The sequence below is a fragment of the Nocardia sp. TBRC8007 genome, assembly GCF_056629435.1.
On the sequence record NZ_JBWSOR010000036.1, the window covers coordinates 1 to 43,753 of the forward strand.

Genomic DNA, 43,753 nt, shown 5'->3' on the forward strand with positions numbered 1-43,753 from the left:
ACCCGCAATAACCCCCTCCCCCCTTCCCCCCCCCCCCCCCCCGCTGCCGGGGTGCTCTAGCCATTCCGTAGCACTGATCCATGTAACGGCCCCTGCCTCGGTGCAACCGTAGAATTCCCATAGTGCATCGCCGAACCACTCGATCGCGGCTCGTTTGATGGCGGGCGGGCATGGCGCGGCGGAGTGGATGAGGTGGGTCAAGCTCGACACGTCGTAGCGGGCTCGGACCTCGGTGGACAAGCTCAACAGGCGGCTCAACATCGTCGGTACCATCTTGACCTGCTGAATCTTCCGCTCGGCGACATGCTGGAGGAATCGTTCGCTGTGCCAACGGGGCATAATCGTGATGTTGGTGCCCATCCGTAGCGCGAGGACGGCTACCGCGTTCGGGCTGGTGTGATACAACGGACCCGCGACGAGCATCTGCCCGCCAGGTGTGAGCCCCATCCGTTGCACAGTGCTACCCGCGATGGACAACAGCTGTTGCGGTGTCATCCGTTCCCGAAGCACGCCTTTCGGCGCTCCGGAAGTGCCGGAGGTGTAGATCAGCCCCATGGAGTCTGCGATCGCGCCCTCGAGATGACCCACGGGCTCGGTGTGCTCGTCGATCCACTGCTCCAGCGTCGGGTGTCGTCCCGTGGTCTGTGCCTGCTCCTCGGGCAAGCCTGCTTCTATGAGCAATTCCTCGGGCATCGCCACCTCGACCACCACCGGATATGCTCCGGCTCGCTCCCGAGCGGCTTCGATGAGGGGCACGAATTCGGTGTGCGCGAAGACGACCCGCGCGCCGCTGTCGGCGAGCGCATACGCGATCTCGGACGCCTGCCAGCGTGTGTTGATCGGTACGGGATTTCCCCCGGCGGAGGCGATCGCCAGTGAGATCTCGAGGAACTCGATATCGTTGCGGGCCATGACCGCCACCCGGTCACTACGGTCTACCCCAGCAGCGATCAGGGCGGCTGCGAGTCGCCTGGCGCGTTGATGAGCTTCCGGTTGAGGTCGTACCCGAGCGCCACAAGTGATGGTGAGAGGCACCGAATCTGTTGCCATGCGCCGCAGTCTGCCATGTCATCGACACCGCGACTACACAGTGCAACAGTATGGCCGCCGCTCAAGTCGTGATCCCGAATACGCCGGTAGGGCTGGTGGCGATCACGGTGGGGGTGGCGGTGCCGGTGATCGGCGCCGCCACTACCTGACTGGTGTTCTGGTTGGTGATGAACAAGGTGCTACCGGAGACTGCGATATCCACGGGGAACGACAGACCGGTCACCAGCGGGGTCGGCGTGCCACCACCTACCGGCACCGTCGACACCCGATTGGCCCCGGCCTCGCAGAGATAGAAGAGGTCACCGACCCGGACGAGACCTACGGGAACACTCAAGCCGGTAGCCAGCATGGTCGGTGTGCCCCCGGTTCGCGGCACCGAATACACATTGCCGAGGCCGAAGCTGTCGGTGAAGAACAGCAGGCCACCGTAAGTGTAGGACAGTGGACTGCTGGTGTCGTCCGGCACGGTGACGCCAACGGTGCCGATGCCGGGTGGGGCGATGGCGTCGATCTGGGTGTCGGAGACGATGGTGAAGGTAGTCGCCGTCGCTCCGAACCGCACAGCCAACGGCCCGGCACCGGCGAACCCGCTACCGAAGATCTTCACCGTGTTGCCCCCGGAGGTGGGGCCGAAACTCGGGTTGAGCGAGGTGAGTACCGGTGCAGCCAGGAGGGCAGCCGTCGCCGGCGCGACCCCTGATTGCGCCGGCGACTCGTCGGTAATCCCGAGGACACCGGTAGGACTGGCGGCGAATGGGGTGGGGGCAGCGGTGCCAGTGATCGGCGCCGACACCACCTGAGTAGTCCCCAGGTTGGTGATGAACAAGGTGCTACCGGAGACGGTGATATCCCCAGGGAACGACAGACCGGTCACCAGCGGGGTCGGCGTGCCACCACCTACCGGCACCGTCGACACCTGATTGGCCACGGTCTCACAGAGGTAGAGAAGGTCACCGGCCCGGACGAGACCAGAGGGAACACTCAAGCCGGTAGCCAGCAGGGTAGGTGTGCCCCCGGTTTGCGGCGCCGAATACACATTGTTGCCGCCATCGGTGAAAAACAGCAGGCCGGCGCCGTCGTAGGTGTAGGGCAGCGGACTGCTCCTCCCGCCCAGCAGGGCGGCGACGGTAACCCCGACGGTGCCGGTGCCGGGTGGGGCGATGGCGTCGATCTGGGTGTCGGAGACGATGGTGAACGTGGTCACAGTCGCCCCGAACCGCACGGCCAACGGCCCGGCACCGGTGAACCCGCTACCGACGATCTCCACCGTGTTGCCTCCGGTCGGGGGACCGAAACCCGGATGGAGCGACGTGAGCACAGGCGCCATCGGCCGGCCTCCGAACGAGTAATGATTTTGTTCTACAACGGTTATCGACGTGGTCGCGCCACCGCTGTATCCAGTAACCCATCAGTGGTGGCAGTTCCGCAACGAATCCCTGATGGCGGTTCCGCAACAATCCCCGGTCGATTTCCGTCCCGGACCCGGCGGCCGGTTGCTGTGCGCCCACTTCGGCAGCGGGTTATCGACCGAGGCGCAGACCAAAGAGAGGACCCAACACACCACCTCGGACGGATACGGATTCAAATCCCACGCTGCAGACCCGAAAGCTTTTCTCGTGCAACGGGCTTGGGATGCATACGCGACCACGTTCAAGCAGCACGGTGCCACACTCGGCCGAGAATTTCTGTACGAGGACAAGTCCGACCAGGAGGTTACTTGGTCGATGAGGGCGCAATGTCCGGCTATGTAGTGCACATGGTCGGTGAGTTCGATCCGCAGCCGGTAGGGCGCGGTCGGTGAGCTGGACTCGGCCCGATACATCTGAGGTCAACGCACAAACAGTCAGATGGGTGACGAATCGGCCGAGGTGAAATCTGCCGGTCAGCCACTCGGTATCACCCGATATCGCAGGATCGGCCTACCTGCTTGAATATCGTTTACCGATATCGAATATCGTCTTTTATATCCACCGATCGATTCACTGAAAGACTTGTGTTGGCCATGCCGGTCCCCCACGACAACAGTCCACGTCTGCAGCGCCGACTCGGAGTGTTCGACGCGGTCTTGATCGGACTGGGAGCCATGATCGGCGCAGGAATCTTCACCGCACCGACACTCGCTGCGGATGCGGCCGGGTCCGGTCTGCTCATCGGGCTGGCGATGGCAGCGGTAGTGGCCTACTGCAACGCCATTTCCTCGGCACAACTGGCCGCGCGCTATCCCGCTTCGGGCGGCACTTACCTCTACGGTCGCGAACGGCTCGGCGAGTTCTGGGGATATCTGGCCGGTTGGGGCTTCATCGTTGGCAAAACCGCCTCTTGCGCGGCGATGGCACTGACTATCGGCTCCTATGTGTGGCCGCAGCAGCCCCAGATTGTCGCAGTCCCCACTGTGCTCGCCCTGACTGCGGTCGGCTCTCGGGGTGTCCAGAAGTCCGCTCTGCTGAACCGGGTGATCGTCACTGTCGTCCTCGCAGTGCTGGCGGCAGTGGTGATCACTGCTCTCACCGCACCGGCTGCCGATCCGGGCCACCTGCGTATCGGTACGGACACATCACCCTATGGAGTACTGCAGGCCGCCGGGCTGCTATTCTTCGCCTTCGCCGGGTACGCGCGTATCGCTACTCTTGGCGAGGAAGTCCGCGACCCCGCTCGCACTATTCCACGAGCTATTCTGCTGGCTCTGACGATCGCCCTGCTCGTCTATGCCGCTGTCGCGATCGCGGTCCTGAGCGTGCTCGGTGCCTCCGGATCGGGTGGCGTCGCAGCACCGCTGGCCGATACCGTACAGACTGCGGGATTTCCCGTTCTGGTGCCGGTTGTGCGGGTCACAGCCGCGGTCGCCGCACTCGGATCATTGCTCGCCTTGCTTCTCGGCGTCTCCCGCACCGCCTTCGCCATGGCACGGGATCGCCATCTGCCGCGCGCACTGGCAGCGATCCATTCCCGCTTCGATACACCACACCATGTGGTAGTCGTCACGGGCCTGGTCGTGGCAGCACTCGCGAGTACCGTCGACCTGCGCGGCGCGATCGGCTTCTCTTCCTTCGGCGTGCTCGTCTACTACGCAATCGCCAATATCGCCGCCTCGACCCTCACTCCTGCCGAAGGTCGCCCCGTCCGTTTCGTGCCCGCCCTGGGGGTCCTCGGCTGCCTCGCGCTCGGCGCCGCCCTGCCGATCGAATCCATCGTCACCGGTATGTTCGCGCTCGCTCTCGGTGCGACGACCTACGGCATCCGTCGTGTGCTCGACGCCCGCCGCCGAAGGGCCTGAGTTGAGTCAGCGCCACTGCTCACCGAGCACTTCGCGGGCCAGTTCCGCCAGCGCCTGCCGGTTCTCGGCCAACGCTTTCTTCCCCGCCCGCGTGGCTCTATAGACCCGACGCGCCCGGCCGTCGACGACCTGCTGCTGCGAAGTCAGCAGCCCTTCGTCTTCGAGCCGATGCAGTGCCGGATACAGGGTGCCAGGACTGATGTCGTATCCGTGCCGAGCCAGTTCCGTGGTGATCCACGCACCGTGCACCGGCTCCCGCACCGCGTGGTGCAGGATGTGCAATCGCACCGCACCTCGCTGAAACTCACGCACCGGACATCACCTCCAGCTTGAATGAGGAAACCGATATCGGCTACCGATCCTATCCCGGCTCCTCGTGTACGCCCCTGCCACGGTGCTGTGCGCTGTGTTGGATGTGCCATCGTCGATGTCCGCCCCTGCTGCTCGCCGCTGACAGACAACATCACGCAGTCCCGCACCGCATGGATCGAACTGAGGGCCGCACTGCTGACCTAGAGTAGATGCTAGAAATTTGCTGCCTGATTCTTCCCACGCCGATCCGAGAGGATGCTACGGAATGACCGCACAGCTGGATCCTACGGTGCAGGAGTTCGTCGACGCGCTCAACGCCAACGACCAGGACCGGTTCTATGCTGTGCTCACCGATGATGCGACCATGTCCGATGACGGAGTGGAACGCAACCTCGCCCAGTGGACTCAAAGGGAGGTCTTCGCCAGCAACGCGCGAATGCAGGTCGAATCCATCGGTGACGACGGCACCGAGCTGGTCGCCGACTACACCAATTCCAGGTGGGGGTCGATGCGCACCAACTGGCGATTCATCCTCCGCAACGGCAAGGTGAGTCGCTTCGAGACCGGGCAGGCCTGATCATTATCGCCATCTTGCCGCCGATGTCGACATTCTGACGCTCGTGTTCGACGCGCCCCGTTATGGCACGGGTTCTCTGGCCGATCTACTTCCCTCTGTCCTCGCCGGACTCGGTGTTCCTGGCGCGGATGACCGCATCGGGCTCGAACTCGACTCCGATCAGGTCTGCGTCCTACTGGTAGACGGGCTCGGCTACGAGGCGCTCACCACAAATCCCGTCGCGGCGCCGTTTCTGTCCGGTCTCGCGCCCCGCACACTGACGGCAGGCTTTCCGACAACGACCACCACCAGCCTGAGCTCACTCGGCATCGGTGTCCCGCCCGGCGAGCACGGGATGGTCGGCTACCTGTTCGAAGTCCCCGGCTACGACCTGTTGATGAACCCCCTGGCATGGCGACTACACGGCGCACCGGTCGGGACCGATCTGCGAACCGAACTGGTCCCCGAACAGTTCCAGCCCATTCCGACAGTTTTCGAACGCGCCGCAGCGCACGGGGTCGCCGTCACTCGGGTATCACCTCACGATCAGGCCGGGTCCGGACTGACCAGAGCAGTCCTGCGCGGTGGCGAATTCCGCCCTCAGCTGTCCTTGGGTGATCTCATCGCCGGGGTGGCCGAAGCATTGCGCGCAGGACCGCGCTCACTGGTCTACGCCTACCACGGTGATCTCGATATGACCGGGCACGTACGTGGGCCTTCGTCCCGGTCCTGGCGCATGGAGCTGGCCGCTGTCGACCGGCTCGCGGCCGCCCTCGCCCAGCAGCTCCCTTCCGAAGCAGCGCTGCTCGTCACCGCCGATCACGGCATGGTGGAAATGGAGAACCGTATCGATTTCGACACCACCAGTGTGTTGCAGGAAGGCGTCCGGGCATTGGGCGGTGAGGTCCGCGCCCGGCACGTCTATACCGTGACCGGCGCGACAAGCGATGTGGCGACCGCTTGGCAAAGTACACTCGGCACCGATTTCGATGTGCTCACCAGGGACGAAGCCGTGACCCGTGGCTGGTTCGGCCCAACAGTCACCCGCGAGATCGCTACCCGGATCGGCGATCTCGTCGTGGTCGCCCGTGGACGCGACGGCATCATCCGCAGCGGTATCGAACCGCTGCAGTCAGCGTTGCCCGGCCATCACGGTTCACTCACTTCAGCGGAGATGAATGTTCCGCTGTGCCTCTTCCGAGCGGGCAGACCGAACCCGTAGGCAGCTGGGCGCACCGTGGCCTTAAGGTGTACGAAATCGTGGTACACATCAGGAGGCCCCATGAACGCCATGTTGTCACGCACCAGCCGAACCGGCCTCGGCGTCGCGACGATCGCCATGGTGCTTGCGGGCTGCACCGATATCGAGCGCGCACTCAACCGTGGTGGCGACACCCCGTGCAGCGAGTACATCGCACAAGACCAGGACACCAAGCGCATGACGATCACCGAATTCATCAAGGAGCGGACCAGAGCAGACCGCGAACCCGCAGGCACCGTGGTCGACGCGACGATGGTGTCGGTCGACATACTGTGCAGCATTCAGGCCAACTCCGAAACCCCCATCAGGAACGCCGACGTCGCAGGCATATTCATGCATAAGTGACTCTTCCCTGAGTAGCCTGCGAGCAGACCGTGTGCGCCGGTGCAAGCCCGCGCTCAGCGCAACAGGCCCGCGTGCGCCAGATCGTCGAACAGCAGCTGGTCGACCGGAGGAACGAAGGACCGGTCGGCATAGCGGAACCAACCGATCTCGTCGATCTCGCTGCTCGCCACAAGTGTTCCACGGTAATCTGCGGTGTAGCAGCTCATCCGCACCACCGCGGCATCCGCTGTCGAGTGCACTGCTGCGTGCATTGCTTCGTAAGTGCCGACGTGCGAGAGAGTCTCCAACCGCAACTCGACGCTGAGCTCTTCGTCGATTTCCCGTACCAATGTCTGTGCATCGGTCTCGCGGCCCTCCCGCTTGCCACCGGGAATATAGAAGACGTCCTTGCCGTGCGGTCTGGCGCACAGAATTCGCCCGTCTTCGAGGTGGACCCACGCCACCGTGTCGATCAACTGTTGAACTCGCCCATCCGCCATCGCGGCAGCTTAGCGCTTTGTCCTGGGGCCGGTAGGCACCGATAGCCGTGCGCATGGGGCCTCAGGTGCCGTGCCGCGGGTCCTCTTCCGATCATTACCGGGGAGAGAGCCCGCAGTTATGAAGTGCAAGTTAACCAGAAGCTCTTGTGCACACCCGGCAACTCGCCTCGGTGCGCCGTCTCACGCAGACAGACGCGACAGAGCCCGAACAGTTGGACAGCACGAGGGAATCCGCTTCGCCACCATGGAATGGGATATGCAGAAAACCTGAACTGCTACCCATACATGATCATGTTACAGCAGGAATCTACCGTGAAGAAAAAGAACAAAAATGAACTTCGTTGACAGCATCTCGCGGAGCCATGTCTACTGATCCCGCCGGAAAGGTGTTGAAGGAACCCCGATCGCGGATATCAAGCATTGCCGCACAAGCCTCCTCCACCACGTCTTCCAGCCAGGGCGCCAGAAGACGATCGATACAGTCGCGGCGGACTTCGTGCACGTCACGAGCACCCGTCGCGCGCATGAAGAAATTGAAAAAGATAGAAGGATCTGACAATGAAGCGTGGCATCAGTGTTGCTGTCGGTATGGCATCTGCGATATCCACCGTTTTCCTGGCGGCAATTCCCGCGTATGCGGCCCCCGTCCAGATCACCAGCCTCGACGACGTGCTCAGAGAGCAAGTCGGCAACTTCACCAATGCTGATTACAGTAAATCGACGTTCACCAATTCCGCTGTGGCGCTTACGGGAAGTCCCAAAATCACTCTGGGTAAAACATGGTTCGCGGGCACGTCGACCTTGCGGAACACCAGTAACCAGCCACAGACCCTGACCAGCCAGAGCTTTTCCAAGACCATAGCCAACTCGGTGACATCGTCGGTTACGAACGGGCTCAGTATCTGGACCAAGATATCAGCCTCTATGGATATCGGGAAGGCGCTGAAGATCGGTGGTGAACTGAATACGACATGGAGCTTCAGCCAAACGCACAGCACCACGTCGTCCCAGTCGATGACCTACACTGCTCCCGGACAGACCATCAAGGTTCCTCCCCACTCCACAGCCACGGTCACGGTCAACTTACAGCAGTCAGTGGCCAGCGGGAACGTTGACCTGTCCACCGATATCGGCGGATCCTTCCTCCCGTGGTATTGTACGCCACGGAACTGCGCAGGCGGCGACGAATCGATCTATCAGGATGTCAAATACGCGCAAGACACCGGCCGGACCGTCAGCGGTGGGAAGGCCGTTCCGCTGCGAAAAGAGTTCTCGCTGGACAACACCAAGCAGACGCTACACTTCAAGGGGATCGGAACCTACAGCGCCACTTACGGAGCGAACTTCAAGGTCAAGATTTCGATCAAACCGGACGCTCCCAACGGCCCTGCGCCCAAGACCTTGACCCGAACCTTCAAGGCGTTCTGAGCTACGCGAATACTCACCTCGGGTCCTCTCTCGATCACAATCGGGAGAGGACCCGAAATTCATAGGCGTAATCCCACCAGAAACTCTCGTACACGCCGAACAATTCGCCTCAATACACCATCTCACGCAGACAGTCGCGATAGAACGCGAACTCGTGAACAACTGAATCGCAGGCACGCAAGCTACTGCACAGACCTCCTACCGTCCCGCAGCCACAGCCCGATGTTGTGGTGGTGGCCCAGATATCAATAAGAGCGTTTCGGCCGCTTGTCCATCAGTCGCAGAATCAGAGGGGTGAAGATCAGCTGCATGGCCAGCTCCATCTTTCCGCCGGGCACCACGATGCAGTTCGTCCGCGACATGAACGAGTCGTGCAACATCGATAGCAGGTAGGGGAAGTCGATGACCTTCGGGTCTGCGAACCTGATCACCACAAAGCTCTCATCCGCCGTGGGGATGCTGCGCGCTATGAACGGATTCGAGGTGTCCACGGTGGGCACCCGCTGGAAGTTGACATAGGTGCGGGAGAACTGCGGGCAGATATAGGTGACATAGTCCGGCATACGCCGCAGAATCGTGTCTATCACGGCCTCGCTGGAATAGCCGCGTTCGGTCTTGTCCCGGATCACCTTCTGAATCCACTCCAGATTGATGATCGGCACTACACCGACCAGAAGATCGGCATAGCGGGCGATATCTACTGTCGCGGTGACCGCCGCGCCGTGCAGTCCTTCGTAGAACAGCAGGTCACTACCCGGTGTCAGCTCTTCCCATGGGGTGAAGGTTCCCGGTGACTGGCCATAAGGCTTGGCTTCGACCTCATCGTGCAGATACCGACGCACCATCCCGACACCGGTCTCGCCGTAATCACGAAACAGTGTTTCCAGCTCTCGCAGCAGGTTGGCCTCCTCACCGAAATGTGAGAACCGGAGATTCTGGTTCTGCTCGGCCTCAGCCATGGCCAGTCTCATCTCGTTGCGGTCGTAACGGTGAAACGAATCGCCTTCGACGACAGCGGCGTTGATCCCTTCACGGCGGAACACCTCCTGGAATGTCCGCGTCACACTGGTCGTCCCGGCACCGGAAGACCCTGTGATCGCGACGACGGGATGTTTGACCGACATGGACTCTCCTGTGTTCAGCGTCTTGCGGGTCGAAACAGCGACCGTGTTCCGAACAGCGCGGCATCGAAATCCGGACCTTCCTGGGATTCGCGGTGATAGCGCTCGATACGCTCGACTTCATTGCGGGAACCGAAGATCAAAGGCACCCGTTGATGGATATGATCCGGCGCTACATCCAGAACTCGCTCGTTGCCGGTGGACGCAGCACCCCCGGCCTGCTCGACGATGAATGCGATCGGATTGGCGCCATAGAGCAAAGCGACTCGGCCGGTCCGCGCCGGCGGCCGGATATCACGTGGGTACAAATAGATCCCGCCGCGAGTGAGGATATGGAAAGTGTCGGCGACGAGTGACGCCACCCATCGCATGTTGAAGTCCCTTCCCCGCGCACCGTCCACGCCGTCGAGGCACTCCTGGACATAGCGCCGCACCGGATGTTCCCAGAACCGCTCGTTGGCCGCGTTGATCGCGAAACCCGATGTGTCCTCGGGAATGCGCATTCCGGGATGGGTCAACACGAACGCACCGATCTCTCGATCCAAGGTGAACCCGTCCACCCCGCTGCCAGTGGTCAGCACCAGCATGGTCGCAGGCCCGTACAGAGTGAATCCCGCACATACCTGTTCGGCTCCCTGCCGCAGGAAATCACCGTCGGTCAGGGCATGCACGCAGCCCTCGCCCCGAATCCGCGCCGGCGCACGCAGCACGCTGAAGATCGTCCCCACCGGCAGATTCACGTCGATATTCGATGAACCATCCAGCGGATCGAATACCAACAAGTATTTTCCTCGCCGATGTGTCTCTGGCACCGGTCGGATCTTGTTCATCTGTTCCGACAGCAGGCCCGACAGATGGCCGGTCCATTGGGTTTCGGCGATCATGATGTCGTTGGCGATAACATCCGGTGTGCGGTGCATCGACAAAGCCGAATTCCCTGGCATCCCGGGTGGGAGTGGGGCGAGGTCTGTCACTGCTGAGGGTGGGGCGGGGTTGTGTACAGCACTGTGCGAGCCGACGATCGATCCTCTGGTGACTTGATTGGCGACGATCTTCGTCGCCGTGGCGACGACATTCACCAAAGCGGAGAACTCTCCGGAGGATCCGGGATGTCGATGTTCCTGCTCGATGGTGTAACGAGTGAGGGTCTTCAGTCCTTCTGGCATAGCGATTCGATCTCGTCGCAGGGGGTCGGCACCGCAGGCCTGTCCGGTGGCTCGGAGTCGGTGAACACGCTGCTGCCGTATACATCCAGATCGGTCACAGTGATCAAGTCGGCCTTGGTCAGTGGCCTGTCCAGCTCGACGAGGCGTTTGGCTTGACGCAACCGGCAGCGGTCGAGTGCGTTGCGCACGCTGCGGGCATTGGAGAAGCGCGGTCGGGTCATCCGGCGCCGCAGATATTCTTCGAATGCTGCGTGTGCTGCATCATCGAAGCGAAAGTTCTCCGCGGCCACCATGAGTTGGGCGATATCCAGCAGTTCGACATGAGTGTAGTCAGCGAACTCCAGGTGGTGCGCTACCCGTGAGGACAGCCCAGGATTAGCCGAGAAGAAACGCTCCATCCGATCCTGGTATCCGGCGAAGATCACCACCAGACTGGCGCGCTCATTCTCCATTTCCTGCAGTAGGATCTCGATCACCTCCTGTCCGTAGTCGCGCTCGTTCTCCGGTCGGAACAGGTAGTAGGCCTCATCGATGAACAGCACCCCGCCCGCCGCTCTGGCCAGCGCCTCCTTCGTTTTCGGCGCGGTGTGCCCGATGAACTGGCCGACGAGATCATCGCGAGTGACTGTGTGCACCGTCGGTTTCCGGACATAGCCCAGTGCGTGCAATACCTGCGCCATCCGCAACGCCACTGTCGTCTTGCCGGTGCCGGGCCCACCGGTGAAACTCATATGCATGGTCGGCCGCGAGGCCGTCAGGCCGAACCGCTGCCTGGCGCGGTCGATCAGCAGCAATGCCGCGATCTCGCGCACCCGTCGTTTCACTGTGGTCAGCCCGATCAGCTCGTCGTCCAACATGCGCAGCGTCTGCTCCACATCGTGTCCGGCGATGTCGGTTGCCAGATCCAGGACCTCATCCTCGCCCAAGATCCGCGGTACCTCAGGATGGTCGGGCACCGGCCGCACCGCACCAGGAGCGTCCGTCCCTGGTCGATGCAGCCGGAATCCGGAGCCGTTGCGCTCAGCCGCCATACCGGTATCCCGGTCGGACAGTGGTCGCGTACGAATGCAGGCCGTATCGCTGCTGCCGATCCGGCCCTTCGGTGCGGGTCAGCACGAAGCCTGGCTCGTGGGGCGGCCGCTGCACAAGGAAACTCAGCGCTGTCGTCTGCTTGGTGTAGCGGGCATCGTAGGCCAGCACCCGTATGTAATGGCGGGGAAACGTCGCCCGGCACGCGGCGATCTCGGCGAGTACCCCATCGGGTTCGACCAAGTCGAACAGCGGCAGCCCCCACATTTCCCAGTAGGCGTTACGTGGATGCGGATCGTCGGTGTACTCGATGGACACCGGCCAGTTGTTGAGCAACGCGTAGCGCACTTGGGCAGCGATCTGCGCGTCGGTCAGCGGCGGTAAGTAGGAGAATGTCCCGTGACGTAAGTACATGGCTCTGTCTTTCGAGATCTCAGCGACTGACCGTAGGTACGGCATCTGGTGCGTCGGTGGAGGTGTAGTCGAAAGTGACCTCGCCCCAGGTCGCCAGCGCGACGTCGAGCGGGCGGCAGATCCTGGCCGCCTCGCGTAGCACCTCCGGTCCTTCCTTCAGCAGGTCGCGGCCTTCGTTGCGAGCTTGCACGACCGCCTCCAGCGCCACCCGGTTGGCTTCCGCGCCTGCGGCGATGCCGAGTGGGTGGCCGATGGTGCCGCCCCCGAACTGCAACACCACATCGTCCCCGAACAGGTCGAGCAGTTGATGCATCTGCCCGGCGTGGATGCCGCCGGAGGCCACCGGCATCACACCGGGCAGGCTCGCCCAGTACTGGTCGAAGAAGATTCCGTTGGCCGGTTCGGTACGAATGTGGTTCTCCCGCAGGGTGTCATAGAATCCTTTGGTGGTCGCCGGATCGCCTTCGAGTTTGCCGACCACAGTGCCCGCGTGCAGATGGTCGACACCGATCAACCTGCACCACTTGGCCAATGCCCGGAAGCTGACGCCGTGTGTCTTCTGTCGGGTATAGGTGGAGTGCCCCGCGCGGTGCAGATGCAGCAGCACACCATTGCGGCGCGCCCAATGCGACATCGACTGCATCGCGGTGAAACCGACGGTGAGGTCCATCATGATGATCACACTGCCCAGCTCCTTGGCGAATTCTGCGCGCTCGTACATCTCCTCCATGGTCGCCGCGGTCACATTCAGGTAGTGACCCTTGATCTCGCCGGTCTCGGCCATCGCCCGGTTCACCCCCTCCATCGCGAACAGATACCGGTCGCGCCAACGCATGAACGGCTGGGAGTTGATGTTCTCGTCGTCTTTGGTGAAATCCAGACCGCCTTTGCACGCCTCATAGATCACTCGGCCGTAATTGCGCGCGGACAGGCCGAGTTTCGGTTTCACCGTCGCACCGAGCAGCGGCCTGCCGTATTTGTTGAGATATTCGCGCTCCAGCACTGTGCCGTGCGGCGGCCCCTGAAATGTCTTCACATATGCGACCGGAATGCGCATGTCCTCCAGCCGTAGCGCCAATAGCGGCTTGAACCCGAAGACATTGCCGATGATCGACGAGGTCAGGTTGGTGATCGACCCTTCCTCGAAGAGGTCGAGATCGTATGCGATATAGGCGAAGTACTCCCCAGGACGTCCGAAGACCTCCTCGATCCGGTAACACTTGGCTTGATAACGCGAATGCGCGGTCAGTCGGTCGGTCCATACGACTGTCCATGTGGCGGTAGATGATTCGCCTGCTACGGCGGCCGCCGCCTCGATCGGGTCGACACCGTGCTGCGGGGTCACCCGGAACACGGCGAGCACGTCGGTCTCCGACGGCTGATAGTCGGGCGCGTAATAGCCCATCGACGCATAGGATTGGACACCCGGATCCCAGCGGTCGCGTTCGTTTTCTTCGGCCATCGTTCCTCCTGCTGTGCCACTACGGAACACTCGCGCCCGGGCGAACGGGCATGCCTCGAGATTTCCAGGATGACGGTCCGGAAACCGGCAGACAATGTGATTGTTTCTCGCGATACTCAACGAATTCGTTGTGTTTGTTACCGTCATTCGATGGGCATGGTGAGTGCGGCACGGATGCAAACCTTCCTGACCGTGGCCCGACAGGGAAGCATTCGCCGGGCCGCCACCGAACTGCACATCACCGAAGCCGCCGTCTCCGCCGCCGTCGCGCACATCGAGAAGCAACTGGGGACCGAGCTCATCGCGAAATACGGCCGCGGCATCGTGCTTACCGAGGCCGGTCGTATCTACGCCGAATACTGCCGAGGAATCCTCGGGCTGATGCGGGAAGCGCACGCCGCTGTCCGCCGAGCCGAAACCGGGCGATTGCGGATCGGTGTGGTGGCCACTGCGGGCGAATACGTCTTGTTGCGCCCGCTCGCGTCGTTCCGCCGTCGATTTCCCGGTATCGAGCTGAGTCTGTCGGTGCAACCACGCGATGTGCTCTTTCTCGAATTGCAATACCATGAGACAGATCTCGTCATCGCAGGGCGGCCTCCGCGGGACGCCGGGCTTGTGGTGCGGGCTCTGCGACCGAGCAGCCTCGTGGTGGTCGGCCCGCCCGGACTGGACCCGCAACACGCCACCTGGCTGCTGCGCGGCCGCGGCTCCGGAACCCGTGAGGCCACGCTGAGCTTGCTCGACCAGCTCCGGCTCGAACCGTCCACCCTCACCCTCGGATCGCACGGCGCGGTCCTGGCAGCCGCTAGAGAAGGTCTGGGCGTCACACTGATCCACAACGATGCGATCTCCCATGACATCGACAACGGTGTGTTGCGTATCCTCCCGGTCGAAGGCACCCCGCTGAACCGTCCGTGGCATGCCGTCACCAGCCGCACTCCCACCCCGGCTACTCGTCTCTTCCTCACCCACCTGCTCGACCCCGCAGAGGTCGGGTCGGACGTCTTCGGCTCCTGCTGACCCGGCGTAAGCACCCGACCGCCTGATGGGCACGCCAACCGGCCGGGCTACGCGCAAGGCACTACCTGTGCCGCGGCCATCCGACGCGCGGAAATTATCTTGGCCAAGCTGCCACGCGGGCCGTCGTCGTGGACGTACCATGCCGTTCGTGGCCGATTCCGCTCGTTCCACCCCACTACGGGTTCTCGTATACAGCAGCGACGCCGACACGCGTCGCCAAGTGGTCTCGGCCCTTGGCACGCGCCCGCATCCGGAACTCCCGGTATTCGAATACCTCGAGGTAGCCACCGCCGCGGTAGTGATCGCGCAGTTGGACGCGGGCGGCATCGATCTGGCCATTCTCGACGGTGAGGCCGCCCCGGCGGGCGGGCTCGGGATCGCCAAGCAACTGAAGGACGAAATAATCTCCTGCCCGCCGCTTCTGGTACTCACCGGCCGTGCCGATGACGCGTGGCTGACCAAGTGGTCGCGCGCCGAGGCAGCGGTCTCGCATCCGATAGACCCGATCCGTCTCACCGAAATCGTGGCCGGTCTGCTGCGCAGTCGTTCCGGAGTCTGATCATCGTCGCTCCTGGTACGACCCGACACTCCAATTAATAGCTTTTGAGAATTAGTCACACCGATGCCCGGCGGTCGGGAAGAAGCTGGTTCCCGCGCTGCGTGCGATCACGAGACCATTCATCCGAATGAAGCCAGAGTCGGCCCTGAACAGGACACAGCTGCGGTGTCGACACGAAGGCCGCAGAACTTCCCGGCTTCGATTTCGGGGGCGCGGCTCATCGCTGAACGTCATGTGACGACACGGGTCGATTATCGCCGTTTCGGTCATAAATCGTTGTACTGAATTCGATCAAACGCCGTGACGAAACGCGCTTCGGCTCGCCCGTTCGGTTGTAGGCTGTGCCCTACCTCACATGAGAGCGGATCAGGTAATGAGCCGTTCAGGTGAAGCCGAGAAGCGAGTCCGGTCACGGCGGACGACGACAGCGGCCCGTTACGGACGCGGTTGGCACTCAACAGCAGCTCGCCACTCGGCAACAGCTCGCAAGGAGGGGAAGTGTAGTCGTGAATATCGAGGTGCCGATTCTCATCCTCGGCGCGATCGCGGCCGCGTTCGCGCTGTTCTCTGTCGTTATGGCGGCCTTGGTCGGCCCGAAGCGCTACAACCGGGCCAAACTGGAAGCCTACGAATGCGGCATCGAACCCACGCCGCACGCTGTCGCCGGCGGGCCGGGGAACGCCGCCGGGCAACGCTTTCCGGTGAAGTACTACCTCACCGCCATGCTGTTCATCATCTTCGACATCGAGATCGTGTTCCTGTACCCCTGGGCAGTCCACTTCGAGGCACTCGGCCTTTTCGGCCTCGTGGCGATGGCGCTGTTCATCTTCAACGTCTCGGTGGCATACGCCTATGAATGGCGCCGCGGCGGGCTCAGCTGGGACTGATTGCCGAACAGCCGCATTCGTAGCAGACAAGGGGAAGTGAGCCAGAAGAACATGGGTCTCGAGGAAAAACTGCCCAGCGGCTTATTGCTGAGCACGGTCCAGGATTTCGCCGGATACCTGCGCAAGGGCTCGGTGTGGCCGGCCACCTTCGGTCTGGCCTGCTGCGCCATCGAGATGATGGCCACCGGCGCGGGCCGATTCGACATCGCCCGCTTCGGTATGGAGGCCTTCCGTGCCTCGCCGCGGCAAGCAGATCTGATGATCGTCGCGGGCAGGGTGAGCCAGAAGATGGCCCCGGTACTGCGCCAGGTCTACGACCAGATGACCGAACCGAAATGGGTGCTGGCGATGGGCGTCTGCGCGTCCTCCGGCGGGATGTTCAACAACTACGCCATCGTGCAGGGCGTCGACCACATCGTGCCCGTCGACATCTATCTGCCCGGTTGCCCGCCCCGACCGGAGATGCTGCTCAACGCGATCCTGGCGCTGCACGAAAAGATTCAGCAGATGCCACTCGGCGTCAACCGCGAGGAAGCCATTCGCGCCGCTGAGCAGGCCGCACTCGCCGCGACGCCTACCATCCGGATGGAAGGTCTGCTGCGATGACCTCCGACAACACCGGCAGCCCGACCGCACACGATCCGATCGATGCCGCGGCCACCGCTGGGCCAGAAGGCACACCCCCTGAAGAAGATTCCACGGGGGTCGATGCCGAAGTGATCGGCGTACGACATGGCATGTTCGGCGTCGCCGGTACCGGCGACACCTCCGGCTACGGCCGTTTGGTCCGCCCGGTCACGGTGCCGGGCAGCACCCCGGCCCCGTACGGAAGCTACTTCGACGAAGTGGTCGACACGCTGTGCGACGCACTCGCCAACGCTGGGATCCACTCGGATGCGGCGCTGGAGAAAATAATCGTCTTTCGCGGCGAACTCACCTTGCACGTGCGCCGCGAACACGTACTCACCGTCGCCCGCGCGTTACGCGACAACCCCGCACTGCGTTTCGAACTCTGCCTCGGTGCGAACGGTGTGCACTATCCGGAAGACTCCGGCCGCGAACTGCACGCGATCTACCACCTCATGTCGATCACCCACAATCGCCGTCTGCGCGTAGAGGTATCCGCGCCGGACGCAGACCCGCGTATTCCCTCGCTCTACGCGGTGTATCCGACCACCGACTGGCATGAGCGCGAGACCTACGACTTCTTCGGCATCCGGTTCGATGGGCACCCCTCGCTCACCCGGATCACCATGCCGGACGACTGGCGTGGCCATCCCCAACGCAAGGACTACCCGCTCGGCGGGATCCCGGTCGAATACAAGGGCGCGCGCATCCCGCCGCCCGACGAGCGGAGGGCATACCACTGATGAATCACACCGACACCGGGCCCGACCACACCGAGGACATCGGACCGGAACCCGCCACGGTCACCGTCACGGGGCAAGACTGGGACCAGGTGGCCGAAACACTGGCCGGCGCGGGCGAGGAACGCATCGTGGTGAACATGGGCCCGCAGCATCCGTCCACGCACGGTGTGCTGCGGCTGATCCTGGAGATCGAAGGAGAGACGGTCACCGAAGCCCGCTGCGGAATCGGCTATCTACACACCGGAATCGAGAAGAACCTCGAATTCCGCACCTGGGCGCAAGGCGTCACCTTCGTCACCCGGATGGACTACCTGTCGCCGTTCTTCAACGAGACAGTGTATTGCCTCGGGGTAGAGAAACTACTCGACATCACCGAACAGATCCCGGAGCGAGCTACGCTCATCCGTGTCCTGCTCATGGAGCTCAACCGCATCTCCTCACACCTGGTCGCCCTGGCCACCGGAGGCATGGAGCTCGGCGCGCTCACCCCGATGCTGTTCGGTTTCCGTGAACGCGAGCTGATTCTCGATGTATTCGAGACGATCACCGGGCTGCGGATGAACCATGCCTATATCCGTCCCGGCGGGCTGGTCCAAGACCTGCCAGACGACGGAGTCGGCAAGGTACGTGAGTTGCTCACGCTGCTGCCCAAGCGACTGCGTGATACAGAACACCTGCTCACATCAAACCCGATCTGGAAAGCCCGTACTCAGGGGATCGGCTATCTCGACCTGCAAGGATGCATGGCCTTGGGTATCACCGGCCCGGTGTTGCGCGCCACCGGGCTGCCGCACGATATACGCAAGACTCAACCCTACTGCGGTTACGAGAGCTACGAATTCGACATTCCCACCAGCACCGGATGCGACTGTTACGGCCGCTACGCCATTCGGGTGGCGGAGATGAAGGAGTCGCTGAAGATCGTCGAGCAATGCATGGACCGGCTACGACCGGGGCCGGTCATGGTGGACGACAGGAAAATCGCCTGGCCTGCGGATCTGCAGCTCGGCCCGGATGGGTTGGGCAACTCTCCCAGGCACATCGGCACGATCATGGGCACATCCATGGAGGGACTTATCCACCACTTCAAACTGGTTACCGAGGGCATGCGAGTTCCGGCGGGCCAGGTGTACACAGCAGTGGAATCACCACGCGGCGAACTGGGGGTACATCTGGTCAGCGACGGCGGCACCCGACCCTATCGAGTGCACTATCGCGACCCCTCGTTCACCAACTTACAAGCGGTCGCGGCGATGTGCGAGGGCGGTATGGTCGCCGACGTCATCGCCTCGGTCGCCAGTATCGACCCGGTCATGGGCGGAGTGGACCGATGAACGAAGCATCGGCCAACGATTCGACGAGGGGTGACGGCCAGGTGACGAGTGGGCGGGAGATCCTATTGCGGCTCGGCCGTAGACCCGAGCCGTACCAGCCCTTCGTACGCGAACGGCTGGAAACCGATGCCAAGGAGATCATCGCGCGCTACCCCCATCCACGTTCGGCATTGCTTCCGCTGCTGCATCTGGTGCAGTCCGAGGAAGGCTACGTCACCGGCACCGGCATCGAATTCTGTGCAGAACAAGTGGGTCTGACCGGCGCCGAAGTCACTGCGGTCGCGACCTTCTACTCGATGCTGCGGCGTACTCCGACCGGCGACTATCACGTCGGCGTGTGCACCAACACATTGTGCGCGGTACTGGGCGGCGATGCTGTTTTCGCCGCGTTGGAGCGCCATCTGGACCTCGTCCACGGCGAGACCACGGCGGACGGAGCGATCACACTCGAACACATCGAGTGCAACGCGGCGTGCGATTTCGCACCGGTGGTCATGGTCAACTGGGAGTTCTTCGACAATCAGACCCCCGAATCAGCATGTGCCCTGGTGGACGCGTTGCGCGCCGGACAGCAGGTAACGCCGACCAGAGGCGCGCCGCTGTGCACGTTCAAGCAGACCGCGCGCATCCTCGCCGGATTCCCCGACCACCGTGAGGGCGTGCTCGACGGTGCCGCAGGCGATCCGACGCTCGCCGGGCTGCGGATCGCGCGCGAACGAGATATGCGAGCTCCCGCGCCACAAGAGGATTCGGAGGACATCCGATGACCCTCACCCCGGTGCTGAGCACGTATTGGGACGATCCGCAGTCCTGGACATTGGACACCTACCTGCGTCACAACGGCTATCAGGCGCTGCGCACCGCCCTGCGCATGGACCCGGATCTGGTGATCCAGACCGTGAAAGACGCAGGCCTGCGCGGCCGGGGCGGCGCAGGCTTCCCCACCGGCATGAAGTGGAGCTTCATACCGCAAGGCCCCGGCACCGACAGCGTCACCAAACCGCACTATCTCGTGGTGAACGCCGACGAGTCGGAGCCAGGCACCTGCAAGGACATTCCACTCATGCTCGCCACACCGCACGCGCTGATCGAAGGCATCGTCATCGCCGCGTACGCCATCCGGGCGGCACATGCGTTCATCTACGTCCGCGGCGAAGTGGTCCCGGTACTGCGGCGGCTGCAGGCCGCGGTGACACAGGCCTACGCGGCGGGCTACCTCGGCCACAACATTCTCGGCTCCGGCTACAACCTCGAGCTGATGGTGCACGCCGGGGCAGGCGCGTATATCTGCGGTGAGGAGACCGCGCTGCTGGATTCTTTGGAAGGCCGCCGCGGGCAGCCCCGTCTACGCCCGCCGTTTCCCGCCGTCGCCGGCCTCTACGCCTGCCCGACCGTAGTGAACAATGTGGAATCCATCGCCAGCGTGCCACCCATCATCCGCAACGGCGTCTCCTGGTTCCGTTCGATGGGCAGCGAAAGATCCCCGGGCTTCACCCTCTATTCGCTGTCGGGTCATGTGGCCCGGCCGGGACAATACGAGGCGCCACTCGGGATCACGCTGCGCGAACTACTCGGTTACGCGGGCGGTGTGCGCGCAGGCCATCGGATCAAGTTCTGGACCCCCGGCGGCTCGTCCACCCCACTGTTCACCGAAGAACACCTCGATGTTCCACTCGACTACGAGGGTGTCGCGAACGCCGGATCGATGTTGGGCACCAAGGCGCTGCAAATCTTCGACGACACCACCTGCGTGGTGCGCGCAGTCCTGCGCTGGACCGAGTTCTACGCACACGAGTCCTGCGGTAAGTGCACTCCGTGCCGGGAAGGCACCTACTGGCTGGTTCAACTGCTGGAACAGATCGAGGCGGGCCACGGCACCGAAACCGACCTGGACAAGCTGCTCGACATCAGCGACACCATCAATGGCAAGTCGTTCTGCGCCCTCGGCGACGGCGCGGCAAGCCCGATCATCTCCTCGCTGCGGTACTTCCGCGAGGAGTACGCCGAACATCTGTGGTTCGGCGGCTGTCCGTTCGACCCGGAGCACTCCACCGCATGGGCCGAGTCAGGAAAAGGGGTGCGATGACTGCCATCGTGAGTAGCAACACCAGTGGCTTGGCTCCTGCCGACCTGGTAACCGTGACCATCGACGACACTACCGTCAGCGTGCCCTCTGGCACCTTGGTGATCCGGGCGGCCGAAATGATCGGCCTCCAGATCCCCCGTTTCTGTGACCATCCACTACTCGACCCGGTCGGCGCCTGCCGCCAATGCCTGGTCGAAGTGAAGGGCCAGCGCAAACCCGTCGCCTCCTGCACCATGCCCGTCACCGAGGGCATGGTCGTGCGTACCCAGCTCACTTCCCCTGTCGCAGACAAGGCGCAGGAGGGTGTGATGGAATTGTTGCTGATCAACCATCCGCTCGACTGCCCGGTCTGTGACAAGGGTGGTGAATGTCCCCTGCAGAACCAGGCGATGTCCACCGGCCGCGCCGAATCTCGGTTCGAAGGACGTAAACGCACCTACCCCAAACCGATTCCGTTGTCCACGGCCGTGCTGCTGGACCGGGAACGATGCGTACTCTGCGCCCGCTGTACCCGCTTCGCGCAGCAGATCGCAGGCGACCCATTCATCGAGTTACTGGATCGCGGCGCACTGCAGCAGGTCGGCACCGCGCAGGCCGAACCCCTCGACTCCTACTTCTCCGGCAACACTGTGCAGATCTGCCCGGTCGGCGCGCTCACCGGCACCACCTACCGGTTCCGCGCGCGCCCATTCGACCTGGTTTCCAGCCCGAATGTGTGCGAGCACTGCGCTTGCGGCTGCGCACAGCGCACCGATCATCGACGCGGTACGGTACTACGCCGGCTGGCCGGCGACGACCCACAGGTCAACGAAGAGTGGAACTGCGACAAGGGACGCTGGGCCTTCGCCTATGCTGCCCGATCCGACCGGCTCACCACCCCACTCGTGCGTGGCTGGGACGGTGTCCTCGCTCCTGCTTCCTGGTCGGATGCGCTGGCCGCCGCCGCGGAAGGGCTCGCCGCGTCCTTCGGTAACGCAGGTGTTCTCGTCGGTGGCCGAGTCACCGAAGAAGACGCCTACGCCTACGCGAAATTCGCGCGCATCGCCCTCGGCACCAACGACATCGACTTCCGCGCCCGCGTGCATTCCGCGGAAGAAGCCGAATTCCTCGCCGCCCGTATCGCAGGCCAAGACACCGCAGTGACCTATAGCAGCATCGAAGCCGCTCCGGTCGTTCTGCTCGTCGGTCTCGAACCGGAGGAAGAATCGCCTATCGTCTATCTGCGGCTGCGCAAGGCCGCCCGCAAACGCGGCCTGCCGATCTACTCGCTGGCGCCGTACTCCTCACGTGGGCTGGAGCGCATGTCCGGCCGCCTGATGCAGACCGTGCCAGGGGCCGAGCCCCATCTGCTCGACGCCATCCGGAGCGAGGAGCTCACCCCGCCGGATGCGGATACCGCGCAGTCGGCCGACTTGGCTCGGCTGCTGCGTGTACCCGGCGCGGTGATCCTGGTCGGCGAGCGGATGGCGGGTATCCCCGGCGCATTGTCGGCCACCATTCACCTCGCCGACGAAACCGGGGCCGCCCTCGCCTGGGTGCCCCGCCGGGCAGGCGAACGCGGTGCGGTCGAGGCCGGTGCGTTACCCGGTCTGCTCCCTGGTGGACGACCGGTCGCCGACCCCCGCGCCCGCCAACAGGTTCGGGAGGTATGGCAGATGGCGGAACTACCCGCGGGCGCCGGTCGGGATACCACCGCCATCCTGGAGGCCGCGCCCGGTCTCGGCGCTCTGGTGATCGGCGGCGTCGACGTCACCGATCTGCCCGACCCGTCCGCCGCGCTGACCGCCATCGACGCAGCCCGGTTCGTGATCAGCCTGGAGTTGCGGCACAGCCCGATCACCGAGCGCGCCGACGTCGTCTTCCCGGTAGCCTCGGCGATGGAGAAGTCCGGCACCTTCCGTACCTGGGAGGGCAGGCAGCGGCCGTTCACCGCCGCGCTCGGCACCGACTTGGTGCGCCGTCGGGCCGCACCCCTGCCGGATCTGCGCGTACTGCATGCCCTCGCAGACCAGATGTCGGTGCGCCTGGGGTTGCCCGATACCGATTCCGCCCGCGCCGAACTCGACGAGCTCGGCGCCTGGGACGGCATACCCGCACCCGCACCCGCACATCGGCCTGCGTCGATGCCGAAGCCGCAAGTGGGCACCGCGGTGCTGGCCTGCTGGCGAATGCTGCTGGACGAGGGACGGATGCAGGACGGAGAACCGAATCTGGCGGGCATCGCTCGGCCGCCTGTGGTGCGTTTGTCCGCGGCTACTGCCGCGGAAATCGGCGCGACCACCGACGATCTGGTCACCGTCGCCACCGACCACGGCGCGATCACACTGCCACTGTTGATCAGCGATCTGCCCGACCGTGTGGTGTGGCTGCCACAGCACTCGTCCGGCTGCTCCAGCAACGAACAGCTCGCCGTACCGCCTGGCGCCCTCGTACAGCTGCGGCGCGCGGACGAGAGGATGAAGGAGCATCGTCATGAGTGATCCAGCTCTGTTTCGCGCGTCGACGCTCCTCACATCGAGCGCAGACCCCACTGCGGTCACGCACGCTGCTTCCTACGAGCCCGGCGCACTCGCTGGTTTCGGAAACGACCCGCTGTGGCTCGTGCTCGCGAAAGCACTCGCGGTCTTCGTCTACCTGATGCTCATTCCGTTGGTCGCGGTGCTGGCAGAACGAAAAATCGTAGCGCGCATGCAGATGCGGATAGGTCCCAACCGGACCGGGCCGTTCGGATCGCTGCAGAGCGTCGCCGACGGCGTGAAGATGGCGCTGAAAGAAGACATCGTCCCGGCGATCGTGGACAAACCGATCTATATTCTGGCGCCGATCATCTCGGTGGTGCCCGCCTTCATGGCGTTCGCGGTCATACCGTTCGGACCAGAGGTATCGGTCTTCGGAGTCACCACCACGCTACAACTCACCGATCTGCCGGTGGCGGTGTTGTACATCTTGGCGATCACCTCTATCGGCGTCTACGGGATCGTGTTGGCCGGGTGGTCGTCGGGCTCGACTTATCCGCTACTCGGTGGTTTGCGTTCGACCGCACAGGTCATCTCCTATGAGATCGCGATGGCACTGTGCTTCGCCGCCGTGTTCCTGCTCGGCGGCACCATGGCCACCTCGGGTATCGTATCCGCGCAAGAAGGAACCTGGTATGTTTTCCTGCTGCTGCCGTCATTCCTGATCTACTGCGTCTCGATGGTCGGCGAGACCAACCGGGCGCCCTTCGATCTGCCGGAGGCCGAGGGCGAACTGGTCGGCGGTTTCCACACCGAGTATTCCTCACTCAAGTTCGCCATGTTCATGCTGGCCGAGTACGTCAACATGGCCACGGTTTCCGCGCTGGCGACCACGTTGTTCCTGGGAGGCTGGCGGGCACCGTGGCCGCTGAACATGTGGGACGGCGCGAATTCCGGCTGGTGGCCGGTGCTGTGGTTCACCGCCAAGGTATGGATGTTCCTGTTCGTGTTCATCTGGCTGCGGGGCACATTGCCACGTCTGCGCTACGACCAGTTCATGAATCTCGGTTGGAAACTGTTGATCCCGGCTTCCCTCAGCTGGGTCATGGTGGTCGCTACCGCACGTGTCCTACAAGTCGAGGGCTACCCCGTGCAGACCCCTATCCTGGTGATCGGTGGTCTGCTTATCACCGCTGTGCTGGTGCTGCAGTTCCTGCGGGCCGGACGAGCGAAAGGGACACCACCACCGATCGAGCAGCCTCCTGCCGCCGACTCTTCGGTCTTCCTCGGTTTCCCGGTGCCGCCGTTGCCCACCGATGCCCACTCCCGCGACATCACCCTCGCCAAGACCGGACTACTCGAACCACTGTCCGGATTCGCTGTCACTGCCGTGACCATGCTCAAGAAACCGAACACCGAGTTCTACCCTGAGCACAAGACACCCACCGCGCCGCGCTATCACGGCAGGCATCAGCTCAACCGTCATCCCGATGGTCTGGAGAAGTGCATCGGCTGCGAACTGTGTGCTTGGGCCTGTCCAGCAGATGCCATCTACGTCGAAGGCGCGGACAACACCGAGACCGAACGATACTCGCCAGGTGAACGGTACGGCCGGGTCTACCAGATCAACTACTTGCGTTGCATCGGTTGCGGACTGTGCGTCGAGGCATGTCCTACCCGGGCACTCACGATGACCAACGACTACGAGATGGCCGGCGACAACCGAACCGACCTGATCTACGAGAAAGACAGGTTGCTGGCTCCACTGCGGCCTGGGATGACCGTGCCACCGCATGCTATGTACCCCGGCACCGATGAGACGGACTACTACCTCGGTCGGGTGCCCGACAGTTCACCGGACATCGCCACCGACGGTGATCCGGCAACGCGCCCTGCCGCCACGAACGCCGAAGGAGCGGCACGATGACCGACTTGATCCTGGCCGCGCAGTCACTGACTCATACCTCCGGCGGAGAAGCGGTCCAATTCTGGATTCTCGCCCCCCTCGCGGTACTCGGCGCGCTCGGCATGGTGTTCGCCCCCAAAGCAGTGCACTCCGCGCTGTGCCTCGCCGCGACAATGATTGCACTGGCCACATTCTATATCGCCGAGGACGCACTGTTCCTCGGCGTGGTGCAGATCGTGGTCTACACCGGCGCGGTGATGATGCTGTTCTTGTTCGTGCTGATGCTCGTCGGTGTCGATTCCGCCGAATCGCTGAAGGAAACCATCCGTGGTCAGCGCTTCGCCGCCGCCATCGTAGGGCTCGGCTTCGGTCTCCTGCTCAGCAGCGGTATCTCCCGCGGTGTCCGCGAAGCCGGAATCACTTTCCCTGCTTCCGGTTTCGCTGGCCGCGACGTAATCGGTGAACTGGCCGAGCTGATCTTCCTGCGCTACGTGTGGGCCTTCGAACTCACCGGCGCCCTGCTCATCACAGCTACTATCGGCGCGATGGTGCTGGCCCACCGCGAGCAATTCGGGCCACGCACCGGCCAGCGTGAACTGTCGCGCCGCCGCTTCAGGGAGCAGGGACACCGCGCGACTCCGCTACCCACCCCTGGCGTCTACGCCAGGCACAACGCGGTGGACATCCCCGCTCGGCTGCCTGACGGCTCGTTCGAGGAACTGTCGGTCAGCACCATCCTGCGCCAACGCCGCACCAGGGCGCTCACCGAAGCAGCCGTCATCTCGGTCGGCACACCCGCGCCGGAGCAGGCCGACAACCCCAGCGACGAGGGAGGCAACCGGTGAATCCCGAGAACTACCTGTTCCTGTCCGCCCTGCTGTTCACTATCGGCGCGGCCGGTGTGCTGCTGCGACGCAACGCCATCGTGGTGTTCATGTGCATCGAACTGATGCTCAACGCAGTGAATCTCGCCTTTGTCACTTTCGCCAGGATGCACGCCAACTTGGAGGGGCAAGTGTTCGCATTCTTCACCATGGTGGTCGCCGCGGCCGAAGTGGTCGTCGGTCTGGCCATCATCATGACCATCTTCCGTACTCGCCGCTCGACCTCGGTCGACGACGCCAACCTGCTGAAGTTCTGACGTGGACACCGCGACGCTCTGGCTGCTGCCCGCCCTGCCATTGGTGGGTGCGATCATTCTGTTGTCGGCTGGACGCCATGGAGACAAGCCCGGCCCGCTGTTCGGCACCCTGATGGCGCTGGCTTCGTTCGTCGTCGCGATGATCGCGTTCATCGAGATGCTCGGGCGCGACACCGCGGCACGCGCGGTGCGCACGGATCTGTTCAGTTGGGTTCCGGTGACAGGCCTCCGGATCGACTTCGCCCTCCAACTGGATCAGCTCTCGATATGTTTCGCACTGCTGATCACCGGCGTCGGTTCGTTGATCCACATCTACTCGATCGGCTATATGGGCCACGACCCGGCCCGGCGACGATTCTTCGCCTATCTGAACTTGTTCCTCGCGGCGATGCTGCTGCTGGTGCTGGCAAACAACTATCTCGTGCTCTACCTCGGCTGGGAAGGTGTCGGTCTGGCCTCCTACCTGCTGATCGGGTTCTGGTATCACAAGCCTTCGGCGGCAACCGCAGCCAAAAAAGCCTTCGTGGTCAATCGGGTCGGCGATATGGGTTTGGCGATCGCCATGATGGTGATGTTCGCGACGTTCGGGTCGGTCGATTTCGACACCGTGTTCGCCGGCGCGCCCGCCGCGAGCGAGGGCACGCTCACCGCTCTAGGCCTGTTGCTGCTGCTGGCCGCCTGCGGCAAATCCGCACAGGTGCCGCTGCAGTCCTGGCTCGGCGACGCGATGGAGGGCCCCACCCCGGTCTCGGCGCTCATTCACGCGGCCACCATGGTCACCGCGGGGGTCTATCTGATCGCGCGATCCAACCCGATCTTCGACCTGGCGCCGAACGCGCGGTTGGGGGTGGTACTGGTCGGTGCGGTCACATTGCTGTTCGGCGCGATCATCGGCTGCGCCAAGGACGACATCAAAAAGGCGCTCGCCGCCTCGACCATGAGCCAGATCGGCTACATGGTGTTGGCTGTGGGCCTCGGCCCGGTCGGGTATGCCGCCGCCATCATGCATCTACTCACCCACGGCTTCTTCAAAGCCGGGCTGTTCCTCGGCGCGGGCTCGGTGATGCACGCGATGAACGACGAAACCGATATGCGGCGCTACGGTGGCCTACGTACTCTGCTGCCGATCACCTATGTCACTTTTGGTCTCGGCTACCTGGCCATCATCGGGGTGCCACCATTCGCCGGGTTCTTCTCCAAGGACCGGATCATCGAGGCCGCGTTCAATCAGGGTGGCCTGAACGGGGTGGCGCTGGGTACCGTAGCGCTGCTCGGCGCCGGTCTGACCGCGTTCTACATGACCCGGGTCGTGCTGATGACATTCTTCGGTGAGCGCCGCTGGAAACCGGACACCCACCCGCGCGAGTCACCCGCGGTGATGACCGGCCCGATGATCCTGCTCGCGCTGGGCTCGGTCGGCGCGGGCGCGGTATTCGCCTTCGGCTCCTCGCTGCAGAACTGGCTGGAACCGGTGGTCGGCGCCGAGCACGGTACCGAAACCATCCCCGCGGCGCTGGTCACGGTGCTCGCGCTGAGTGTGGTCGGCATCGGCGTCGCGGTCGCCTACGCGCAGTACGCACAACGCGAAGTCCCGGACACCGCACCAGAATCCGTGTCCGCGGTGACCATCGCGGCACGCCAGGATCTCTACGGAGACGTAGTCAACGAAACCGTGTTCATGCGGCCGGGACAGCATTTGACCCGGGCCCTGGTATTTCTCGACAACCGCGGTATCGACGGGATCGTCAACGGCACCGCGGCGCTGATCGGTGGGTTGTCCGCACGGGTCCGGCGAGTGCAATCCGGGTTCGTGCGCTCATATGCCCTGTCCATGTTCACCGGCGCGGCTCTGGTGGCCGCAGCCCTGCTGGCAGTGAGGTTGTGGTGAGCGAGTTTCCTTGGTTGACGACACTGTGGCTGGTTCCGGTCGCAGGCGCGGTGATCGTGCTCACGCTGCCCGCCGCACGACGCACTCTGGCCCGCGGTGTGGCTTTCGGCTGCTCGCTGCTCGTCCTGGTCATCGGCATCGGTATCGCCGTGCGCTTCGATCCCGGCGGCGCGCAATACCAGTTCGTCGAAGCTCACCAGTGGATTCCGGCGTTCGGCGCCGGTTACACCCTCGGCCTCGACGGCATCGCGTTGGTGCTGGTACTGCTGACCACGGCCCTGGTCCCGCTGCTGATTCTGGCGGGCTGGCACGATGCACGAGAAGCCGGCGGGGGCAAGCGCGCCGCACACACCTACGTCGCGCTCATCCTGCTCGTCGAAGCGATGGTGCTGGTCTCCTTCGTCGCACTGGACATCCTGCTGTTCTATGTGTTCTTCGAGGCGATGCTCATCCCGATGTATTTCCTCATCGGCGGATTCGGGCCGCGTACCGGCGATGAGCGGATACGCAGGCAGCGCGCACGGGCGGCGGTGAAGTTCCTGATGTACAACCTTTTCGGCGGGTTGATCATGCTGGCCGCGGTCATCGGATTGTACGTGCTCACCGCCAGGGAGGCGCTGGGCGAAGGATCCTCGGGCACGTTCGATTTCCGTACCGTGGTCGCCGCGGCCAACGCAGGCCAACTCGGCGCCGGGCCCGCAGTGCTCAATGCCCTGTTCCTCGGCTTCATGTTCGCCTTCGCGGTCAAAGCGCCACTATGGCCGCTGCATACCTGGCTGCCGGACGCCGCCGTCTCGGCCACGCCGGCCAGCGCGGTGCTGATGATGGCGGTGGTGGACAAGGTCGGCACCTTCGGCATGCTGCGCTACTGCCTGCCGCTGTTCCCGGACGCCTCGAAAGCCTATGCGCCACTGGTGGTCACGCTCGCGGTGATCGGTATCGTCTACGGCGCTCTGCTGGCCATCGGACAGACCGACGTGATGCGTTTGATCGCCTACACATCGATCTCCCACTTCGGTTTCATCATCCTCGGCGTCTTCGCGATGACCAGTCAGAGCCAGACCGGCGCGACGCTTTACATGGTCAACCATGGCATCTCCACCGCCGCGCTGTTCCTGATAGCCGGATTCCTGGTCTCGCGCCGAGGCACCCGCCTCATCGCCGAGTTCGGCGGCGTCCAGAAAGTGGCGCCGGTGCTGGCGGGCACGTTTTTCGTCGCAGGCCTCGCCACCCTGTCGTTACCCGGTCTCGCACCGTTCATCAGTGAATTCCTCGTGTTCATCGGCACATTCACCCGTTATCAGTTCGCTGCGGTGATCGCCACCAGCGCACTGGTGCTTGCCGCGCTGTATGTGCTGTGGCTCTACCAACGGATGATGACCGGTCCGGTGAAGCAGGGCAACGAACGGATCCACGACCTCGCACCCAGGGAACTCGTTGTGGTCGTCCCGTTGCTCGCCATGTTGTTGTTCCTCGGGGTCTATCCGAAGCCTCTGACCGACTTCATCAATCCCGCGGTGAGCCGAACACTCACCACCATCGGCCGCGATGACCCCCCACCATCGACACCCACACTTCTCGAAGCGGGGTCGGCCCAGCATCCCGAAGGTGCCCACAAATGAGCCGACCGAGCGCGCACGACTGTCGTGGTCCTCGACCGGAACATAGGCGGACAACGACCCTCGATCCCGCGAACACCTGTCGAACAACCACAGGACGGCCTGAGTGAACGACTTCGACTTCGCCTCAACGCTCGCCGCGAATGCCCCAGCGCCGAGCATCGCCTACAGCTCTGTGTCCCCTATGCTCATCGTATTCGCCGCCGCCGTGCTCGGCGTACTCGTCGAGGCATTCCTCCCCCGCCGCCTCCGCTATCCGGCACACCTGGCGCTGAGCCTGGGTGGGCTGACCGCAGCACTGATAGCTGTACTGGTGCTGGCGGGCACCGAAACCACCACCTTCGCAGGCGCTGTTGCGATCGACGGAGTCGCCCTGTTTCTGCAGGGCGCGATTCTGGTGGTGTCGATCCTCGGGCTCTTGTTCATCGCCGAACGCGGCGCCGAACCGCACAAGCAGCCACATTCGGGCCCTGGCACCTGGAGCCGAGCCGCTTCCCTACTAGGACACGGTGTGGACGCCTTCACACCGCAGGCTTCGGCGGTGCCCGGCAGCGCGACCGAGGCCGCGGCAGTACGCGCGGGAATCGCGACTACCGAAGTATTCCCGTTGATGTTGCTGGCGGTCGGCGGACTGCTGCTGTTCCCAGCATCCAATGACCTGCTCACGATGTTCGTCGCACTCGAGGTACTGTCCTTGCCGCTGTATCTGCTGTGCGGGCTGGCGCGCCGTAAACGGCTACTCTCCCAGGAAGCCGCGCTGAAGTACTTCTTGCTCGGCGCGTTCTCCTCAGCGTTCTTCCTCTACGGCGTCGCGCTGCTCTACGGCCGAGCGGGCACGGTGCGGCTCACCGGTATCGCCGACGCCATCGCACAGCAGCCGGAGAACAGGACACTGGCACTGCTCGGGGTCGCGCTGCTGACAGTCGGCCTGCTGTTCAAGATCGGCGCGGTGCCATTCCAGTCCTGGGTGCCGGACGTGTACCAGGGCGCACCGACCGCGATCACCGGTTTCATGGCAGCCGCCACCAAGATCGCGGCAGTCGGCGCATTGGTGCGCGTACTGCAAGTCGCCGTTTTCGGCCTGCGCGACGAGTGGCGCCCGATCCTCGCGGCCATCGCGGTCGCCACCATGGTTGTCGGCGCGGTCATGGCGATCACCCAGACCGATGTCAAACGCATGCTCGCCTATTCCGCGGTAGCCCATGCCGGCTTTCTGCTCACCGGACCAGTGGCAGCCGACGATCGGGGTGTCGCAGCGGTCTTGTTCTACCTGCTGGTATACGGCATCAGCACCCTCGGTGCGTTCGCCGTGGTCAGCCTGGTTCGCGAAGCGACAGGCGACGAAGCCACCGGCCTACCCCGATGGGCCGGGCTCGGCCGTCGTTCTCCTTGGCTGGCCACAGTTTTCGCGCTGTTTCTGCTTTCCTTCGCGGGTCTACCGCTCACCAGCGGCTTCATCGGCAAGTTCGTTGTTTTCGAAGCCGCTGCTTCGGCAGGCGCGGCACCGCTGGTAATCGTGGGCGTGATCTGCAGCGCCATCGCGGCATTCTTCTATCTGCGCGTCATCGTCCTGATGTTCTTCACCGATCCGCCCGCCGCGGCTCCCATACTCGTCACACCCCCACTGACCACCACTGTTGTCATGGTCAGCGCCGCTGCCACGCTCCTACTCGGCGTCTTCCCACAGCCGGTGCTCGACGTAGCCGAGCGCGCCGCGACATTCGCACGCTGACGAATATAGAAGGACGGTCATGAATTCGCTGCGCCCGGAAAACCTGCCGAAGCTCGATCTGCCCGCCGACACTGAGCTGGACTCCGACACGATAATGTTCCTCGGTTCCATGCCGCCGCTCAACGTGTGGCGGATGCTCGCAAGAACCGGTATCGCCCGGCAATATCAGGCGACACTGTCTGTAATATTCGGTCCGGACTGGATTCCCGGTGCGGATCGCGAGATCATCGCCCTGCGCACTTTCCGGCAGAACGCATCGGACTACGAGATTCCGCAACACATCGTGTTGGCCGAGGCGGTCGGGCTCCCTCCACATATCAGTCGAGCGGTGCTGGACAATGAGCTGGACCGGCTCTCGGCGTGGCATCAGCGCCTGTGTCACATGGTCGACGAGATGTCCGACCGAGCGAAACTCGAAACCGCGCAGGTACGGGAGCTGGTGACGCATTACAACAGCCAGGACACGGCTTCGCGGGCGATCATGACAATGGCCTGGTTCCAGATGCTGACGCGCTTCGTCGATTCGGCCGGTGTGCCCTTGGAAAGCGGACCCAACCCTTATGCCGGGCTGTCGACACCGACCGAGAGTAGTTGAGCGAGGGACGTCGTAGCACCGGAACCGATCCGGGCTTCGTCGACAATCAAGGAATCTGAACAGCTACTTTGCTCTATTCGAATTAATATCTGTTGTCGATTCCGATATACGCAATTGGTATCGACCGGTCGAGACTCGTATCACCACCGCCCGACGAGGGATGAGGGTGGTGATGTGGCTGGGATTGTCGACCGGATTCACTTGGCCGATCACCCACCGTCACGAGCACCGAGTTCGGTACGAAGCGACTTGCGCCGAGTTTCGGCGAGGAGTTCGTCGAGTTGGGCTTCGGCTCGTTCGGCACGAGCAAGGGTCTGCGCACGTGCTTCATCCACTGCCTCGAGGCGGTGAGCGGCCTCGGCACGAGCCTTGTCGACAGCCATAGCAGCCTCGGTGCGGACCGTGGTGAGCTCGGCGGCAGTGGCGCGGCGGGTTTCGGCGAGCTCGGCGCGAACAGCGTCGAGCTCGGCACGCACCCTGTGCCATTCGGCTCGCGCCTCATCGGCTGCCTCGGCTCGCTCGGCGCCGAGCTGTTCGGCGCGCTCGGCCGCACGTTCAGCGTCAGCCGCACGCTGCGCAGCAAGATCCCGTTCGGAGCGAGCCGCGTCGACCTGAGCGGTTGCTGCACGGTGTGCGCGTTCGATCTCGGCTTCGGCACGGTGCTGTGTCTGTTGGATCTGCTCGGCGGCATCCTGTGCGGCGCGTTCGATCTCGGCTTCGGTCTCCTGGCGCACGGTGCGGATCTCGGCTTCGGCGGCACTGCGGGCGGCGAACACCTCATCCGCTGCCTGTTCGGTGACACGTTCGACTTCACGAAGGGCGTCGTCACGTACCGAGTTCGCCTCGGCGATCAGAACTTCCGCCTGTTCGGCGACGTTGGCCGCGTCATCTGCCGCGGCCTCGGCGAGCACCCTCGCCTCGTGCGCTTCCTTGCGGGCTTGTTCGGCTGCCACCGCGGCGCCCTCCGCTTCGGCCACTTGACGTGCCGCATCCGCCTGCACTGCTCGGACTTGCGCCTCGGCAATCGATGGATCAGCCAACGTGGACAGTTCCGCGACAGCGGCATCCACTGTGGCGCTCACCTGCTCGGCAAGCCCACGAAACTGAGTCAGCAACTCATCGGCCCGTAATCGCGCTGCCGTCACCGGCCGCTGTTTTGTCATAGTGATGGTAGCGGTCGATTCTTCCGACTCCTGCGCTTCCCGTTGCAGCCGCTGCCGTTCCCGCCACGCACGCCACCTCGTGTGATCCGGAAGGTCGCAGTACTCCGATGGCCGACCAGGTCCACCTTCCCGCTTGATGGGCCGAGAGCAGCCCGGATAGTTGCACGCATTCGTCACCTTTGAATCGTAGAGTCGATTCACCTGAGGCAAACGAATCAGTACGGAACGAAAACGAAGATGTCGCCGATGACGGCTGACCACTCATCGACGGGTTCCCAACTGCCCCGACTTCTCTCATCTCGCCCATGTCGACGACCAGGACGAAGGCATGTGACCCCGAACCTTCGGAAGCGTTGGGCTGACTGGATATTGCATGTCAAAAATTATTGACTCTATGTCTTAGATCCCTTACATTGTCCATGTAAGGTTTACTTGACATGGGAGTGGTGGATGTCGTTCGCGGAACGAGGCGCCTGGACGTATCTGACGGTCTACGCCCTCATACTCATCAGCTACGTCACGATCGTGAGTATCGTCGCGGCGGGCGCGCCATCGGTGGCCGAAGTGAACTTCGTCCCGCTCCTACTGGGAACCATCGGCATCGGCATTGTGGCCAATATTGCCGTCCGCATCGTTGTGGAGATCACGCGGGCGAGTAACGACTTCACCGTCGACGAGCGCGACCAGGCCATCAACCGGTACGGCGAGCATATTGGTGGCACCGCGCTGGCAGTGGCCATGCTCGCGCCGTTCGGCCTTGCCATGGCAGCAGTAGACCGATTCTGGATCGCGCACGCCATGGCAGCGGCCTACGTGGGGGCAGGCATGGTCGGCGAGCTGGTCAAGATCATCGCCTACCGGCGGGGTCTGTAGCCGTGGCTAAACCGACCAGAATCACTAATTCGATTCGCGCCCTGCGTTTCTCCCACAATGAAATGACGCAGGCGGACTTGGCGGCCCGAATCGGAGTGACCCGCCAGACAGTCATCGCCATCGAGCAGGGGCGGTACTCACCGTCGCTGGAGATCGCATTCCAGATCGCCCGGGTCTTCGGGGTGGCGATCGACGACGTATTCCAGTACCCCGAATCGCAAGACAAGGAAGGTTCGCAATGACCGCACTCGCAATCCAGGCCGAGGGCCTGCGTAAACGTTTCGGCGAGACCACCGCGGTGGATTGCGTTGATCTCACGGTCGCGACCGGGACAGTGTATGGCGTGCTCGGCCCCAACGGGGCGGGCAAAACCACCACCATCCGGATGCTCGCCACCCTACTGCGACCGGATGCCGGGCATGCCACGATCTTCGGGCACGACCTGATCGCCGAGGCCGACGCCGTACGGCAACGCATCACGCTCACCGGCCAGTACGCGTCGGTGGACGAGGACCTGACCGGGCAGGAGAATCTCACCCTGGTGGGGATGCTGGCCGGATACCGGCGAGGGGCCTCAGCCACGCGCGCCGGAGAACTGCTCGAGGCATTCGACCTCGCGGACGCGGCCGGACGGCAGGTGAAGAACTACTCGGGCGGGATGCGGCGACGCCTGGACATCGCCGCGAGCATCACCGTCACACCGGATCTGCTGTTCCTCGACGAACCGACCACCGGCTTGGATCCCCGTAGCCGCGCCCACGTCTGGGACATGGTGCGGGCCCTGACTGCCGCGGGCACCACGGTGCTGCTCACCACGCAGTACCTGGAGGAAGCCGACCTGCTGGCCGACCGCGTGGCGGTCATCGACCACGGGCGTGTGATCGCCGAGGGCACCACCGACGACCTGAAGTCCTCGCTCGACGTGAAATCGCTACGGATTCGGGTCCTCGATCCCGACCGCGGACCCGATGCCCGCGACCTGCTGACCCGCGCCCTGGCCCAACCAGTCGAGACGCATACCGACCCGAGTGCGCTGTCGGTACGCATCACCGACACCGAGCGGGCCGCCACCGCACTGCGTGTCCTGGCCGAGGCCTGCATCGAGATCACCGACTTCGGCATCGAACAACCCAGCCTGGACGAGGTCTTCCTCACCCTGACCAACACCGAGACGATCGAGGCCGTCGCATGACCACCATCGCCACCGCGGCGCCGACCATTCCGTCGGCGCTTCTGGCCCCCGAGGCACGCCCACACCGTCCTGGTCCGGCGACCGCTGCCGCCGTGTTCGCCTGGCGGGCGCTGTTGCGGATCAGACACGTGCCCGATCAGCTGTTCGACGTGACCGTGTTCCCGATCCTCATGCTGATCATGTTCACGCACCTGTTCGGCGGCGCGCTGGCCGGCTCCACTGGGGAATACCTGCAGGTGCTGTTACCCGGAATACTCGTGCTCACCGTCACCATGACCACCACCGCGACCGGCACGGCACTGGCCCTGGACATCCGGCGCGGAGTCTTCGACCGATTCAAGTCGATGCCGGTCTGGCAGCCTTCCCTGCTCGTCGGGGCGCTGTTGGCCGATCTGGGCCGCTACACGCTCGGTTCCACCGTCATTGTGACCACCGGATTGATCCTCGGCTTCCGGCCCGACGCCGGACCCCTCGGCGTCGTCGCAGGCATCGCGTTGGTCGCACTGTTCGCCTGGAGCTTGTCATGGGTCTGGGCGACTCTAGGCCTGCTGGCCCGGACACCGGAATCGGTCGTCCAGACCGGTATGGTGATCACCTTCCCGCTGACCTTCATCAGCAACGTCTTCGTCGACCCGGCCACCCTGCCCGGCTGGTTGCGGGGAGTCGTCGACGTCAACCCCATCACGCACCTGGTCAGCGCGGTTCGCGGCCTCATGCACGACCAGCCCGTCACCGGCGAGATCGGGTGGACGCTGCTGTCGTGCGCCATCATCGTCGCGATCTTCGCACCGCTGACCATGCGCCTACTCGCTCGTGAACGCTGACCTTCCCGGCCACGTCGATAACTGAATGAATCACGCACAGCTGGAAGGGCTATCACCCTATACGGTGACAGCCCTTCCAGCTCATTCATTCCACACCGCCACAAACGATCACGAGTGCGATGCACAGCAAAGACACGGAAATAGCTGTCACACAGGGAAAATACCGCACGCCAACAAGCTGACAGGGTGATGCCCACCGCAGGTATCCACAGAGGTGGGACCGGCCTGCGGCGGCTATACATGCAGTTCGTCTGGATCGATCTCGGAGTGGGCGGCCTCTTGCGCTGCTTGTCCTTCGGCGACATCGTCGGGAGTGAACCGCATGAATGCCACCACTCCACCAGCCAGTACTGCGATGGCGGCGCAACAGACGAATGCCAGCCCGTATCCCTCTGCGAGCGCGTGGAGTTCGTCGTCGGTCATGGCTAGAGTTGGTCCGGTCGCGCCACCCCTGGACAATGTCCTGGAGGAGACTATCGCGCTGACTGCCACCAGACCCACCGCGCCACCGAGGTTCTGCGCAACCTGTGCCAGAGCGCTCAAGGGGCCGATCTCGGTAACTCGGACTCCCGCTACCACTGACAGAGTCAAGGGGATCACAGCGAATCCGACACCGAATCCGATTGTCACCACCGGCCCGGCGATACCGGGAAAATATCCGGGTGACTCAGTCGCGACTACCGCGGCATAGAGGCAGCCGACGAGGGTGATCAGACCCCCGAACATCACCAGCCATCGCGGTTGGATGCGCAGGGCGAGTTTAGATGCGATCGCGGCGGCGATTCCCATCCCGAAGGCGAACGGCACTACGGCGAGCCCGCTGCGGATGGGTGAGTATCGCAGTATCCCTTGCAGGTACAGCGAGATGAACACCGCCATGCACATCATCATCGCGCCCGCCAACAGAATCGCCCCGAGCGCAGCAACCCGACTGGGATTGCGAAAAAGCGCGAACGGCAGAATCGGGTTCAGCGCTCGGCGCTCGACCAGTAAGAACACAGTCAGCAATACAATCGCCAGCAGCGCTGAGGCCAGTACGATCGGTTGTGTCCAGCCATGGGGCCCCTCGTTGATCGCAAGCACGAACATCGTGACTCCGACAGTTGCCAGGACCGCACCGCGAACATCGAGACCGAGGCGTCGCCCCTGCGATTCACACAAGAAAACCCCAGCACCGGCCATGACCAGGACACCGATCGGCACATTGATCAGAAAGACCAACCGCCAGGACACTTCGGTGAGCACACCTCCGGCGATCAGTCCGGCTACCGACCCCACGCCCATCATCGCCGCATAGATGGCGAATGCCTGACTGCGCGGTTTGCCCGGCGCATACGTAGTGGCGACCAATGCCATGGAGGTGGGTGCCGCGATCGCGGCCGACACGCCTTGTAGGGCGCGGCCCACAATGAGACTGTATGGATCCCATGCCAGCCCGCATAGCAACGATGTCAGGGTGAACGCCGCGACACCGACGATGAACATCTGCTTGCGGCCGAAGGCATCACCCAGGCGCCCACCGAGCAGCATCAGGCCACCGAAAGCGAGAACATAGGCGGTGATTATCCAGTTTCCGCCGGATTCGCTGAGCCCCAGTCCTTCCCGGATACGCGGAAGCGCGAGGGCGGCAACTGTTCCGTCGAGCACTACCAGTAACTGCATCCCACTGAGAACGAGGATCGGCACACCGAACGCACTGGTCTGCATCGCTCCTGATGATGTGTCTGAAGATGCGGTCATAGCAGCCGACGCTACCGCTACGCCTTTGTTCTTTACCGGCAGGAGCTGGTGCGGTTGGCGGTTCACCATTTCGGCAGTGGCCCGAAGTGGCGCAGCATACTGACCGTGTTCGAGCAACTCTCAGCGCCGAGTATCGGTCAGGTGGTGTTGGCGCCGATCACCGGTACCGCCATCCACCAGTCCCACTGGTGTTGTCGGTAACACGATTTGAGTAGCGACCCCCAAAAGGCTACTGCCGGAATCGGCGACGCTGTCCTGCATGCGCTGCTGGTCGGCCTTCAGCCGGGCATCCAGAGCCCGCACGTCGGCGACGAGGTCGCGGGCATGTTCCACCGGTGAGCAGGGGCGCAGCCGCCGGAACGCGTCGGCAGCCTGGTTCGCGGTCAGATCGGTGGACACGCCACCGGGCAGCAACTCCCGCATCACCGCGTGCAGCTGGTTGACCGTGCGGGTGCGCTGCCTGGTCAGGTTCGTGCGCAGCTCATCGAGCATTCGCAGCACGGTGCTTGCTCCCTCGGCCTCGATGGGCGCCGCATCGCCGTGCAACGTCGCGACACTGGCAGCCGCGGCTGTGTCGATACTGTCGTTCTTGCGCCGCCCGCCCCGCAATAACTCCCGGACCCGCGCGGTGGCCGTGGATGGCACGTCGGTGACCGTCTCACCATGGGCGATCAGCCATTGAGTGAGATGTCGACCCAACCCCCATGCGTTCTCCACGGCCCAGCGTCGTTCGGAGAATCTCTTCACCCACACCAGTAGTCGCCGATACCCCGGCAAGCCGACGGCGCTGCAGATGGTCTCGAGCGCCTTGTCTGTTGATTTTCATTCGGTTTCCACCGAGTCTCGATTCCCAGAGAAGAAGGGCGTATCGGTGCGTAGGTAATTGTAGACGGTTTCGCGGCTGATGCCGAACTCTCTGGCCAGTGCGGCTTTCGGCTCCCCATCGGCGGCGCGGGTGCGTAGCTGGTGGGTTTGTTCGGTGGTGCGGGTGGGTTTGCGGCCGGTATAGGCGCCGCGGGTCTTGGCGGCGGCGATGCCTTCGCGTTGGCGTTGGCGGATGAGGGCGTGTTCGAATTCGGCGAAGGCGCCCATCACCGACAGCAGCAGGGTGGCCATCGGGGATTGTTGCGGAACCGCCACCAGAGATTCATTGCGAAATCGCTACTGCCAGTGGGTTACTGGAGTCAGCGGTACGACGACCCCCTCGATGACCGTTGCAGAACAACCCTTCTCCTTCTGGAAGGCTCCACGATGGCGCCGGTGCTCACCTCGCTCAGCCCCAGCTCCGGTCCCGAATCCGGATTCAACACGGTGCAGATCTTCGGTAGCGGGTTTGCCGGTGCCGGCCCGTTGACGGTGCGGTTCGGGGTGACGGCGACCACGTTCACCATCGTCTCCGACACCCAGATCGACGCTATCGCCCCGCCCGGCACCGGCACGGTCGAGGTCACCGTGGCCGCCCTGCTGCACGGCACGAGCAATCCGCTGCCCTATAGCTACGGCGGTGCTGGTCTGCTGTTCTTCACCGATGGCTTCAGCCCCAGCACTGTGTACTCAGTGCCGCAGACGGGGGGCACACCGACTCCGTTGGCGACCGGTCTGAGCGTTTCCGAAGGTCTCGTCCGGGTCGGTAACCTCCTTTACCTCTGCGAGACTTTGACCAATCGGGTGTCGACGATGCCGGTCACCGGGGGCCCGCCGACCCCCCTGGTGACCGGCTTGTCGAACCCTTCGGATATCACCGTCTCCGGCAGCACCTTGTTCATCGCCAACCTGGGCACCGGTCAGGTGGTGTCGGCGCCGATCACCGGCACCGCCACCCCCACCGTGGTCGCCACCAGCCCCACCAGCATCACCTGGATCACCGATGGGGTGCCGACTCAGCTGGGGAGCTCGCCGTTCTCGGCTGCCCTCCTGGCCACACCTGTACTCACGGCGCTCGAGCCGATTTCCGGTCCCGAATCCGGCGGCAATACGGTGGAGATCTTCGGCAGCGGATTCGCCGGCGCCGGTCCGTTATCCGTGCGGTTCGGAGCGACGGCAACCACGTTCACCATCGTCTCCGACACCCAGATCAACGCCATCGCCCCACCCGGAACCGGCACCGTCGGTGTCACCGTCACCTCGGTGGACGGCACCAGCAACGCACTGCCCTACACCTACGGCGGCCTACTGTTCTTCACCGATAACAGCTTCATCGGCAATGTGTATTCGGTGCCGCAAACCGGCGGCACCCCGACCTTGCTGGCGTCCGGTCTGAGCACTCCCACCGGACTCGTCCGGGTCGGTAATCTTCTCTACCTCTGCGAGCAATCGGCTAATCGGGTAGTGACGGTGCCGGTCACCGGTGGCACACCGACCTCACTGGTGACCGGCCTGTCGCTCCCTACGGATATCACCGTCTCCGGCAGTACCCTGTTCTTCACCGATCAGGCCACCGATCAGGTGGTGTCGGCGCCGATCACCGGCACCGCCACCCCCACTGTGGTCGCCACCAGCCCCACCAATGCCTTCGGGATCACGACCTGAGCGTCGGCCCAACTGCCGAATCCTGTAGCGCCCATCACTGAACGGTATGGTCCAGTCGATATCTCGGACCATTGCCGGAGCCTGCGCGGGCAGTAACACCATTCGCCCCGAGGAATCATTGCCAGCTCTCGTCGATTCATGCACGCGCTCAACATGTTTTGGATGCTCGGGTCGATGGGACGAGTCGGTGCGGCCGCCGACAATGCCGCAATGGAGAGCTTCGTCAGTCTCTTACAACGCAACGTTATCGACCGGCGGCAGTGAGCGACCCGCGAGCAACTGCGGATCGCGATCGTGTCCTGGATCGAACGCACCTACCACCGGCGTCGACGCCAGGACCTGCTCCCGGTCGAATACGAAGCGATCATGACCCCAGCAGCAGCCGGTCAGGCTGCATAACCACTGTCACCTGACCGTGTAGCAGCCCCAACGTTGCCGAACAGCGCGGCGGGGCCACATGCAGCCAGCTACTTCCCCAATCGTTCCTTGTCGGTGCGGATGGACTCGCGCAACCCGAACACCTCATAGATCTGCGCACGGTGTACTTGAAGCCGGGGTCGGGTATACCTCAATGCTCTGGATACAAGCTTGCGATCGTGTGGATGGTGTAGATGGATTGTCCGCTTTCGGTTTCCGAGCCGATGACGGTTTGCAGCCAGGGCAGTTCGATAGGTCCGTTGATCCTGTGTCCGGTGAGTAGGTCATAGGTGGAGTAGGTGGGTGGTTTCTGGCGGTAGTCACGGTAATCGAGGTAGGTGAGAGTGGTGCCGGTGATCGCCTGCCAGCGGTCCTGATCGCCCGGGGGCAGCGCCCATTCCTGGGTTACCTGCGCGGACCCGGTCATCGGGACCGACAGTACGTTGCCGCGGATGGTGGACCAGTACAGCCGGTCCCCGGCAGCGGCCACACCCGTGAATATGGTCCCGGTGTTCGCGGGCATGTCCAAAAGTGTCTCCTCCCATGAACCGTCGGACAGGCCGACTCGCACCCGGGTCACTCGGGACGTTGCGATATCGACCGACTCTGCCGGCCCTGCGAGGAAATACATTGCGGTCCCATCAGCCGAGCACACCGCTCCTGATTGCGGCCTGACGCCCTCAGGGCGCTGCCACTGGCTGCGGACGACCTGCTCCCTGTCGGGTGGCAGCTCGTAGAGCCGCCACCCGACGAGTTCGGCCTCATGGCCGATGGATTCGTCCTGCACCAGCGTGAAGACGCTGTTTCCACAGTACGCCGGGGCGGACACACCACCCCGCATGATGCCGGTCCGGGCAGGTCGGCTCGGGTCCAAGGAGACGTACTGGTTGGTCGTCTGCCCGTCGATGTAGCCGGTGTCGATCCAGATCGTCGCCCGGCCGGTCGCCGGGTCCTGTACCCATTCTTTCACCATGAACCCGTCATCGACGGGTACCTCGGTGCGGGATGTAGCGGTCAGCGTGATCACCGAGCGGGCGGTCGTGGTGACCACCTGTCCTGGCGAGGCCAATATCTTGGTATGCCAGATCGCGTCACCGTCGACGCGGCCGACGACGGTGCCGTTGGCGTCGAACGCGAACACCAGGCTGCGGTCGGTTTCCGACCGGAATGGTGGCCCGATCGGGCCCAGTGCCACCATCCCCACCGCGTCAGGCGGCAGTGCGTGCACGGCCGCTTCCCCGCCGGGGTATTCCCGCGCGCACGCTACCGTCACCGCGCTCAGCATCGCGGCGCACAGTGCCGCGACCCGGCGGGTCCTTGTCATCTCACACCTCGGATAGTTGTCGTTTCGGTTACCAGTGCACACACCGTGCGGTCATGGGGTGTAATGGGTTACCCGCGGGGAATCACGGATATCGACCGGCCATACTCCCGAGCCACCGTCCTTGTCGAGGTCGAGGTTGCCGTTGGAGGCGTTCATATAGGCGGCCCACACCAGTTGCGCACAGTTGTAGACGCCCTCCTCACCGTCTTTCCAGTCCCGCCGATTGAACGCGAAATCGCTGTTGTAACCGGAACCGACCCGGCTTTCCGCGTACCGCACCGCCCGAGCGCGGACATCGTCGGTGGTGTTCGCTTCCATCAGCTGCGGCAACCGCACCTTCCGGCCATCCGGGTATGCGCGCTTGTCGTAGTTTCTGATCAGGTGCACGCCCTTGGTGTTGTTCGACTCGACGGTGTTCTCGGTGGTGACGTAGATGCCGTTGTGGCCGTGCCGGTACCGGAATATCCACTTACCTGACGAGGATTGGGAGAAGAACAGGTCGCCCGCGCGGCGTGCCTTCGGCAGCAGCTTGAAGTCCGAGTCGGGGACGCCGGTCTCACTGCTGTCACTGCTATTGCTGCTGTCACTGCTGTCGCTGATAGGCCCGAAGATCTGAGCCTTCACCTTGGCATCCTTCAACGCCGCCTCCACCGCGGTCGCGAGGGGCATGGATGATGCCGTGGCGGCGCGGCGAGCATCGGCGAGTACCTGATCGGGCGTGGCATCCGGCATGAGCCCCGCCAGCTCGACGATCTTCGCGCCGGGCGCTGTGATCGAGCCGCGCTGGAATTGCTGGCCGACCGTGACATCACCGTCCGAACTGGCGGAATCCGTAGTCGGATAACCATAGCTACCGCGTTCGTAGCCCGCCCGAGCCCATTGGTCGAGGATCGACGCGACCACAGGATGCGCGCCGGTCGAAGGCGACCAGTAGATCATGCCGCGTTCGAAACGGTTGTATCGCCCCGCACCATCGGGGGTTCTGATCTCGTCGCTGGTCGGGTATCCGAGCCGGCCTCCTTCCCACCCGGTGCGGCCCCACTTCTCATAGATCGCACCACCGACCGAGTACGCCTCGTTGAGCTTCCAATAGATGGTGGAGCCGGTGAAATGCTGGCGACGACCGATCCCGTCCGGATTGACGATCTCATCGGTGGTGGGATAACCGATGTACTGAGTTTTTCGATGTGATGTCGTAGGG

42 protein-coding genes and 4 pseudogenes are annotated in these 43,753 nt (G+C 63.5%); 29 read left to right on the forward strand and 17 right to left on the reverse strand.

The window, feature by feature from the left end; translation table 11 throughout:
• Positions 1-1,050: AMP-binding protein (locus tag ACX4ZE_RS19700; protein WP_480274942.1), on the reverse strand; the 1,050-nt coding region annotated here is incomplete at its 3' end.
• Positions 1,051-1,111: 61 nt separating this feature from the next.
• The gene (locus ACX4ZE_RS19705; protein ID WP_480274943.1) at positions 1,112-2,377 is read right to left on the reverse strand and encodes an IPT/TIG domain-containing protein; all 1,266 of its coding nucleotides are present in this window, start codon (positions 2,375-2,377) and stop codon (positions 1,112-1,114) included.
• A gap of 49 nt (positions 2,378-2,426) precedes the next feature.
• Between ACX4ZE_RS19705 and ACX4ZE_RS19710 the strand changes: the two genes are divergently transcribed.
• Both ACX4ZE_RS19710 and ACX4ZE_RS19715 read left to right on the forward strand, forming a co-directional pair.
• The gene (locus ACX4ZE_RS19710; protein WP_480274944.1) at positions 2,427-2,801 is read left to right on the forward strand and encodes a hypothetical protein; all 375 of its coding nucleotides are present in this window, start codon (positions 2,427-2,429) and stop codon (positions 2,799-2,801) included.
• 251 nt (positions 2,802-3,052) lie between these two features.
• The gene (locus tag ACX4ZE_RS19715; protein ID WP_480274945.1) at positions 3,053-4,324 is read left to right on the forward strand and encodes an APC family permease; all 1,272 of its coding nucleotides are present in this window, start codon (positions 3,053-3,055) and stop codon (positions 4,322-4,324) included.
• A 6-nt stretch (positions 4,325-4,330) separates the two neighbouring features.
• Here ACX4ZE_RS19715 and ACX4ZE_RS19720 read toward each other — a convergent pair whose 3' ends face one another.
• On the reverse strand, positions 4,331-4,636 hold the full coding sequence (locus ACX4ZE_RS19720) for an Rv3488 family transcriptional regulator (protein WP_480274946.1): 306 nt from the start codon (positions 4,634-4,636) through the stop codon (positions 4,331-4,333).
• Between the two features lie 265 nt (positions 4,637-4,901).
• Between ACX4ZE_RS19720 and ACX4ZE_RS19725 the strand changes: the two genes are divergently transcribed.
• The 3 genes from ACX4ZE_RS19725 to ACX4ZE_RS19735 are packed head-to-tail and all read left to right on the forward strand — an operon-like array spanning position 4,902 to position 6,798.
• A complete protein-coding gene (locus tag ACX4ZE_RS19725) occupies positions 4,902-5,213 on the forward strand; it encodes a nuclear transport factor 2 family protein (protein WP_480274947.1) in 312 nt (103 codons plus the stop codon).
• Positions 5,214-5,256: 43 nt separating this feature from the next.
• Positions 5,257-6,414 carry an alkaline phosphatase family protein gene (locus ACX4ZE_RS19730; RefSeq protein WP_480274948.1) on the forward strand — a complete coding sequence of 386 codons (1,158 nt, stop codon included), beginning with the start codon at positions 5,257-5,259 and terminating at the stop codon, positions 6,412-6,414.
• Positions 6,415-6,474: 60 nt separating this feature from the next.
• A complete protein-coding gene (locus ACX4ZE_RS19735; RefSeq protein WP_480274949.1) occupies positions 6,475-6,798 on the forward strand; it encodes a hypothetical protein in 324 nt (107 codons plus the stop codon).
• 53 nt (positions 6,799-6,851) lie between these two features.
• Here ACX4ZE_RS19735 and ACX4ZE_RS19740 read toward each other — a convergent pair whose 3' ends face one another.
• The 3 genes and pseudogenes from ACX4ZE_RS19740 to ACX4ZE_RS19750 form a co-directional block, all read right to left on the reverse strand.
• Positions 6,852-7,277, reverse strand: a complete 426-nt coding sequence (locus ACX4ZE_RS19740) for an NUDIX hydrolase (protein WP_480274950.1) — start codon at positions 7,275-7,277, stop codon at positions 6,852-6,854.
• Positions 7,278-7,393: 116 nt separating this feature from the next.
• Positions 7,394-7,516 (reverse strand): annotated as a pseudogene (locus ACX4ZE_RS19745) (hypothetical protein); the annotation flags it as partial.
• A gap of 68 nt (positions 7,517-7,584) precedes the next feature.
• Positions 7,585-7,803, reverse strand: coding sequence for a hypothetical protein (locus ACX4ZE_RS19750; RefSeq protein ID WP_480274951.1), 219 nt, complete (start codon positions 7,801-7,803; stop codon positions 7,585-7,587).
• Between the two features lie 32 nt (positions 7,804-7,835).
• Between ACX4ZE_RS19750 and ACX4ZE_RS19755 the strand changes: the two genes are divergently transcribed.
• Positions 7,836-8,705, forward strand: a complete 870-nt coding sequence (locus tag ACX4ZE_RS19755) for an ETX/MTX2 family pore-forming toxin (protein WP_480274952.1) — start codon at positions 7,836-7,838, stop codon at positions 8,703-8,705.
• A 245-nt stretch (positions 8,706-8,950) separates the two neighbouring features.
• Here ACX4ZE_RS19755 and ACX4ZE_RS19760 read toward each other — a convergent pair whose 3' ends face one another.
• The 5 genes from ACX4ZE_RS19760 to ACX4ZE_RS19780 are packed head-to-tail and all read right to left on the reverse strand — an operon-like array spanning position 8,951 to position 13,897.
• A complete protein-coding gene (locus ACX4ZE_RS19760) occupies positions 8,951-9,829 on the reverse strand; it encodes a phosphoribulokinase (RefSeq protein WP_480274953.1) in 879 nt (292 codons plus the stop codon).
• Positions 9,830-9,843: 14 nt separating this feature from the next.
• Positions 9,844-10,992, reverse strand: coding sequence for a class 1 fructose-bisphosphatase (locus ACX4ZE_RS19765; RefSeq protein WP_480274954.1), 1,149 nt, complete (start codon positions 10,990-10,992; stop codon positions 9,844-9,846).
• Positions 10,977-12,023 carry an AAA family ATPase gene (locus tag ACX4ZE_RS19770; protein WP_480274955.1) on the reverse strand — a complete coding sequence of 349 codons (1,047 nt, stop codon included), beginning with the start codon at positions 12,021-12,023 and terminating at the stop codon, positions 10,977-10,979. Before ACX4ZE_RS19770 ends, ACX4ZE_RS19765 begins: the two co-directional genes overlap by 16 nt.
• A complete protein-coding gene (locus ACX4ZE_RS19775; RefSeq protein WP_480274956.1) occupies positions 12,013-12,435 on the reverse strand; it encodes a RuBisCO small subunit-like domain-containing protein in 423 nt (140 codons plus the stop codon). The genes ACX4ZE_RS19770 and ACX4ZE_RS19775 overlap by 11 nt, the downstream gene beginning before the upstream one ends.
• A 19-nt stretch (positions 12,436-12,454) precedes the next feature.
• Positions 12,455-13,897, reverse strand: a complete 1,443-nt coding sequence (locus ACX4ZE_RS19780) for a form I ribulose bisphosphate carboxylase large subunit (protein WP_480274957.1) — start codon at positions 13,895-13,897, stop codon at positions 12,455-12,457.
• A gap of 150 nt (positions 13,898-14,047) precedes the next feature.
• Here ACX4ZE_RS19780 and ACX4ZE_RS19785 point away from each other — a divergent pair, with 150 nt between their 5' ends.
• The 17 genes and pseudogenes from ACX4ZE_RS19785 to ACX4ZE_RS19865 all read left to right on the forward strand — a co-directional run bounded on the left by ACX4ZE_RS19785 (position 14,048) and on the right by ACX4ZE_RS19865 (position 32,490).
• Positions 14,048-14,917: a LysR family transcriptional regulator gene (locus tag ACX4ZE_RS19785; RefSeq protein WP_480274958.1), complete on the forward strand. Its 870-nt coding sequence runs from the start codon at positions 14,048-14,050 to the stop codon at positions 14,915-14,917.
• A gap of 139 nt (positions 14,918-15,056) precedes the next feature.
• On the forward strand, positions 15,057-15,476 hold the full coding sequence (locus ACX4ZE_RS19790; protein ID WP_480274959.1) for an Rv3143 family two-component system response regulator: 420 nt from the start codon (positions 15,057-15,059) through the stop codon (positions 15,474-15,476).
• Between the two features lie 506 nt (positions 15,477-15,982).
• Positions 15,983-16,363, forward strand: a complete 381-nt coding sequence (locus tag ACX4ZE_RS19795) for an NADH-quinone oxidoreductase subunit A (protein ID WP_480274960.1) — start codon at positions 15,983-15,985, stop codon at positions 16,361-16,363.
• 51 nt (positions 16,364-16,414) lie between these two features.
• On the forward strand, positions 16,415-16,969 hold the full coding sequence (locus tag ACX4ZE_RS19800) for a NuoB/complex I 20 kDa subunit family protein (RefSeq protein ID WP_480274981.1): 555 nt from the start codon (positions 16,415-16,417) through the stop codon (positions 16,967-16,969).
• Positions 16,966-17,733, forward strand: coding sequence for an NADH-quinone oxidoreductase subunit C (locus ACX4ZE_RS19805; protein WP_480274961.1), 768 nt, complete (start codon positions 16,966-16,968; stop codon positions 17,731-17,733). Before ACX4ZE_RS19800 ends, ACX4ZE_RS19805 begins: the two co-directional genes overlap by 4 nt.
• Positions 17,733-19,067, forward strand: coding sequence for an NADH-quinone oxidoreductase subunit D (locus tag ACX4ZE_RS19810; protein ID WP_480274962.1), 1,335 nt, complete (start codon positions 17,733-17,735; stop codon positions 19,065-19,067). The genes ACX4ZE_RS19805 and ACX4ZE_RS19810 overlap by 1 nt, the downstream gene beginning before the upstream one ends.
• Entirely contained in the window at positions 19,064-19,834 is a 771-nt protein-coding gene (gene nuoE, locus ACX4ZE_RS19815) for an NADH-quinone oxidoreductase subunit NuoE (protein WP_480274963.1), read from the forward strand. Before ACX4ZE_RS19810 ends, nuoE begins: the two co-directional genes overlap by 4 nt.
• Entirely contained in the window at positions 19,831-21,153 is a 1,323-nt protein-coding gene (nuoF, locus tag ACX4ZE_RS19820) for an NADH-quinone oxidoreductase subunit NuoF (RefSeq protein ID WP_480274964.1), read from the forward strand. Before nuoE ends, nuoF begins: the two co-directional genes overlap by 4 nt.
• Positions 21,150-23,633, forward strand: coding sequence for an NADH-quinone oxidoreductase subunit G (locus ACX4ZE_RS19825; RefSeq protein ID WP_480274965.1), 2,484 nt, complete (start codon positions 21,150-21,152; stop codon positions 23,631-23,633). Before nuoF ends, ACX4ZE_RS19825 begins: the two co-directional genes overlap by 4 nt.
• Before the next feature lie 112 nt (positions 23,634-23,745).
• Positions 23,746-24,921: pseudogene (gene nuoH / locus ACX4ZE_RS19830) on the forward strand (NADH-quinone oxidoreductase subunit NuoH); the annotation flags it as partial.
• Positions 24,907-25,536, forward strand: coding sequence for an NADH-quinone oxidoreductase subunit NuoI (gene nuoI / locus ACX4ZE_RS19835; protein WP_480274982.1), 630 nt, complete (start codon positions 24,907-24,909; stop codon positions 25,534-25,536). The pseudogene nuoH and the gene nuoI, both read left to right, overlap by 15 nt.
• Complete coding sequence (locus ACX4ZE_RS19840; protein WP_480274966.1) at positions 25,533-26,360, forward strand: NADH-quinone oxidoreductase subunit J; 828 nt, start codon at positions 25,533-25,535, stop codon at positions 26,358-26,360. Before nuoI ends, ACX4ZE_RS19840 begins: the two co-directional genes overlap by 4 nt.
• Complete coding sequence (gene nuoK, locus ACX4ZE_RS19845) at positions 26,357-26,656, forward strand: NADH-quinone oxidoreductase subunit NuoK (RefSeq protein ID WP_412800300.1); 300 nt, start codon at positions 26,357-26,359, stop codon at positions 26,654-26,656. Before ACX4ZE_RS19840 ends, nuoK begins: the two co-directional genes overlap by 4 nt.
• A gap of 1 nt (position 26,657) precedes the next feature.
• Complete coding sequence (gene nuoL, locus ACX4ZE_RS19850; RefSeq protein ID WP_480274967.1) at positions 26,658-28,544, forward strand: NADH-quinone oxidoreductase subunit L; 1,887 nt, start codon at positions 26,658-26,660, stop codon at positions 28,542-28,544.
• Entirely contained in the window at positions 28,541-30,166 is a 1,626-nt protein-coding gene (locus ACX4ZE_RS19855; RefSeq protein WP_480274968.1) for an NADH-quinone oxidoreductase subunit M, read from the forward strand. Before nuoL ends, ACX4ZE_RS19855 begins: the two co-directional genes overlap by 4 nt.
• Before the next feature lie 103 nt (positions 30,167-30,269).
• Positions 30,270-31,895 (forward strand): NADH-quinone oxidoreductase subunit NuoN, encoded by a 1,626-nt coding sequence (gene nuoN / locus ACX4ZE_RS19860; protein WP_480274969.1) that lies wholly within the window; start codon positions 30,270-30,272, stop codon positions 31,893-31,895.
• A gap of 19 nt (positions 31,896-31,914) precedes the next feature.
• Positions 31,915-32,490 (forward strand): carboxymuconolactone decarboxylase family protein, encoded by a 576-nt coding sequence (locus ACX4ZE_RS19865; RefSeq protein ID WP_480274970.1) that lies wholly within the window; start codon positions 31,915-31,917, stop codon positions 32,488-32,490.
• A gap of 209 nt (positions 32,491-32,699) precedes the next feature.
• On the opposite strand, the gene ACX4ZE_RS19870 is transcribed toward ACX4ZE_RS19865, so the two are convergent.
• Positions 32,700-33,653 (reverse strand): coiled-coil domain-containing protein, encoded by a 954-nt coding sequence (locus ACX4ZE_RS19870; protein WP_480274971.1) that lies wholly within the window; start codon positions 33,651-33,653, stop codon positions 32,700-32,702.
• 450 nt (positions 33,654-34,103) lie between these two features.
• Between ACX4ZE_RS19870 and ACX4ZE_RS19875 the strand changes: the two genes are divergently transcribed.
• From ACX4ZE_RS19875 to ACX4ZE_RS19890, 4 genes are all read left to right on the forward strand, one after another.
• Positions 34,104-34,526: a hypothetical protein gene (locus tag ACX4ZE_RS19875; protein ID WP_480274972.1), complete on the forward strand. Its 423-nt coding sequence runs from the start codon at positions 34,104-34,106 to the stop codon at positions 34,524-34,526.
• Between the two features lie 62 nt (positions 34,527-34,588).
• A complete protein-coding gene (locus ACX4ZE_RS19880) occupies positions 34,589-34,768 on the forward strand; it encodes a helix-turn-helix transcriptional regulator (protein ID WP_480274973.1) in 180 nt (59 codons plus the stop codon).
• The gene (locus tag ACX4ZE_RS19885) at positions 34,765-35,718 is read left to right on the forward strand and encodes an ATP-binding cassette domain-containing protein (RefSeq protein WP_480274974.1); all 954 of its coding nucleotides are present in this window, start codon (positions 34,765-34,767) and stop codon (positions 35,716-35,718) included. Before ACX4ZE_RS19880 ends, ACX4ZE_RS19885 begins: the two co-directional genes overlap by 4 nt.
• Entirely contained in the window at positions 35,715-36,542 is an 828-nt protein-coding gene (locus tag ACX4ZE_RS19890) for an ABC transporter permease (protein ID WP_480274975.1), read from the forward strand. Before ACX4ZE_RS19885 ends, ACX4ZE_RS19890 begins: the two co-directional genes overlap by 4 nt.
• 234 nt (positions 36,543-36,776) lie before the next feature.
• Here ACX4ZE_RS19890 and ACX4ZE_RS19895 read toward each other — a convergent pair whose 3' ends face one another.
• From ACX4ZE_RS19895 to ACX4ZE_RS19905, 3 genes are all read right to left on the reverse strand, one after another.
• Complete coding sequence (locus tag ACX4ZE_RS19895) at positions 36,777-38,282, reverse strand: MFS transporter (protein WP_480274976.1); 1,506 nt, start codon at positions 38,280-38,282, stop codon at positions 36,777-36,779.
• Between the two features lie 120 nt (positions 38,283-38,402).
• The gene (locus tag ACX4ZE_RS19900; RefSeq protein WP_480274977.1) at positions 38,403-39,059 is read right to left on the reverse strand and encodes an IS110 family transposase; all 657 of its coding nucleotides are present in this window, start codon (positions 39,057-39,059) and stop codon (positions 38,403-38,405) included.
• Between the two features lie 45 nt (positions 39,060-39,104).
• Positions 39,105-39,422 (reverse strand): helix-turn-helix domain-containing protein, encoded by a 318-nt coding sequence (locus ACX4ZE_RS19905; RefSeq protein ID WP_480274978.1) that lies wholly within the window; start codon positions 39,420-39,422, stop codon positions 39,105-39,107.
• 111 nt (positions 39,423-39,533) lie between these two features.
• Between ACX4ZE_RS19905 and ACX4ZE_RS19910 the strand changes: the two genes are divergently transcribed.
• Positions 39,534-40,811, forward strand: a complete 1,278-nt coding sequence (locus ACX4ZE_RS19910; RefSeq protein WP_480274979.1) for an IPT/TIG domain-containing protein — start codon at positions 39,534-39,536, stop codon at positions 40,809-40,811.
• A gap of 99 nt (positions 40,812-40,910) precedes the next feature.
• Positions 40,911-41,210 (forward strand): annotated as a pseudogene (locus ACX4ZE_RS19915) (IS3 family transposase); the annotation flags it as partial.
• A gap of 169 nt (positions 41,211-41,379) precedes the next feature.
• Here the strand turns inward: ACX4ZE_RS19915 and ACX4ZE_RS19920 are convergent.
• Positions 41,380-42,552, reverse strand: coding sequence for a hypothetical protein (locus ACX4ZE_RS19920; protein ID WP_480274980.1), 1,173 nt, complete (start codon positions 42,550-42,552; stop codon positions 41,380-41,382).
• A 51-nt stretch (positions 42,553-42,603) separates the two neighbouring features.
• Positions 42,604-43,753 (reverse strand): annotated as a pseudogene (locus tag ACX4ZE_RS19925) (hypothetical protein); the annotation flags it as partial.

Excerpts from the sequence above, each read along its gene's own strand:
- ACX4ZE_RS19770 (WP_480274955.1), bottom strand. The coding sequence starts at position 12,023 with ATGGCGGCTGAGCGCAACGGCTCCGGATTCCGGCTGCATCGACCAGGG.
- ACX4ZE_RS19865 (WP_480274970.1), top strand. The coding sequence starts at position 31,915 with ATGAATTCGCTGCGCCCGGAAAACCTGCCGAAGCTCGATCTGCCCGCC.
- ACX4ZE_RS19840 (WP_480274966.1), top strand. The coding sequence starts at position 25,533 with ATGACCGACTTGATCCTGGCCGCGCAGTCACTGACTCATACCTCCGGC.
- ACX4ZE_RS19785 (WP_480274958.1), top strand. The coding sequence starts at position 14,048 with ATGGGCATGGTGAGTGCGGCACGGATGCAAACCTTCCTGACCGTGGCC.
- ACX4ZE_RS19765 (WP_480274954.1), bottom strand. The coding sequence starts at position 10,992 with ATGCCAGAAGGACTGAAGACCCTCACTCGTTACACCATCGAGCAGGAA.
- ACX4ZE_RS19715 (WP_480274945.1), top strand. The coding sequence starts at position 3,053 with ATGCCGGTCCCCCACGACAACAGTCCACGTCTGCAGCGCCGACTCGGA.
- ACX4ZE_RS19780 (WP_480274957.1), bottom strand. The coding sequence starts at position 13,897 with ATGGCCGAAGAAAACGAACGCGACCGCTGGGATCCGGGTGTCCAATCC.
- ACX4ZE_RS19775 (WP_480274956.1), bottom strand. The coding sequence starts at position 12,435 with ATGTACTTACGTCACGGGACATTCTCCTACTTACCGCCGCTGACCGAC.
- ACX4ZE_RS19825 (WP_480274965.1), top strand. The coding sequence starts at position 21,150 with ATGACTGCCATCGTGAGTAGCAACACCAGTGGCTTGGCTCCTGCCGAC.
- ACX4ZE_RS19755 (WP_480274952.1), top strand. The coding sequence starts at position 7,836 with ATGAAGCGTGGCATCAGTGTTGCTGTCGGTATGGCATCTGCGATATCC.
- ACX4ZE_RS19735 (WP_480274949.1), top strand. The coding sequence starts at position 6,475 with ATGAACGCCATGTTGTCACGCACCAGCCGAACCGGCCTCGGCGTCGCG.
- ACX4ZE_RS19895 (WP_480274976.1), bottom strand. The coding sequence starts at position 38,282 with ATGACCGCATCTTCAGACACATCATCAGGAGCGATGCAGACCAGTGCG.
- ACX4ZE_RS19885 (WP_480274974.1), top strand. The coding sequence starts at position 34,765 with ATGACCGCACTCGCAATCCAGGCCGAGGGCCTGCGTAAACGTTTCGGC.
- ACX4ZE_RS19750 (WP_480274951.1), bottom strand. The coding sequence starts at position 7,803 with ATGCGCGCGACGGGTGCTCGTGACGTGCACGAAGTCCGCCGCGACTGT.
- ACX4ZE_RS19790 (WP_480274959.1), top strand. The coding sequence starts at position 15,057 with ATGCCGTTCGTGGCCGATTCCGCTCGTTCCACCCCACTACGGGTTCTC.
- ACX4ZE_RS19870 (WP_480274971.1), bottom strand. The coding sequence starts at position 33,653 with ATGACAAAACAGCGGCCGGTGACGGCAGCGCGATTACGGGCCGATGAG.
- nuoE (WP_480274963.1), top strand. The coding sequence starts at position 19,064 with ATGAACGAAGCATCGGCCAACGATTCGACGAGGGGTGACGGCCAGGTG.
- nuoF (WP_480274964.1), top strand. The coding sequence starts at position 19,831 with ATGACCCTCACCCCGGTGCTGAGCACGTATTGGGACGATCCGCAGTCC.
- ACX4ZE_RS19805 (WP_480274961.1), top strand. The coding sequence starts at position 16,966 with ATGACCTCCGACAACACCGGCAGCCCGACCGCACACGATCCGATCGAT.
- ACX4ZE_RS19920 (WP_480274980.1), bottom strand. The coding sequence starts at position 42,552 with ATGACAAGGACCCGCCGGGTCGCGGCACTGTGCGCCGCGATGCTGAGC.
- ACX4ZE_RS19880 (WP_480274973.1), top strand. The coding sequence starts at position 34,589 with ATGACGCAGGCGGACTTGGCGGCCCGAATCGGAGTGACCCGCCAGACA.
- ACX4ZE_RS19725 (WP_480274947.1), top strand. The coding sequence starts at position 4,902 with ATGACCGCACAGCTGGATCCTACGGTGCAGGAGTTCGTCGACGCGCTC.
- ACX4ZE_RS19890 (WP_480274975.1), top strand. The coding sequence starts at position 35,715 with ATGACCACCATCGCCACCGCGGCGCCGACCATTCCGTCGGCGCTTCTG.
- ACX4ZE_RS19705 (WP_480274943.1), bottom strand. The coding sequence starts at position 2,377 with ATGGCGCCTGTGCTCACGTCGCTCCATCCGGGTTTCGGTCCCCCGACC.
- ACX4ZE_RS19740 (WP_480274950.1), bottom strand. The coding sequence starts at position 7,277 with ATGGCGGATGGGCGAGTTCAACAGTTGATCGACACGGTGGCGTGGGTC.
- ACX4ZE_RS19875 (WP_480274972.1), top strand. The coding sequence starts at position 34,104 with ATGTCGTTCGCGGAACGAGGCGCCTGGACGTATCTGACGGTCTACGCC.
- ACX4ZE_RS19800 (WP_480274981.1), top strand. The coding sequence starts at position 16,415 with ATGGGTCTCGAGGAAAAACTGCCCAGCGGCTTATTGCTGAGCACGGTC.
- ACX4ZE_RS19910 (WP_480274979.1), top strand. The coding sequence starts at position 39,534 with ATGGCGCCGGTGCTCACCTCGCTCAGCCCCAGCTCCGGTCCCGAATCC.
- ACX4ZE_RS19760 (WP_480274953.1), bottom strand. The coding sequence starts at position 9,829 with ATGTCGGTCAAACATCCCGTCGTCGCGATCACAGGGTCTTCCGGTGCC.
- ACX4ZE_RS19810 (WP_480274962.1), top strand. The coding sequence starts at position 17,733 with ATGAATCACACCGACACCGGGCCCGACCACACCGAGGACATCGGACCG.